The sequence below is a fragment of the Petrotoga sp. SL27 genome, from assembly GCF_002924605.1.
Classification (GTDB): Bacteria; Thermotogota; Thermotogae; order Petrotogales; family Petrotogaceae; genus Petrotoga; species Petrotoga sibirica.
In genome coordinates this window covers 115,343-173,013 of the sequence record NZ_JAIP01000023.1, presented here as the reverse complement: position 1 = coordinate 173,013, position 57,671 = coordinate 115,343, and the positions used below count along the sequence as shown (strand labels likewise).

The 57,671-nt window shown below is 33.7% G+C and carries 55 protein-coding genes and 1 pseudogene (2 of these 56 running past the window's edge); 16 read left to right on the top strand and 40 right to left on the bottom strand.

What is annotated here, in order from left to right; genetic code table 11:
- The 13 genes and pseudogenes from AD60_RS08775 to AD60_RS10755 form a co-directional block, all read left to right on the top strand.
- Positions 1-378 carry the 3' portion of a hypothetical protein gene (locus AD60_RS08775; RefSeq protein WP_103877370.1) on the top strand. The gene continues 303 nt to the left of window position 1, outside the view, so the window shows 378 of its 681 coding nt (coding positions 304-681); the start codon falls outside the window, past its left edge; its stop codon occupies positions 376-378.
- A 260-nt stretch (positions 379-638) separates the two neighbouring features.
- Positions 639-872: an NAD(P)-binding protein gene (locus AD60_RS08770; RefSeq protein ID WP_103877369.1), complete on the top strand. Its 234-nt coding sequence runs from the start codon at positions 639-641 to the stop codon at positions 870-872.
- A 320-nt stretch (positions 873-1,192) separates the two neighbouring features.
- Entirely contained in the window at positions 1,193-1,753 is a 561-nt protein-coding gene (locus tag AD60_RS08765) for an NAD(P)/FAD-dependent oxidoreductase (protein WP_134080000.1), read from the top strand.
- A 176-nt stretch (positions 1,754-1,929) separates the two neighbouring features.
- The gene (locus tag AD60_RS08760) at positions 1,930-2,532 is read left to right on the top strand and encodes a phytoene/squalene synthase family protein (RefSeq protein WP_103877367.1); all 603 of its coding nucleotides are present in this window, start codon (positions 1,930-1,932) and stop codon (positions 2,530-2,532) included.
- Positions 2,533-2,613: 81 nt separating this feature from the next.
- On the top strand, positions 2,614-3,642 hold the full coding sequence (locus tag AD60_RS08755) for a radical SAM protein (RefSeq protein ID WP_103877366.1): 1,029 nt from the start codon (positions 2,614-2,616) through the stop codon (positions 3,640-3,642).
- A 21-nt stretch (positions 3,643-3,663) separates the two neighbouring features.
- On the top strand, positions 3,664-4,059 hold the full coding sequence (locus tag AD60_RS08750) for a cobalamin-dependent protein (protein WP_103877365.1): 396 nt from the start codon (positions 3,664-3,666) through the stop codon (positions 4,057-4,059).
- Between the two features lie 50 nt (positions 4,060-4,109).
- Positions 4,110-4,676, top strand: a complete 567-nt coding sequence (locus AD60_RS08745) for a radical SAM protein (RefSeq protein ID WP_103877364.1) — start codon at positions 4,110-4,112, stop codon at positions 4,674-4,676.
- Positions 4,673-5,251, top strand: coding sequence for a hypothetical protein (locus tag AD60_RS08740; RefSeq protein WP_134079999.1), 579 nt, complete (start codon positions 4,673-4,675; stop codon positions 5,249-5,251). The genes AD60_RS08745 and AD60_RS08740 overlap by 4 nt, the downstream gene beginning before the upstream one ends.
- Positions 5,232-6,284, top strand: coding sequence for a glycosyltransferase family 4 protein (locus tag AD60_RS08735; RefSeq protein ID WP_103877362.1), 1,053 nt, complete (start codon positions 5,232-5,234; stop codon positions 6,282-6,284). The genes AD60_RS08740 and AD60_RS08735 overlap by 20 nt, the downstream gene beginning before the upstream one ends.
- Before the next feature lie 319 nt (positions 6,285-6,603).
- Positions 6,604-7,854, top strand: coding sequence for an MFS transporter (locus tag AD60_RS08730; RefSeq protein ID WP_103067432.1), 1,251 nt, complete (start codon positions 6,604-6,606; stop codon positions 7,852-7,854).
- 23 nt (positions 7,855-7,877) lie between these two features.
- Complete coding sequence (gene rsgA / locus AD60_RS08725) at positions 7,878-8,933, top strand: ribosome small subunit-dependent GTPase A (protein WP_103877361.1); 1,056 nt, start codon at positions 7,878-7,880, stop codon at positions 8,931-8,933.
- Positions 8,934-8,970: 37 nt separating this feature from the next.
- On the top strand, positions 8,971-9,669 hold the full coding sequence (locus tag AD60_RS08720) for a PIG-L deacetylase family protein (RefSeq protein ID WP_158248415.1): 699 nt from the start codon (positions 8,971-8,973) through the stop codon (positions 9,667-9,669).
- 135 nt (positions 9,670-9,804) lie between these two features.
- Positions 9,805-9,954: pseudogene (locus AD60_RS10755) on the top strand (transposase); the annotation flags it as partial.
- A 720-nt stretch (positions 9,955-10,674) separates the two neighbouring features.
- Here AD60_RS10755 and AD60_RS08715 read toward each other — a convergent pair.
- From AD60_RS08715 to AD60_RS08570, 30 genes are all read right to left on the bottom strand, one after another.
- Entirely contained in the window at positions 10,675-11,595 is a 921-nt protein-coding gene (locus AD60_RS08715) for a tyrosine-type recombinase/integrase (RefSeq protein ID WP_103877359.1), read from the bottom strand.
- A gap of 29 nt (positions 11,596-11,624) precedes the next feature.
- A complete protein-coding gene (locus AD60_RS08710) occupies positions 11,625-13,406 on the bottom strand; it encodes a phospho-sugar mutase (RefSeq protein ID WP_166667752.1) in 1,782 nt (593 codons plus the stop codon).
- Positions 13,407-13,462: 56 nt separating this feature from the next.
- Positions 13,463-14,635 carry a MalY/PatB family protein gene (locus AD60_RS08705; protein WP_103877357.1) on the bottom strand — a complete coding sequence of 391 codons (1,173 nt, stop codon included), beginning with the start codon at positions 14,633-14,635 and terminating at the stop codon, positions 13,463-13,465.
- A gap of 2 nt (positions 14,636-14,637) precedes the next feature.
- Entirely contained in the window at positions 14,638-15,453 is an 816-nt protein-coding gene (locus AD60_RS08700; RefSeq protein ID WP_103877356.1) for a bifunctional 5,10-methylenetetrahydrofolate dehydrogenase/5,10-methenyltetrahydrofolate cyclohydrolase, read from the bottom strand.
- Positions 15,454-15,531: 78 nt separating this feature from the next.
- On the bottom strand, positions 15,532-17,196 hold the full coding sequence (locus AD60_RS08695) for a formate--tetrahydrofolate ligase (RefSeq protein WP_103877355.1): 1,665 nt from the start codon (positions 17,194-17,196) through the stop codon (positions 15,532-15,534).
- A 19-nt stretch (positions 17,197-17,215) separates the two neighbouring features.
- Positions 17,216-19,372: a glycogen debranching protein GlgX gene (glgX, locus tag AD60_RS08690; RefSeq protein ID WP_103877354.1), complete on the bottom strand. Its 2,157-nt coding sequence runs from the start codon at positions 19,370-19,372 to the stop codon at positions 17,216-17,218.
- 39 nt (positions 19,373-19,411) lie between these two features.
- Positions 19,412-20,173, bottom strand: coding sequence for an ABC transporter ATP-binding protein (locus tag AD60_RS08685; RefSeq protein WP_103877353.1), 762 nt, complete (start codon positions 20,171-20,173; stop codon positions 19,412-19,414).
- Positions 20,170-21,213 carry an iron ABC transporter permease gene (locus tag AD60_RS08680; RefSeq protein WP_103877352.1) on the bottom strand — a complete coding sequence of 348 codons (1,044 nt, stop codon included), beginning with the start codon at positions 21,211-21,213 and terminating at the stop codon, positions 20,170-20,172. The genes AD60_RS08685 and AD60_RS08680 overlap by 4 nt, the downstream gene beginning before the upstream one ends.
- Before the next feature lie 32 nt (positions 21,214-21,245).
- The gene (locus AD60_RS08675; RefSeq protein WP_103877351.1) at positions 21,246-22,250 is read right to left on the bottom strand and encodes an ABC transporter substrate-binding protein; all 1,005 of its coding nucleotides are present in this window, start codon (positions 22,248-22,250) and stop codon (positions 21,246-21,248) included.
- Complete coding sequence (locus tag AD60_RS08670) at positions 22,247-22,864, bottom strand: NTP transferase domain-containing protein (RefSeq protein WP_103877350.1); 618 nt, start codon at positions 22,862-22,864, stop codon at positions 22,247-22,249. The genes AD60_RS08675 and AD60_RS08670 overlap by 4 nt, the downstream gene beginning before the upstream one ends.
- 28 nt (positions 22,865-22,892) lie before the next feature.
- Positions 22,893-24,215, bottom strand: coding sequence for an NCS2 family permease (locus AD60_RS08665; RefSeq protein ID WP_103877349.1), 1,323 nt, complete (start codon positions 24,213-24,215; stop codon positions 22,893-22,895).
- A 23-nt stretch (positions 24,216-24,238) separates the two neighbouring features.
- Positions 24,239-25,951 carry an adenine deaminase gene (gene ade, locus AD60_RS08660; RefSeq protein ID WP_103877348.1) on the bottom strand — a complete coding sequence of 571 codons (1,713 nt, stop codon included), beginning with the start codon at positions 25,949-25,951 and terminating at the stop codon, positions 24,239-24,241.
- A gap of 14 nt (positions 25,952-25,965) precedes the next feature.
- Entirely contained in the window at positions 25,966-27,057 is a 1,092-nt protein-coding gene (locus AD60_RS08655; RefSeq protein ID WP_103877347.1) for a 4Fe-4S binding protein, read from the bottom strand.
- A gap of 4 nt (positions 27,058-27,061) precedes the next feature.
- The gene (locus AD60_RS08650) at positions 27,062-27,613 is read right to left on the bottom strand and encodes a nucleoside-triphosphatase (protein WP_103877346.1); all 552 of its coding nucleotides are present in this window, start codon (positions 27,611-27,613) and stop codon (positions 27,062-27,064) included.
- Complete coding sequence (locus AD60_RS10750; RefSeq protein ID WP_103877345.1) at positions 27,606-28,601, bottom strand: xanthine dehydrogenase family protein molybdopterin-binding subunit; 996 nt, start codon at positions 28,599-28,601, stop codon at positions 27,606-27,608. The genes AD60_RS08650 and AD60_RS10750 overlap by 8 nt, the downstream gene beginning before the upstream one ends.
- On the bottom strand, positions 28,598-29,884 hold the full coding sequence (locus AD60_RS10745) for a xanthine dehydrogenase family protein molybdopterin-binding subunit (protein ID WP_341805474.1): 1,287 nt from the start codon (positions 29,882-29,884) through the stop codon (positions 28,598-28,600). The genes AD60_RS10750 and AD60_RS10745 overlap by 4 nt, the downstream gene beginning before the upstream one ends.
- Positions 29,862-30,356, bottom strand: coding sequence for a (2Fe-2S)-binding protein (locus AD60_RS08635; protein WP_103877343.1), 495 nt, complete (start codon positions 30,354-30,356; stop codon positions 29,862-29,864). Before AD60_RS08635 ends, AD60_RS10745 begins: the two co-directional genes overlap by 23 nt.
- Positions 30,353-31,270, bottom strand: coding sequence for a xanthine dehydrogenase family protein subunit M (locus AD60_RS08630; protein WP_103877342.1), 918 nt, complete (start codon positions 31,268-31,270; stop codon positions 30,353-30,355). The genes AD60_RS08635 and AD60_RS08630 overlap by 4 nt, the downstream gene beginning before the upstream one ends.
- The gene (gene ssnA / locus AD60_RS08625; protein ID WP_103877341.1) at positions 31,212-32,543 is read right to left on the bottom strand and encodes a putative aminohydrolase SsnA; all 1,332 of its coding nucleotides are present in this window, start codon (positions 32,541-32,543) and stop codon (positions 31,212-31,214) included. The genes AD60_RS08630 and ssnA overlap by 59 nt, the downstream gene beginning before the upstream one ends.
- A gap of 20 nt (positions 32,544-32,563) precedes the next feature.
- The gene (locus tag AD60_RS08620; RefSeq protein WP_103877340.1) at positions 32,564-33,931 is read right to left on the bottom strand and encodes an 8-oxoguanine deaminase; all 1,368 of its coding nucleotides are present in this window, start codon (positions 33,929-33,931) and stop codon (positions 32,564-32,566) included.
- Between the two features lie 5 nt (positions 33,932-33,936).
- Complete coding sequence (locus AD60_RS08615; protein ID WP_103877397.1) at positions 33,937-34,410, bottom strand: (2Fe-2S)-binding protein; 474 nt, start codon at positions 34,408-34,410, stop codon at positions 33,937-33,939.
- A 32-nt stretch (positions 34,411-34,442) separates the two neighbouring features.
- Positions 34,443-35,291 carry an XdhC family protein gene (locus AD60_RS08610; protein WP_103877339.1) on the bottom strand — a complete coding sequence of 283 codons (849 nt, stop codon included), beginning with the start codon at positions 35,289-35,291 and terminating at the stop codon, positions 34,443-34,445.
- A gap of 26 nt (positions 35,292-35,317) precedes the next feature.
- On the bottom strand, positions 35,318-36,196 hold the full coding sequence (locus tag AD60_RS08605; RefSeq protein WP_103877338.1) for a xanthine dehydrogenase family protein subunit M: 879 nt from the start codon (positions 36,194-36,196) through the stop codon (positions 35,318-35,320).
- Positions 36,193-38,448 (bottom strand): xanthine dehydrogenase family protein molybdopterin-binding subunit, encoded by a 2,256-nt coding sequence (locus AD60_RS08600; RefSeq protein WP_255396827.1) that lies wholly within the window; start codon positions 38,446-38,448, stop codon positions 36,193-36,195. The genes AD60_RS08605 and AD60_RS08600 overlap by 4 nt, the downstream gene beginning before the upstream one ends.
- Before the next feature lie 56 nt (positions 38,449-38,504).
- Positions 38,505-39,515 carry an ornithine carbamoyltransferase gene (locus AD60_RS08595; RefSeq protein ID WP_103877336.1) on the bottom strand — a complete coding sequence of 337 codons (1,011 nt, stop codon included), beginning with the start codon at positions 39,513-39,515 and terminating at the stop codon, positions 38,505-38,507.
- A 21-nt stretch (positions 39,516-39,536) separates the two neighbouring features.
- The gene (gene hydA, locus AD60_RS08590) at positions 39,537-40,892 is read right to left on the bottom strand and encodes a dihydropyrimidinase (RefSeq protein ID WP_103877335.1); all 1,356 of its coding nucleotides are present in this window, start codon (positions 40,890-40,892) and stop codon (positions 39,537-39,539) included.
- A 14-nt stretch (positions 40,893-40,906) separates the two neighbouring features.
- Positions 40,907-42,109 (bottom strand): YgeY family selenium metabolism-linked hydrolase, encoded by a 1,203-nt coding sequence (locus tag AD60_RS08585; RefSeq protein ID WP_103877334.1) that lies wholly within the window; start codon positions 42,107-42,109, stop codon positions 40,907-40,909.
- Positions 42,110-42,344: 235 nt separating this feature from the next.
- On the bottom strand, positions 42,345-43,592 hold the full coding sequence (thrC, locus tag AD60_RS08580; RefSeq protein ID WP_166667751.1) for a threonine synthase: 1,248 nt from the start codon (positions 43,590-43,592) through the stop codon (positions 42,345-42,347).
- 16 nt (positions 43,593-43,608) lie between these two features.
- Positions 43,609-45,075: a pyridoxal-phosphate dependent enzyme gene (locus tag AD60_RS08575; protein WP_103877332.1), complete on the bottom strand. Its 1,467-nt coding sequence runs from the start codon at positions 45,073-45,075 to the stop codon at positions 43,609-43,611.
- Positions 45,076-45,292: 217 nt separating this feature from the next.
- A complete protein-coding gene (locus AD60_RS08570) occupies positions 45,293-46,660 on the bottom strand; it encodes a uracil-xanthine permease family protein (protein ID WP_103877331.1) in 1,368 nt (455 codons plus the stop codon).
- Between the two features lie 263 nt (positions 46,661-46,923).
- On the opposite strand from AD60_RS08570, the gene AD60_RS08565 reads away from it, so the two are divergent.
- Genes AD60_RS08565 through AD60_RS08555 form a run of 3 tightly spaced genes read left to right on the top strand, consistent with a single transcriptional unit; the run spans position 46,924 to position 48,845 of the window.
- Positions 46,924-47,247 (top strand): hypothetical protein, encoded by a 324-nt coding sequence (locus tag AD60_RS08565; RefSeq protein ID WP_103877330.1) that lies wholly within the window; start codon positions 46,924-46,926, stop codon positions 47,245-47,247.
- Entirely contained in the window at positions 47,247-47,756 is a 510-nt protein-coding gene (locus AD60_RS08560; protein WP_103877329.1) for a hypothetical protein, read from the top strand. Before AD60_RS08565 ends, AD60_RS08560 begins: the two co-directional genes overlap by 1 nt.
- Before the next feature lie 9 nt (positions 47,757-47,765).
- Positions 47,766-48,845 (top strand): hypothetical protein, encoded by a 1,080-nt coding sequence (locus AD60_RS08555; protein WP_103877328.1) that lies wholly within the window; start codon positions 47,766-47,768, stop codon positions 48,843-48,845.
- A gap of 101 nt (positions 48,846-48,946) precedes the next feature.
- On the opposite strand, the gene eno is transcribed toward AD60_RS08555, so the two are convergent.
- From eno to AD60_RS08505, 10 genes are all read right to left on the bottom strand, one after another.
- Positions 48,947-50,245 carry a phosphopyruvate hydratase gene (gene eno, locus AD60_RS08550; protein WP_103877327.1) on the bottom strand — a complete coding sequence of 433 codons (1,299 nt, stop codon included), beginning with the start codon at positions 50,243-50,245 and terminating at the stop codon, positions 48,947-48,949.
- Positions 50,246-50,324: 79 nt separating this feature from the next.
- On the bottom strand, positions 50,325-51,023 hold the full coding sequence (pyrH, locus tag AD60_RS08545; protein ID WP_103877326.1) for a UMP kinase: 699 nt from the start codon (positions 51,021-51,023) through the stop codon (positions 50,325-50,327).
- A 233-nt stretch (positions 51,024-51,256) separates the two neighbouring features.
- Positions 51,257-51,850 carry a translation elongation factor Ts gene (gene tsf, locus AD60_RS08540; RefSeq protein WP_103877325.1) on the bottom strand — a complete coding sequence of 198 codons (594 nt, stop codon included), beginning with the start codon at positions 51,848-51,850 and terminating at the stop codon, positions 51,257-51,259.
- 168 nt (positions 51,851-52,018) lie between these two features.
- Complete coding sequence (gene coaD, locus AD60_RS08535) at positions 52,019-52,507, bottom strand: pantetheine-phosphate adenylyltransferase (protein ID WP_103877324.1); 489 nt, start codon at positions 52,505-52,507, stop codon at positions 52,019-52,021.
- Between the two features lie 32 nt (positions 52,508-52,539).
- Entirely contained in the window at positions 52,540-53,622 is a 1,083-nt protein-coding gene (gene mnmA, locus AD60_RS08530; RefSeq protein ID WP_103877323.1) for a tRNA 2-thiouridine(34) synthase MnmA, read from the bottom strand.
- A complete protein-coding gene (locus AD60_RS08525) occupies positions 53,612-54,085 on the bottom strand; it encodes an Rrf2 family transcriptional regulator (RefSeq protein WP_103877322.1) in 474 nt (157 codons plus the stop codon). Before AD60_RS08525 ends, mnmA begins: the two co-directional genes overlap by 11 nt.
- Before the next feature lie 88 nt (positions 54,086-54,173).
- A complete protein-coding gene (locus tag AD60_RS08520) occupies positions 54,174-55,967 on the bottom strand; it encodes a LysM peptidoglycan-binding domain-containing protein (RefSeq protein WP_103877321.1) in 1,794 nt (597 codons plus the stop codon).
- On the bottom strand, positions 55,964-56,626 hold the full coding sequence (locus AD60_RS08515; RefSeq protein ID WP_103877320.1) for a DUF2225 domain-containing protein: 663 nt from the start codon (positions 56,624-56,626) through the stop codon (positions 55,964-55,966). The genes AD60_RS08520 and AD60_RS08515 overlap by 4 nt, the downstream gene beginning before the upstream one ends.
- Positions 56,623-57,537, bottom strand: coding sequence for a signal recognition particle-docking protein FtsY (gene ftsY, locus AD60_RS08510; RefSeq protein WP_103877319.1), 915 nt, complete (start codon positions 57,535-57,537; stop codon positions 56,623-56,625). Before ftsY ends, AD60_RS08515 begins: the two co-directional genes overlap by 4 nt.
- Before the next feature lie 50 nt (positions 57,538-57,587).
- Positions 57,588-57,671, bottom strand: the end of a protein-coding gene (locus AD60_RS08505) for an alpha-amylase family glycosyl hydrolase (protein ID WP_103877318.1). Its footprint extends 1,197 nt past the window's final position; the window shows 84 of its 1,281 coding nt (coding positions 1,198-1,281); the start codon falls outside the window, past its right edge; its stop codon occupies positions 57,588-57,590.

Genomic DNA, 57,671 nt, shown 5'->3' with positions numbered 1-57,671 from the left:
TACGATGCCGACTTTATCTATTTTGATTTTGGAGCTATTTATTATGAGGAAACAGCATGGGGCGTGAACTCAAATGATCATATGATCTCTAGAAACTTTGGAGCTTTTGCAAAAACAAGTGTTAATATCATAAAAGAAGATTCATCAGACAGTTATTTAAATATAGAAGGCGCTATCGGTTTTAATGATGATTTTTCTATTGAAAATTACATGGTTTCTTTTTATGGAGTACAGGATTTTAAGAATAAAATATGGATTTTTGATGGGTTAAATTTATACGCTGGTTTATCTTTTCAAAATGAGATCAGCAGTCCAATAGCTTTAATTGAAGATATTAATATTGTTTTAGGACTTGCAACGAGAATAAAAGTTTTTTGATAACTAAACGGAACAATATACTAAATTTTTTGTTGGATTTCAATAAAACATAAAAACTTATTACTTTTTAACAATTAATTTAAAAAAACGATTTTTATAATTATACTCAATAGAGCTAAATAACTCCCTGATCCTTATTTAAAATACCTTTGATTGATTTTTTTAGAATTTCTTGAAGGTACTCAAAAAAATGTTGAGGAGGGAAATTTTATGTCAAAGAAAGTTATCATTGTAGGAGCTGGCACAGCAGGGCAAGTGCTATAAGGCTTCAAAATAATGGATATGATGTAGAAATATATGAAGAAAATCCCAAAGTTGGCTGTAGAATGTACCAGATTGAAGAAAATGGCTTTAAATTTGATATGGGGCCAACTATTGTAATGATGCCAGACGTATATAAAGAAGTTTTCAAGCGGGTTGGAAAAAATCCAGATGATTATATTCCTATGAAGAAATTAAATCCCATTTATTCTAGACAGTATACAAGAGACTAATCAATTGATGTTTCGACTGATCTATCTGATTTATCAAATTTTCTTGAAGGAATAAGTTACAAAGATACTTTGGGTTATTATAAATACTTAACTCAAACCTATAAAAGATATCTAGTAGCAAAAGAACATTTCATAGAAAAATCTTTTAGGGATGTTAAAGATTTTTATAATCTAAAAACTTTGTTAAATTCATTTAGATTAAAAACGTTCAACAACGCATATAATTAAATTTCTAAATTTGTTGAAGATGATAGATTAATGAAAATGTTGAGTTTCCAAACACTTTACATCGGTATTTCTCCACATGATGGGCCTTATATATATACTATAATTCCTATGATAGAAACAGTTTACGGAGTGTGGTATATATTCAAGGTGGGATGTACACTATGGCTACATCAATGGCAAGACTTTTTAAAGAATTAGGTGGGAAAATACATTTGAATTCTGAAGTCCAAGAACTTTTTGTAAATAGCAAAAAAGTTGAAGGAATCAAAGTAAATGGAGAGACTATAAAGGCTGATTATGTTTTGGTTGATGCAGATTTTCCATATGCTATGAAAAATCTTATAAAAAGAGAAAAGGATAAAGGCAAATACACCGATAAAAAAATTGATGAAATGGTTTATTCAAGTTCAGCATTTCTGATGTATCTTGGGTTGAATAAAAAAGTTAGTGATGACACCAGGTTGCACAATATTGTGTTTGCAGATGATTTTGAAAAGAACTTATCAGATATCTTTCAAGGGACAGATCCCAAGGATCCTTCAATTTATATTTATATTCCTACAAAAGAAGACCCGTCATTAGCTCCAGAAGGTAAAGAGGTACTCTATATACTTACTCCAATTCCAGAACTAAAAACAAGAAAAAGAAAGTGAACAAAAGAAGAAATAATTGAATACAAAAAAATTGTTTACAATAAAATAAAGATGAAAAAGGGGTTAGAAAATGATGATAAAAAATATAAAATGAAACAAATTAGTATAAAAGAAGATTATAAATATTGTGAGAGCATAGTAAAAAAAATTCAGAAACCTTTTATAAAGCCTTTTCTCTGTTAAACGAAGAAAATGCCAATGCAATATATGCCGTTTATGCATACTGTAGGGTAGCTGACGATGCGGTTGATGTCTATGATTCTCCTGAAAAATTGAAAGAATTAGAAAATAAATTAATTGATTTTGACAATGGTAAAACTCCCAATGAACCTTTATGGAGGGCTCTAAAAAATGTCTTTGAAAAATATAATATGGATATTACCCCGTTTTATGAAATGATTGTTGGGCAGAAAATGGATATTAATTTTACTCAACCAGAAACTCAGGATGAACTTTTAGAATATTGTTATTATGTTGCTGGAACTGTCGGAAAAATGTTGCTTCCTATATTGGCTTCTAAAAATATTGATTTTATAGATACTAATAAAATAAGGCTCGGGGAAGCGATGCGGATAACAAATATTTTGAGGGATATAGGAGAAGACTTTGATAATGGGAGAATATATATTCCTGTTGAAGTAATGAAGAAGTTTAACTACTCGCCAAAAGATTTAAAATACAAAAGCATAAATGAAAATTTTATAAAAATGTGGGAATTTGAAGCTAAAGAAGCCCAGAAAATGTATGATGATTTTTGCACTCTTATTGACAATATTTGATGATGACTCAAAGAAACCAGTACTAGTTTCTGCGAAATTATATAATGCTAACTTAGATGCTGTGAGAGAAAATGAATATAATTGTCTCACATTGTTTCTTTTATAGTTGCTTTCATAGTAGCTAATTTTGCCGGAAACACATCTATAGTGACTCTATCTATCTCGCTTGCTTTTATCGCTACGATAGTAGAAAAATTTTCGCCTTGGGGATTAGATAATTGCTCTTATTGTGTAAATTGTAAAAGCAATTATTGGTTAGCACGCTCTGTAGAAAACGTTTTGGCTGAATGTAAGTTAGAGTTTGGAAAATTAAAATATAGATGTGTGAGTTTTATTGATGATAATTTTTTTGTAAATCCATTAAGAGCTAAAAGAATAATTGAAGAACTAAGGAAACTATATCCGAACATAGAAATTAGTTTTCAAACGAGAAGTGATCAAATAGTTAATAATAAAACAACTATAATAGAGCTGGCAAATAGTGGGAAGCTTCATATTAGTTTAGGTATAGAATCAAATAGCAACGAGGTCTTGAATCGTTATAATAAACAAACTGATAACAAAATAAACCAAAAAGCTATTGATATTCTAAGAAGTTGTAATATTGACATAAGCGTTTTTATAATCATGTTTGAGGCATTGGAATCTCTTAGAGATATTCGAATTTCGTTTGATTTTTTGAAAAATAACAATCTTTGCAATTATGATACAAGAGAAAATTTATATCAAACATTAATACCTTTTTATGGTACTACTTATTATAATAAATATCATCAATTTTATGAAGGTAGCATACATGGTAAAAGTGTGCCTAAATTCGTAAATAGTGACGTATCGAGTTTATATCATGCTATGTGTCAGTTTCAAAATGAATATGATGTATCTCTTAGTTCACTCGTACTTTCAATAAGCGAAAAAGAACCTGATTCTGGAGAAAATAGATTAGATCTATTTTTCTTTATGCATATAGAGTATGCGGTATTTGAATACTTTTTAACAATGAGCGAAAAATTTGGGGTGTGTTCATATGATGAATTTAAAAAAAGTAAGTTATGTAAATTATTAGATAATAAGATCAAAAAATATTACCGACATATTAATTATAATTGATTTTAAGGAAGGGAACATAAATTGAGAAAAATTAAAATGGTTTTTGTTAGACCACCATTTGAAGGAATGGAAACTTATAAGCCTCCACACTTAGGGATAGCGATGTTATTTTCTTATATTAATAAAGTTTTTGGCAATTCAGTAAAGTGCTTTTTGCTTGATGCGTTGCCTGACGAATTATCTACTGATGAAATTTCAAAAAGAATTTGTGAAATAAGACCAGATGCATTAGCTATAACAGTAAAAACAATGCAAGTAGTTCAATCTTTAGATATTATTCAAAAAATCAAAAAGAATATTTCTCCAATAATTATTTGTGGTGGGAATCATGTAAGTGTCGATCCTGAACTGTTTATAAAATGTGGCGCCGATTTTTCCGTCATCGGTGAAGGCGAGGAAGCATTAGAAAAATACTGAAAAAAGTCTTTTTTGAATGCAAAAATCTGGAGTACCCTCCTAATATCGTTATGAACTCCAAATATGATCAAGCTGAAAGAGAAAATATAAAAAAATGTATATATCTTTCAGATGATGTTGACAAATATGGAATTCCTAATTGGGAAATTTTTGATTTAACACGATACAATGAGAATATCCACATTAATAAAGCTTCACATGCTTTACCAATCATGGCTTCCAGAGGTTGCCTGTATAAATGTGATTTTTGTTCCACCCATCTAACTTGGGGTACGACGGTTAGGTATAGATCACCACATTTAGTGTTTAACGAAATTAAGAAAGAAATTGAAAAATATAACATTTCTGATTATCACTTTTATGATGATAACTTATTATTTAGCGATACATGGATGGATGAATTCCTTTGGCTAATTGAGAAAGAAAGGCTAAAGTTCAATTGGATATGTTTATCAAGGCCTGAAATCATTTGCAAAAATAGGCATCTTTTAGAAAGAATGAAAAAATGTGGTTGTAAAGGATTTGAATTAGGCTTTGAAACTCAAAATGAGGATTTATATAATAATATGAATAAAAAAATAAAAAAACAGCTTTTATTGAAGCTTATAATTTGTTGAGTGAAAAAGAATTTGAAATGATTGAGTTTCTAATTATGTGTTTTTATGATGGAGAAACAATGAAAACTCTTTTTGAGACTTACGAATCCTTAAAAAAATATAAAAAGAAAAAATCTTTGTTTATTTATTCTCGTTACTTTGCAACACCTTTCTTAGGTACAAAATTCAATGAGAACTTATGTGAGAAAGGAGTGATTTTAAGTAATAATCTCGAATACAAACATGCTATTTTTTTGAATTTTATTCCTTATAGCTTTTTGAATAGTTCCTTAGAAAATTTTAGGGTGAATGGTAAGACGCTATCAATACAACTTTTATTTTCTCAAATTGATTATGTGATTCATAAAAATGAAGTTGCCACTTTATTGGACAAGATAAATACAGAAAAATTTGCTAAGATTTTTAACGAGGTGGCGGAAAATAGAGGCATTATACAAGATCTTTGCGATAGAATTTTATGTATCAATAATTATACTTGTTGTTTAGAAAGCATTTATGAATATGTAGGAAGAATGATTGAATTTGCTGTTGCTAAAGGAGCTATTAAATACAAAAATGAAAATCCTATTTTGTAATTCAAACAGTTTCCCTCCTTATCAATTATCGGGCGCAGAAGAAACAATGAATGATTTTTTGGAGTTTTTGGCGATGTTGGGCTACAATGTGTTAACTATTAATTGTAATGAAAGGTATTATTTGTATACTAAGCAATATGAAAAAATTATAAAAGGAAAATACGAAGAAGTGAATAATGTCTTTGGAAGATGCTTTTCCCCTAATAGAGAAAATTTTTATTATTATGCTTTGCCACTTATTAATAAATATAAACCAGATATTATATTTTCTCAATTAAACGGATTATATGAATTAAGTAGATATGCGGTAGAAAAAGGATGTAAAATTATTTATTTTTTTCACAGTCACATTTCTTCAGAAAATATGATAATTTCAAATAATGAGTTCGATGTACTTCGGTCAAATACTGTTTCAAGAATTATATGCATTTCAAATGACATTCGTAACCGTTTACCTAGTGAGCTTCAATCAAAAACAACAGTTGTTTATCCTTTATTTCCTCAACAAAAATATAAATCTTTATCTGTAAAATATAAAAAAAAGCGAATACTTTTTTTTAATCCTATCAAAGTTAAGGGCATAGAAATAATATTATCTCTTGCCAAGATTTTCAAAAATGAAGAGTTTGTTATTTATGAAACTTGGGGACCTGCACCTTTGAAATATCAACAAGAAATTGATAGCATTCCTAATATTACATTAAAACAAAGACAACAAGATATAAAAAAGATATATGAAACTGGCAAAATTTATCTCCTCCCTTCTTTGTGTAAGGAAGGTTTTGGAAGAGGAATAGTAGAAGCTAATATAAATTCAATACCGATTTTAGCTAGTCATATTGGAGGTATACCAGAAGCAGCTGGCAATGAACAAATGACTGTAGAAAATCCCGAAGATATTCAAGAATGGTTAGAAAAAGTAAAATTGCTATTATATGATCCAAGTAAATACTCATATTATAAAGAAAAGGCTTTACAAAATTCCAAACGATTTGAAACTACCAATTTGGTTGAAGTACTTGAGCAGAGTTAATTGCAAAGAGTACAATATGTAAGGTTTTCTTGTACCGAAAAGAGTTGCTACAGAAAAAATAAGGAAACAACATCTGAAATAAGTTCATAGGGAAAAACGTTGTATAATATATCTAAGTTTGAATAAAAACCGAAAAAGGGGTGGTTCTATGCTGAATATGAATATATTATGTGTACTAATAGCAAATATTCGAAAGTCGGCTATCCCTTCGGTTTTTAAAAATAGACCTTTCTAAAAAGATGAGTCTCTTTTTAAGATCCGATGGGATATAAAAAGTTACTCAATTGCTTATACACGTACTTTTTAGGAGGTCTAAAAGTTGAAAGAATTATTTCACAACAGAAATTATATGTTCTATTGGTTTAGCAGTGCTTTTACTATGGCAGCAAGCAACATTGTTCAATTTATGCTTTCATTGTATGTTTTGGATACAACAGGTTCTGCTACTCTTTTTGCAACTATGCTATCCATAACTATCTTTCCAAGATTGTTATTTTCCCCCATTGCAGGAGTTTTTGGGGATCGTTTCGACAGAAGAAACTGGATGTTTTTTTTAGGGCTTTGTTCAGGAGTCACAATAGCTTTATTTGGAATACTTCATGAATCAGGAATTATTTTAACTATTTGGATAATCTATGTATTAGTCATATTATTGGAAACATTTGAAACATTTTATAGCAGCTCATCCGTTGGAATAATACCCCTTATAGTAAAAAAAGAAGAAATAGGTGTGGCAACCTCTTTTGCAGATATTGATGAAGGGATAGTGGGGATTATTGGTCCTCTTTTAGCAGCAACGTTCTATGCCACCATTGGAGTAGGTGTAGGACTAATAATGGCAGGCGTTATATCATTCCTCGGATCTGTGCTTCTTCTTTTTATGCATACTCAGGATATTAAAGATGGTGAAGAAAACGTTAAAAATACAATTTGGAAAGATTTTTTAGATGGGGTTAACCTTGTAAAAAAAGAACCATTCTTAAGAAAATTAGTAATCCTCGCTCCACTGACAAACTTTTTCCTCACCTCCGCTTTCAACATAAGCTTAGTGTTTTTTTTAAGAAATAAATTGAATGTCTCTGATATAGTATTTGGTGGTTACGAGGCTATTTTATCGGTGATGGTTTTAATAGCTCCATTTATAGCCATGAAATTACTAAAAAAAGAAGACGCCGCTAATTTATTACCTCCCTTAATCTTCGGAATTACTATTGGTTTTACAGTCTTAGCCACCATTGTCATTTTCAATTACTTTCAAATTCTCGGTCAACTTTCAACAATAATTATCTTATGCATAGCTAGCGGTATAATTGTTGCCATAATAGAAATTATGAATATCGCATCATCAGTTATGTTTAAAACATTAGTCTCAATTAAATTTTTAGGAAGGGTTATCTCCATAGTCAATCTTCTTGCTACTATCTCTATTCCTCTTGGACAGATGATATATGGAATTATGAATGATTTTTATCCTATTTACTGGACATTAATATTATCAGCAGGAGGATTTTTCTTAATGTACTTTTTATCAGCCTCTATTTTAAAAGACATAGCAAAACCAAAAGAATGAATTTGTAATAAGGAGGATTTTTAATGGTTGAAGAAATAATGAAGAAATATGGTTATTTTAATTTTTTTAGAGATAGTCCAATTAATGATAATATTGGTAGAATCACCTTTGTCAGTAAAGAAAATTATCTTGTTATGACACCAAAGGGTGAATTGATTGGGAAACTTAAAGGGAGATACAGCTATGAAATTGAAGATGCAAAAGAATTCCCATATGTGGGAGATTGGGTTTCTATTCAATATACAGGTAATGAAAAAGAAGTTTTAATTGATCACCTTTTTCGAAGAAAAAATAGGATCTCCAGGAAAATGAGGGGTAAACAATTTTCAGAACAAATTATTGCCTGTAACGTGGATTATATAATTTTTTGTATGTCAACTGATGAGAATTTTAGCTTACGATTATTGGAAAAATATCTATATGCTTTCTCTTGGCCAAATTCTAAGAGCCTTCTTGTGCTTACGAAGAAAGACCTTGCAGAAAATGTTGAAAAGAATATTAAAAAAATAAAGGAACTTTATCCTAATCTTGAAGTGATAGCAACAAGTATCTACGAAGATTCTAGCATAAAATTACTTCTTCCTTACTTACTTGAAGGAACTACTTCCGTAATTATAGGTTCATCCGGTGTTGGTAAATCAACCTTAATCAATCACATTGCTGGTAAAGAGATATTCAAAACAAGAGAAATTAGTAAAAAAACTCAAAGAGGCAAACATACTACAACCTTCAGAAAACTTATTTATCTCGGAGAAGGATTAGGATGTATAATAGATACCCCTGGCTTAAGTTCGGTTTCTTTATGGAGTAGTTACAATTCAAACAGCGCTTTTTCAGACATCGAAGAATTGAGTTTACATTGCAAATTTAGGAATTGCACCCACACAGTTGAAAAAGGATGTGCTGTATTAAAAGGGGTAAAAGACGGAATAATAAGTGAGGATAGATATAAAAATTTCATTAAGTTAAAACGAGAAGAGAATTTTATGAAAAGTAAGATAGACTTCAACATCAATAAGAAAAGAAATAAAGAAATAGAAGAGCGAGAAAAAATGAAAAAGAGCAAAAGGAGAAAATAAAAATTTATTCAAGCAGAGGAAAGGAGGTGACATATTTTTGATAAACATTCTTATCTTTTCTCCCCATCCAGACGATGCAGAAATTTCCATCGGTGGTTTTATTTTACTTCATGCTAATGAATATAAAATTAAAATCATCAATTTGAGTGCTGGGGAGCATTCAAGTAACGGCGATAAAATTGAAAGACTTAAAGAATCTAAATTTGTGGAAAATAGGTATAAAAATATTAGTACAAAATGTCTATTTTTTGAAGATGCTAATATTCAACATACCGTTATTGATCAACAAAAGAGAATTATTCGGATTATACGAGAGTATACTCCGGGCGTTATTTTAACTTCTCATTATACTGATGAACATCCTGACCATTTGGAGTCTTATTTGTTAGTAAAAAATGCGATATATAAGGCTGGATTAAACATATATCCTGAGCTGGGCGAACAGCATACGTGTAAACATGTCTTTTTTTATTCTCAAAACTTGTATAATGGAAAGGGATCAATGTTTATAGATATATCTTCAGTAATTGAAGAGAAATTGAATATTTTGTCTAAATATAGAAGTCAACTTATTCAAGATAATTCTCGCGTTAAGACATATTCCAACACTCGAATTTTTCAAAAAGTTCTTGCTAAAGATAAATATTGTGGATCATTAATAAATACTGATTACGCAGAAGAAATAATTTCCTATAAAAAAATTACCATAAAAAATATATTTGATATTGTTTTCTAATCTAAACAAGCTTTTGTTTGCACTTACTAAACGAAAAGTGGTTCTTTTCATCAACGATTGACTTGATTAGCCTCTGGTAATATAATTGATGAAAATCACTTAAAAGAGGATGAAGGGAATGGAAGAAATAGTTAAGCGGTTAGAAATGCTATCATATATGAATACAACAATTGACTAGCAGAAGGTTCTGTGAATGAAGTAAAAGTTATCAAAAGGATAATGTATGGAAGAAACAAATTTGAGATGTTGAGACAGAAAGTTCTTTTTCTTGAGGATAATGGGTAGGGTTCAACAATCAGTGGAAAGAACCAGTATGTTAGTTAGTGTAGCTTTGTGAATATATACAAAATGATACAAATATACAATGTATATAAGATGACTTCCTGATTAAGAAGGAAAAATTAAATTTTCTTCTTTAATGAAGGCAAAATTTTTTATCTAATACTTTCCAAAGAAAAGTGTCTTCGTAAAACGCTTAATTTTGAGAGTTAAATTTTATAAATTAGTTTTTATATTTATTTCAAAATTCAAAGGCTCTCAGGGCTTCTTACAAAGAGGTGTACTGTAATTATTATAAATAAAGAATTCCATAGGTTAAAATTTGTATTATTTGATTGTTTAATTCATTCTTGTCGGAAAACTTAGGTTTTCCGACAAGAATGTCTTTGTTAACTTTCAATAAATTATCTACTTTTTTTATTTGTCACTGGAAAAATCTAAATCATTAGTTTACTATTGATATGTTTAGTTATATTTCTTTTCTCCAAGTTCGATATGTATTATAAATATTACTTTACGTTATATAACATTTTTATATTAAACATATCTCTTTTATTCTATAAAATAGTTATTTAATAACAAATACCTTATACTCTTGCAAAGCTACTATACAATGTAAAGCTCAATATATAATAAACAAAAAAATATTTTTTTATAAAATTTTATCAAAAAGTTCCCCAACTTAACGGGGAACTTTTTTTGGAAAATAACTTTGAATTTTCAATATTATATTTGATCCAGAACTGAACTATGGCTATCAGATCTAACGTATATTCCGGTAGTTGAAATGGTTGTATGTCCAAGTATATATCGCACTTCCTCCAAATTTTTTCCAGAATTCAAAAGCCTTTTTGCGCATGTGTGCCTTAGAGCATGAGGTGTTGCATTAATATAATTTATATTGTTATAACCGTTTATCCTCAATTGATCGATCTTTTTGTTGGCTTTTATAACGTAATCTTGAAATCTTCTTTCCATAGTTCTAGAAGATATGGGGATATCGTTGCCATTTGAAAAGATATACTTCTTACCTTGACCCCCCTTCGAGGTGTTTTTTTCTGCAAAGGTTATTAACTGTTCTGCGTATTGTTTGGATATTTTAAGATATCTTACTCTGTTCCCTTTTCCATTTATAACAAGTTCAGCATGATCGTTATAAAAAATAATCTGCTCCTTTTCTAACGATAAGGCTTCTGAAATTCTTAAACCCGTTTTTAACAACAATGAGTAGAAAGTTTTGTCGAATTTATCTTCAATAACGGAGAAAAAAACTTTTATTTGATTTTCTGTCAAACCTTTGGGAACGTCACTTGGAATCTTTGCGTTTGCATCTTTCCAATATTTTTTTCCAGATATTTCTCCATTTTCGTATAGATAGTTCAAAAAGGATTTTAAAACAACTATCCTAAGTTTTATCGTTCTTTGAGATAAATTTGAGATCTCTTCAAGATATTTAAGAAAGCATCCTCGATTCAGTCCGTATATTTGAACGAACTTTTTATATCCATTCAATATTTTCTTGTATTCATATATGGTTGAGTCTGCCCTTCGCTTGACGAATTTCAGATATGATAAAAATTCTGAGATATACCCTTCAATTTTCCCTTTATCTTTTGTGGAATCAAATGTACTATTGATATCCATCATAGTTTTTTCCCCCAATAAGGTGTGAAACTTTAAACTACATTTTCTATGATACTATCAACGGTATTTTTAATCTGATCGAGTTTTGCTTGGGCCTTTTCTTTTTCTTTATCATTTGAATATATGTATATTTTAAGTTTTGGTTCCGTTCCAGAAGGCCTAATTGCATACCATGAACCATCGTTAAACCAGAATCTTAAAACGTCAGAAGAAGGTATATCTGTTATATTGTTAATTTCTCCTGTTGTTAAATTGTATAGCTTTCTTTTCAAATAATCAGCGTATTGTTCAAGTTTGAGATCCCCCATTTCTTTGGGGAAGTTGTTTCTAAACTTTTCCATTATTCGCTTGATTCTTTCCTGGCCCTCAACTCCTTCAAGCACAAGAGAATAATTGTTTTCCAACTCGTAACCAAATTCCTGATAAATATCTTCTAGTACGTCAATTAAATTCTTATTTTTTTTAGAGTAGTATCCAGCCATCTCTGATATAAGCATTGAGGCAATAATACCATCTTTATCCCTCACAAAGGTACCTGTTATATAGCCAATACTTTCTTCAAAGCCAAAGAGGAAGTTTTTCTTTCCTTCTTTTTCTAATTCGTTTTCTTTCCCACAAATATTTTTAAATCCCGTGAGTGTTTCAATAACATCAACGTTATATTTTTTTGCAATTCTTTTTGTAAGATCTCCTGTAACTATTGATTTTATGATAACAGAGTTATCTTCTAAACATCCTTTTTCACTTTTACTTTCCAGTATATAATTAACCAAAAGAGCTCCAACTTGGTTACCGTTTAACATTTTGTAATTGTTGTCATCTAAAATTTCTAAAGCGGTTCTATCTCCATCGGGATCATTTGCCAAAAGTAAATGGGCATTTTTTTCATAACCTAATTTTTTTGCCTCTTCAAAAGCTACTTCGTATTCTGGATTTGGGTTGGCAACGCTTTTGAAATCTGGATCAGGTAGTTCTTGTTCTTTAACTATGAATACATTTTTAAAACCTCTATCTTTAAGTACCCTTCTGACAAAAATGTTTGATGTCCCATTCAAAGGTGTGTAAACTATTGTTATATTTTTATCTACATCTTCATCTCTTAAAGCCAAACTTTCAACTCTTTGAATGTATTCCTCATCGACTTCTTTTGAAATATATTGAAGTAAATTTTGACTTATTGCCTCTTTTTCACTTATTTTTTTTATTTTACTGAAATCGTATCCTATCTTTTCAATCTTTTCTACTATTCCATTGGCAACATCATCTAATATTTGAGACCCTTGATCCCAATAAACTTTGTAACCATTATAATCTTTAGGATTGTGACTAGCGGTAACGACTATTCCAGCAGTAGTTTTCAAATATCTTACAGCAAAGGATAAAACGGGTGTGGGCCGAATATCATCAAATAAATAAGCTTTAACGCCGTTAGCTGCAAGGATTAATGCTGATTCTTTTGCAAACTCTTTAGAAAAGTGCCGTACATCGTAGGCTATTACAACGCCCATCTTCATCCTTTCTTCACCGAAATCAGTAATATAATCAGCAAGGGCTTGAGATGCTCTGCCTACAGTGTATATATTCATCATATTAGTACCTATACCTAACTTTCCTCTCAATCCAGCTGTTCCAAATTCGAGATCTTTGTAGAACCTTTCTTCTATCTCTTCTAGATTGTTTTCGATACTTTTTAATTCTTCTTTTGCTCTTTCATCAATATATGGACTATTTAACCACTCGTAGTAGATTTTTTTGTAATCTCTCAAAGTTAATTGCCTCCTTAGTTTTGTGTTTTTTACTGATTTTGGAAACATTAAAACTTTATACAAAACGCCCCTTCGCCGGGCTCCCCACCATACTATTTGTACTTTTATAAATCTTTAAAAGCATTATAAATATTGTTGCATGCCTCTTTTAAAATAGACATAGGGCATCCAATATTCATTCTAAAAAAGCCTTTACCTTCTTCTCCAAAGATGCTACCTTCTTCTAAACCAACTTTTGCTTTGTTTACGAGTATATCTTTGACTTTTTGTTCATCTCCATATTCCCTAAAATCTAACCACATCAAATATGTTCCCTCGGGTTTTTGTAATTTTATTTTAGGTAGTTTTTCATTGAAAAAATCGTATAGGTGATCGATATTGTCTCTCAAGTAATTTAGTAAATCATCAAGCCAGTCTTTACCTCTTTCGTAAGCAACCTTGGCTGCAACCATTCCAAAGATATTTAATTTATCGCTTGTAAGACTCTCGATCATGTTTTTGTATTCTGTTCGTAATTGTTCATTTGGAATAACAACAAATGACGCTTTTAAACCAGCCAAATTAAAGGTTTTACTTGGAGCATAAAAAGTTAAAGAACTCTCTTTTATATCTTGTGAGATCGAAGATATTGGAATGTGCTTGTTAGGAGAAAATACCAGATCTGAATGTATTTCGTCCGATAACAAGAGGACGTTATGTTTATTACATAATCGGACTAACTTTTCTAATTCTTCCCTTTTCCAAATCCTTCCAACAGGGTTGTGTGGGTTACATAAGATGAATAACTTAGTTCTTTTGAGGGATAATTTTTTTTCTAAATCATCAAAGTCCATGCTATAATTAGCGTTTTCAAATTTTAGAGAATTTTTTAATATCATCCGTCCGTTGGAATTGACGATGTTATAAAAAGGATAATAAACAGGTGATTGAATTACAACGTTGTCTCCTGGCTTTGAGTAAGCAAGAATGGCCATTTTTAAAGCGTCAACCACACCGTAAGTTGTTACTATCCATTCTTTTTTTATCTCAATGCCATGCCTGTCCCTAATCCAATTTATAAAAGGATCAAAGTAATCATCGTCTAACATTGGATATCCAAATATCCCATGCTCTACTCGCTTTTTTAATGCTTCAATTACTTCAGGTGGAGATTTAAAATCCATGTCGGCAACCCACATTGGAATAACATCGTCTCTACCATAAAGTTTTTTAACGGCTTTCCATTTTGCGGATTCTGTATTCCTTCTATCAACTATTTCATCAAAATCATACTTCAAGATTATAGATCTCCTTTTTTATTGATAGCTGCTCTAAAAACATTTCTCATTAGGATAGCTGTTGTGACACTTCCCACTCCACCGGGCACAGGCGTTAATTGGCAAATTTCTGAGACGTCTTTATCAACATCACCAACTATCTTACCATCTACTACGTTAATCCCTACATCGATAACGATCATTCCTTCTTTTACAAAACTTCTATCAACGAAATTAGCCTTTCCTATTGCAACAACCAAAATATCTGCTTTTGTGGTTATCTCTTTTAAGTTCTTAGTTTTTGTATGTGTGATGGTGACTGTGGCATCCCTTCCGTGCCTTTGAAGCATTAATGCAACTGGTTTTCCTACCGTAGTACTTCTTCCAAGAATGACGATATTCTTTCCTCTAACGTCGGTTGTATCTTCTATTATTTTCACAACCGCTTCTGCTGTGCAAGGTACAAATAATTCTTTTTCGTAAAACATAGAACCAATGTTATGTAAACTTACCCCTTCGACATCTTTTTCAGGATCGATGTGTTTTGCTATATCTAATTCAGTGTATCCTTTCTTTAAAGGTCTTGCCACAAAAATGGCATCTGTAGCGTCGTCTTCGTTATATATCCTTAGATCATTAATCAAATCATTACTTTCAACAATTTCTAAGTTGATTCCATATTTTTTTGCATTTCTTTTTTGCGAATTGAGATAGGATTTAGTAGATTCATCAGGTTCAACAACCAAACTTACTAGTTTGGGTTCATAGGAAAGTTTTTCTTTAAATGACGATATTTCTGTTTTTATTTTATCAATAATATTTTTTACTTCAATTAACATAATGTGATACCTCCTAAAAGCGATTGCTAGATCTCTTTGTTTTCAATAAAGCAAATACGTCTCTTTCTGTTTGAATGTTCACGATAACCCGGAGATGTTTCCTTCTTTGTCAATGTCCATGTTGACTGCATTGGGAACCTTTGAAAGACCAGGCATTCTCAATATATCTCCTGCCAATGCAACAATGAAACCAGCACCTGCTGAAAGTTCAAAATCTCTTATTGTAAAAGTATAATCTTTTGGGAATCCAAGCTTTTTGGGGTCATCTGATATGGAATACTGTGTTTTTGCAACAATTACAGGGAGATTCTCGTATCCGTATTTTTTTAAAAAATTCATAGATGATAATGCCTGGGAAGAGTATTTAACCTCGGCGGCACGATAAATATTTTTTGCTAACTTATCTATTTTAACTTCTAAAGGATCTTCAAAGTCGTAAATACTTTTTAATTTGGATCTAGGTTCACTAACTTTTACCACTTTTTCAGCTAAATCTATGGCACCTTCCGAACCTTTTTCAAATCCTTCGTTGACACTAACTTCTACACCTAATTTATTGCAGTAGTCTTTTACCATATTGATCTCGTCATCCGTATCTGAGTAAAATTTATTTAAAGAAACAACCACAGGGATATTATATTTTTTAAGATTTTCAACATGAACCTGCAAGTTAGGCAATCCTTTTTCTAAACTTTCAAGGTTTGGAGTATTCAAATCTTTTAGATTTTGCCCACCGTGGTATTTTAGAGCCCTTATTGTAGCTACCAAAACTGTTGCCGATGGTTTTAGTCCAAAAGTCGGTGAAACAAAATCATAGAATTTTTCTCCTCCTAAATCAGAACCAAAACCTGTTTCGGTTACAACGTAATCAGAAAGTTTCAAAGCAAGTTTGGTTGCTAAAATAGAATTGGTTCCATGAGCGATATTTGCAAAGGGTCCACCATGAACGAAGGCAGGTGTGTTTTCTATTGTTTGAACTAAATTAGGATTAATTGCGTCTTTTAACAGTACAGAAAGGGTCCCAGTGATTTCTAAATCTTTTACAGTTACTGGTTCTCCCTTTGAGTTTTTTGCGACTACAATATTTGATAATTTTTTCTTTAAGTCTTCTAGATTTTCTATCAAACACAATATTGCCATTATTTCTGAAGCAGCGGTGATAATAAAACCGTCTTGTCTTGGATAACCATTCTTCTTTCCACCCAAGGCAACTATTATTTCTCTCAATGCCCTATCGTTCATGTCCATAGTTCGAGGCCAAGAGACTTCGGTTGAATCTATGTCACATTTGTTATACTTTATGTAATCATCTAAAATTGCGGACACCAGGTTATGGGCTGAGGAAACGGCGTGAATGTCCCCTGTGAAATGTAAGTTTATGTCTTCCATGGGGAGGACTTGAGAGTACCCACCTCCTGCCGCGCCTCCTTTTATACCCATTACTGGGCCCAAAGAAGGTTCTCTTAGCGTTACTATCGATCTTTTGTGAATTTTGTTTAAAGCCATGGATAGAGAGATGCTTGTTGTAGTTTTTCCTTCACCGGCAGGAGTTGGAGTAATAGCGGTAACCATTACTAAATTACCATCATTTTTGAAATTAAGTTCATTCAAATATTTGTGGGAAACTTTGGCGATATATTTTCCGTATAAATTGTAGTACTCCTCTGGAATATCCAGTTCGTTGGCGATTAAATCGATTTTTTTTAGCTTTGCAGATCTAGCAATTTCAATATCAGTAAGCATTATGAAACTCCTCCTTTTGCTATTTTGAAATTAAAACTATAGAGCTTCTTGAATGTACAATGTAGTGATTGGCTTTGACTATAGAAGGTTCTAAGAGGAAATCGTTGGGAGATTCTTCAGATGTATCTACTACCCTATACCATTTTTTCCCGTTTGGTAATTTTGGAATTTCAAATTGTAAATCCTTTATGAAAGCATTTAAAGCTACGTATATATCGCTGTCTTTTTCTTTGCAGCCTTGAATATAGTCATCGCCACTTATCATGAACGCAAGACTATGAGAATAATATCCAAAATCAGGTTTGAATGGTTTGACTCCATGCCAAGTTATGTCTGCTATTCCATCACCACTTAAATCCCTTCCAGTGAAAAATCTGTCTCTTCTAAGTGCGCAATGGGTTTTTCTAAAGTTAATCATATTTTTTGTGAAATTAAATATGTCATTAAATTTTATTTTTCTGTTCCAGTCAACCCATGAAGTGGGGTTATCTTGACAGTAAGCGTTGTTGTTACCAAATTGAGTTCTACAAAACTCATCACCCATTAAAATCATTGGTAACCCTTGTGATACCATCAATATTGTGATAAAATTTTTAATTTGTTGTTTTCTGAGTTTTATTATATTTTCGTCGGTAGTCTCTCCTTCAACTCCATAATTGAAACTGTAATTAGCGTTGGTTCCGTCAAGGTTATTTTCCCCATTAGCTTCATTGTGCTTGTTGTTGTAGGAGACTAAATCCCACATGGTAAATCCATCGTGTGAAGTAATAAAATTGACACTATGGTAGGGTTTTCTACCTCTTTTTTCAAATAGATCTGGGCTTCCAGCTATCCTTGTTGCTAAATCTGAAACTAAACCATTATCACCTCTCACAAATCTTCTTACTGTGTCTCTGAATTTTCCATTCCATTCAGCCCATCCAGTGGGAAAATCACCAACGTAGTATCCTCCAGCAGCATCCCAACCTTCTGCTATGAGTTTAGTACCTGCCAAGATGGGATCATCAGCAATGTCTTTTAACAAAGACAGATCGCCAATCCAATTTCCTTTTGAATCTCTTCCTAAAATAGAAGCTAGATCAAATCTAAAACCATCTACATGCATCTCGGAAACCCAATACCTCAAACTATCCAAAATCATTTGTTTTACCACATAATGACTAGAATTAATAGTGTTTCCAGTCCCTGAAAAATTTTCATAATATCTTGGGTTATCTTTCTTCAATAGATAATAAACCGAATTTTCTAATCCTCTAAAGTTGAGAGTCGGCCCTAATTCATTTCCTTCTGCTGTGTGATTAAAAACTACGTCCAAGATCACTTCTATTCCATTTTTGTGTAATTCAAAAACTAAATCTTGAAATTGAATTATTTCTTCACCAATTTTTACACCATATCTGTAATTACTCGTTACAGCAAAAAAGTTTACCGGATTATAACCCCATACATTTTTTAATTTTTCACCAGTTATTGGATTAACGTTAAGATTATCGTTCAAAGGAAAAGCAAAGATGGGCATCAGTTCAAGGGCGTTTACACCTAAATCTTTTAAATGATTTATTTTTTCTACGATTCCCTTATAAGTTCCTCGATGTTCAACATTAGAATTTGGATTTATCGTGAAAAGTCTGACATGCAGTTCATAAATAATCATATCGTTTAGTGTATAACGTGGATGCTTATCATTCTTCCAATTATATTCACGACTGTCCCAAATGATAGATTTGACTTGAGATCTTGCAGAATCCAAAGTAGAAAAACTTAGGTCTTTTTTAGGATCATTTTTGTTATAACCAAAAATGGATTCTTCCGAAAAATCTAAACTTCCTCCAATTACTTTAGCATACGGATCTAAGAGTAATTTGTTTTTGTTGAATCTAAACCCTTCCTCTGGATTGTAAGGTCCATCAATACGCCAACCATAGGACATACCTGCTCTTGCTTGTTCAACAAAAACGTGCCAAATATTGCCTGTTCTATTTTCTTTTTTATCGAGAACATATTTAAAAGTTGGTTCTTCATCATAGTAATTTTCATATATCTCTAAAGTAACTGATGTTCCGTTTCTCGTGAAAACACCAAAATTAACTCCTCCTCTATCTATAGACGTACCTAAGACTGGAAATCCCTTGCTTACTTTAAATTGTGCTTTTTCCTTTATTTTCGTTTCTTCCATAATTTCACCTTCTAAGGATATAAACTTTTAAAAATTTTATTAGTTTATGTATATTATGCTTACGTCTTCCACTTTGTTCATCGAAACCGGTACGTCGTAGAGGATTTGTAAATTTTGTGAGTTCATTACTTCGGTTTTTTCACCGATAAAAATTACTTCACCTTGTTTTACCATTATTATTCTATCACAGAATCTTAAAGCCAAATTAGGATCGTGAAGAGCTGTAATAACTCCTTTTCCGTTTTCACTCAATTTTTTTAATTCTTTCATTAATAGATGTTGATTCTTAAAATCCAAATGAGACGTAGGTTCATCCATGATCAGGTAATCTGTATTTTGCATCAAAGCTCTTGCAATTAGCACCAACTGTTTCTCTCCACCGCTCAATTGGTTATAATTCTTTTCAGCAAGGTGTTGAATATTAAAAAATTCTAACTTTGTATATGCCTCTTTATAATCTTTTTTTGTAGGCATCCTTCCAAAGGGAAGATAGGGAGTTATTCCCATTGCTACAATGTCTATCACTAGGTATGAAAAAACGGCAGAGCGTTCCTGAGGAACTACACTTATAAGTTTTGCAATTTCTTTATAACTTAGATCTTTAATATTATAATTTTCTACGAATATTTCACCTGTTTTTGGTTTTAAAATACCGTTTAGGCATTTTAGTATAGTTGTTTTACCTGAACCATTGGGCCCTAACAAGGCAACCAATTCCCCTTTGTTCAAGGCAAAACTTATATCTTTAATGGTATCCCCCACCGTGTCATATGAAAAAGATATATTTTTAATAGATATCATTGATTCCACCCACTTTCTCTTCTCCTCAATAAAAGATAAACGAAAAACGGTGCACCTATAAACGCGGTAACAATACTGATGGGAATCTCTGCTGGTGTGATTGTCCTTGCGATGTCGTCCATTATAAGCAAAAGAACAGACCCTAAGAGGCATGTTGCAGGAAGCATGTACCTGTGGTTTGCACCTATTATATACCTCGCAATATGCGGAGTAATCAATCCAATCCAGCTTACTTGACCAGCAACAGCCACTGTAGGAGCAACCATAACGGTACTCACAATGATCAATAAAATCCTCATTCTTCGTACATTTATTCCCATGGATAATGCTTCTTCTTCTCCCATAGACATAACGTTCAAATACCATCGTAAAATAAGAAGAATTATTATCCCTGGAAGCATTGTAAATAATGAAATATATACTTCTCTCCAACCTGCCCTGTTGAAACTCCCCATTAGCCAAAAAACAATATTAGGTAATTTTTCGTAAGGGTCTGCTAAGTATTGTACTAAAGAGACACAGGCGTTGAAGAAAGAGGTTACCGCCATTCCTGCCAAAACAAGGACGGTAACCCCCTTCACTTTACTCCAAACAGAAATGAAAAAAGTAAAAAGAACGGCAACTAGCCCTAAAACAAAAGATAATAAGTATGTACCAATTAAAGACTCTTCACTGATCAAAATAGCTAAAGCTACTCCAAATGCTGAACCCGCTGATACACCAAGAATTGATGGAGAAGCCAACGGATTCCTAAAAACACTTTGATATGTTGCACCAGTTATAGATAAAACGGAACCCACAAATATTACCAGTATCATTCTAGGTAACCGAATGTGGTAGAAAACTAACCAGTCGTTGTTTCTTTGTTCCTCAGTGCCTAAGAGTAAATTTTTTATCGTGTTGGTGATTTCAACGAAAGAAATTTTGTATCTTCCAACGAAAAGTGAGATTGTAAATACCAATAGCAAAATTAATAAAAGATAGAGAAGGGTTCTTTTTTGATGTTGACCTAGGGTTTGATTTTTATTTTGAATGGGCATATTAATATCTCCGTATAAATAAGTTTAGTTATTTAATTTCCAGTTTTAGATAACAATTCACTGTATGAAACTCCGTACAAAGTGTAATAAAATTCATCAGCTACTTTATCGAAATCGATATCCGAAAAAAGTTCAGGATGTATTTTTGTTGCTAACCATAACATACCCAAATAAGATGATGGGTTAGGATAATCCCATGGTTCAAGGATGGAGGGGAAGCGATATATTTGTTTGTTTTTAAAAGCCTTAACGTTTTGATATTTTACTTCTTTATACAATTCCTCGATGTCACCTTGAAATGTTTGTGATGTAACTATAACATCAGGATTCCAAGCTATTAACTGCTCTGGAGATATCTTTATGAACCCTACATCGCTTTTTGCTGCTGGATTTATTCCGCCAGCCCACTTTATTATATCCGTTTGCATCATATTTTTTCCCACAGTATCTAGTAGTTGAGAATTAGCAAAATAGACAACTTTTTTCTGATCTTCTGGCAAATTTTTAGCCTTTTCTAGTAGTTTTAAGATATCATCAAACTGGTTATCTACATTTTTTGCTCTATCTTCTAATCCTAATATTTCACCTAATAGTCTATTTGTTTCTCTTATTTCTTCTAAACTTTCTGGATTGATAATAATGGTGGAGATTCCCAGCGTTTCTAATTTGAAAGCGGTGAATTCAGCCTGGTTATGTGGAAATAATATTACTAAATCAGGATTTAAGGAAGCAATAGTTTCAATATTTACTCCTTCTCTTTTTGAACCTACTTCTATTAAAGATTCGACATCTGTATAGATTAAAGTAAATAATTTTTCTTTTGTTGATTTATTATCCACACCTACAAGCATTTCTTGGGCGTTTAATGCAAATACAAATTGAGTAGCCGGCTTGTAGGTTGTTACGATACGTTCTATATTAGAAGGGATTGTTACCTCCCTTCCAGCCATATCAGTAACCGTTAGGGTATTGGCAAATATTACGTGTGCAAAAGTTAAAAGAAATAAGAACATAAAAAAGGATGCACTTTTCTTCACTCACGATCATCTCCCTTTTGTTTTTTTAGATACATATTGTAGTCTTCAATTGTATCAATATCGATGATAATGCCTTCATCGTCAACCTTGTGAAGAGTTATCCTTTCAGGATGTTCACTTAAGAGTGTTCTCAATCCCCCAGGTCCTGATAATTGATAAATATCTGGTATCTGACTTTTGTTTACAATCAATGGATGACCTCTTTTTCCTTGATAAGTAGGTGCCAATATAATTGTTTTGCTATTTATCGCATAGCTAGTAAGTTCGTTGAAAGTTTGAATTTTGATTAAAGGCATGTCTCCAAGTGTGAAGAGTATGAATTCAGAATCTTTGGATAATGATTTTAAACCTCTCCACACGCTTGTTAACATACCTTTTTTGTAATCGTTATTCTTTACAATTTTCAAACGGTGGTCTTCATACTTTGCAAAAACGGGACTTATCTTCTCAAAGTTGCCTCCTAAAACGACTATTATTTCATCATCTATATATTGACATTTCAAAAGTCTAGTAACAACGGTTTCTAAAACAGATTTGTCTCCCCAAGGCAAAATCTGTTTTGGAGTCCTCATTCTTACGGATTCACCAGCCGCTAAAACCACCGCCGAAATCATTGTTAAACTCACTTCCTACATAAATGATTTAAAGCCAAATAAAGTAGATGATAAATAAAGCACACAAAACGTATACTAACGAGTGAACTTCTTTACCTTTGCCAGTGAACAATTTGACTAAAGGATAGGTTATAAAGCCTAAAGCTATTCCGTTAGATATGGAATAAGTTAAAGGCATTACTATCATTGCCACGAAAGCTGGAAAAACTTCAGTAAAATCTTCCCATTTTATGCTTCTTATATTCGATAACATCATTACGCCGACGATTATCAAAGCTGGCGCTGTTGCAGCACCTGGGACTATAGCTATTATTGGTTGAAAAAACAAAGAAAGAAAGAATAAAATAGACACAACTATACCTGTTAGCCCTGTTCTGCCACCTTCTGAGACGCCTGAAGCAGATTCAACGTAGGTTGTAACTGTACTGGTTCCAAATAGGGCACCACCTGTAGTAGCAATAGCGTCGGCTAAAAGAGCTCTATCTGCTTTTGGTAAAGAACCGTCCTCTTTCAAATAGCCTGCTTGTTGGCTAACTCCTACTAACGTACCTGCGGTATCAAAAAGATCTACAAATAAGAAAGAAATTAAAACACCTATCATGCCGATATTAAATGCAGATTTAATATCGAGTTGGAACAAAACTTGAGACCAATCAGCCATTCTAGGGAACGCTACAACACCTTCGGGTGTTGGTGTGACCCCGTTGAAAAATCCTAAAATCGTAGCAATTATAATTCCTAACAATAGGGCTCCTTTTACCCTTAAAGCGTGTAAAATACCGGTTATGATTAGACCCAATAACGCTATTAAAGCTGGTCCAGCGAATAAGTCTCCCATTCTTACCAATGTTGCAGGATCTGCTACTACTATACCAGCGTTTTGCAAACCTATAAAAGCAATAAACAAACCAATTCCAGAACTTATCCCTGTTTTCAGACTCATTGGAATCGAATTAACGATCATCTGTCTTACGGGTGTGATGCTGAGCACAATAAAAATGATTCCCTCTATAAATACTATCCCTAACGCGGTTTGCCAAGAGACCCCCATACCTATAACGATTGAATAGGTGAAAAAGGCGTTCAAGCCCATTCCTGAAGCCAACGCAAATGGATAATTGGTAAGTAAGGCCATCATTACGGTACCTAAAATTGCCCCTGCTATAGTGGCTATGAAGACACCGTTGAAAGGCATCCCTGCATCGCTGAGTATTGAAGGGTTTACGAAGATGATATAAGCCATCGTCATAAACGTTGTGATACCAGCTAAGACCTCAGTTTTAACGTTGGTACCGTTCTCTTTTAACTTGAAAGTCCTTTCAAAAAAACCTTCTTGCTGAGTGTTTGCCATAAGTTTAACCCCCTTTTAAAAAATCAATTTACGACCAATGGTACAAAAGTATTATTTTCAACATCGTATAAGCCATCACAAGTTATCTTTAATTTGGGAACCACTGGTAAACCCATAAACGCTAATGTCATGAAAGGGCTGTTTATTTTGACCCCTAAGTCATGAGCAATTTTTCTTAGTACTTTAAGCTTTTCAGAAACTTTTCCAATTGGGTCGGTGGAAACAAGTCCGCCGATGGGTAAGTTGATAAAATCAACGATATTTTGGTTATTAGCAATTACAATTCCACCCTGAATTTCAGCTATCTTGTCTATTGCCATCTTCATATCTCTTGAATTCGTACCTATTACAATAATGTTGTGAGAATCATGAGTTATGGAGCTCGCAATGGCACCAAACTCTAATCCAAAACCCCTTATCAAACCCAAACCAATCTTTCCAGTACTTTTGTGTCTTTCCACAACGGCAATTTTATTTATATTATACCTTATAAATCGTTCTTCTTCAAAACTATCTGGAAATGAGAAAAACTCCTCTTCAGTGATGATCTGGTCCTGAATCAAGTTAATAACACGGTAAGTTTTCGCTTTAGGAATTTTGAAATCCTCTTCTCTAATAGGGGCAATATTTACAGAATGAAAAATTGAAGGTGGCTTTTCAAAGTTATTAGGATCAACCTGGAATAATGCTTTTCCGTTTTCTGCTACTTTTTTTCCGTCTTTGTAAACTTGTAAAACGTTCAAATCATCTAAATTGTCGATTATCAGAAGATCAGCCTTATAACTTGGAGCAATACCCCCCAAACGATGTAATCCCAGAGATCGAGCAGCATTTAAAGTGGCAAGTTTTATTGCTCTAAGTGGTTCCATCCCGAGTTTTATAGCCTTTTTAATCATAAAATTTATATGGCCTTCTGAGAGAAGGTCTTCAGGATGTTTGTCATCGGTGGCAAATAAAAAGTTACAGTTGTTTTTGTCGTTAATTGCTGGTAACAAGCTTTGAAGATCCCTTGTAACGGAACCTTCTCTAACCATTATATACATCCCCTTTGAAACTTTTTCCAATGCCTCATCGGGGGATGTAGTTTCGTGATCAGCCATGATTCCAGCTAAAAGATACGCGTTTAAAAATTTGCCTTCTAGTTTTGGTGCATGACCATCGATAAAATAATTCTTCATCAGCTCAATCTTATCCCATATATAATCTTGTCCTGTTATAATCCCTTCATAATCCATAACTTCACCAAGACCAAAAAAGCTTGCTTCTGCTATTAAATCTTTTATTTTTTCGGCGTTTAGTACGGAACCAGAATAATCGAAAGTAGTTACAGGCACACACGATGGAACCATCAAATTAAAATTCCAAGGTAGGTTATTGCCAATTTTTAAGAAATATTTTAGACCGATCTCCCCGGCTACATTTGCTATCTCATGTGGATCGGCAACGAGAGTCAACGTTCCTAAAGGGATAACCGTTTTAGCGAATTCTTCTATTGTAACCATTGCACTTTCTAAATGTAGGTGTGCGTCTATAAACCCCGGAGATATGAATTTGCCTTCTATGTCAACTTCTTCCTTGCCTTCATACTTTCCATAGCCGATTATTACACCATTGGAAATGGCCAAATCCTCTTCTATAACTTTTTCGTTAAAAACGTCAATTATTTTTCCGTTTTTGAATACTAAATCTGCTTTTTCCTTTCCTAAAGCTATTGGTAAAAGATCTTTGTTTGACAATATATTTTCCCCCTTTATAAATATGAGGACAGAGCATTGAAATTACATCTTGTTACACATAATCCACAACCAGTACATTTATTAGTATCTATTCTCACACTGTGAAGTTCTTTTATGAGATGGATCGCATCATAAACACAACTTTTGACACATAACCCACATTCTGTACATTTTTCATCGTTTACGGTTGGAAATATCAAATTATAATTTGCCTCAGTAACAGTATTTTTTTGAGCAATTCCCCTGATTTCTTCTAAAGACTTAAATCCATGGTCGTTCAGATACTTTTCAATTTCATTAGCAATCTTTTTATATATTTGAGGTCCATTCAAAATAGCTGCGGTACAGACTTGAACAGCTTGGGCCCCTGCCATTATCATTTTTATTGCTTCTTTACCTGTACTGATTCCACCTACTCCAACCACGGGAATATTGACCGACTTGACAGCTTCGAAAACTGCCCTCAAAGCTAACGGGAAGATCGCCTGACCTGATAACCATCCGAAACCATTCTTACTTCCCAACAAAGGTTTACCACTTTCTAAATCGATATCTAACGTCGGACCGAAAGAGTTTATCAAGACTAAACCATCTGCACCAGCCTTTTCAGCCTCTTTAGCGAACGTTGGAATATCTATTTGAGGACTAAGTTTTACCATAACGGGAAGATCTGTACTTTCTTTCGCTGCTTTTATACTATTAATCATGGGGGTAGGGTCATTACCAAGGTAGTGGGTAGAGAGTTCGAAGGCATCAGCAAACCGTTCTACTTTTGGTATTACTTCTTTTATATCTTCAGAGGTATACCCAACGCCTATTATCACCGGCAACCCTGTTTCAACTACCTGAGGATATTCATTTTCAATCCATTGTTCTAAGGATAACTCGGACCAAAGTTCGGTATTTATAAACCCTCCTTTTACCTGTGCCATATTTGGTTTTGGAACCTTTGCAGCCCTCACTGAGACCGTTTTGGTAACGATCGCTCCAGCTCCACCTTCTTTGGCTTTGTGGGCACTCTCTCCATCTTTAATAGGTGGCCCGGCAGCGGGCATTACAGGGGTTTTCAACAACATTCCTAATAAGTCTACAGATATATCAGCCATAAATTCACTCCTTCATTGAACGTAATTGTTTTATCAAACTCAATACCTCTTTGTAAACTTCTTCACGGTTTTCCAAGGTTACTCTAAATATTCGAACGTCTTTTCTATTTCTTATCCTGTCCAAAAATGTATTAGATTCATCTTTTATTACACCTAAAACAGGTTTGTCACTATTCAGAACCTCTTCAACTTTCTTTTGAAATTTGAACGCAGTTAACTCGAATCTTCCCAATTCATCCATGATTACTAAGTCAGCATCATCAATGTTTGTAAGAAGTTGTACACCAATTTTGTCAAATACTTGAATATTTATCTCCCAATTTTTAGATTCATCTTTTCTGAAGGCAAATCTGTTATATTTAGATTTTTTAGATCGATCACCGTTATTAAATGAAGATACTTCTACTAAATAAAAGGCGTTCCAACTATTTTTTTTACCTTCTCTATCAACTGAAAAACCGCAAACATGTAATGATAATTGATTAATCACTTTACGTATAATCGTCGATTTACCTACACCTATAGAACCTGTAAGAAAGATGTTATTTTTAATCATTTTCTTTTTCTTTTAGAGCTTTAAGAATTTTTTCTGGGGTGATAGGTAACTCATAAAATCTAATACCTATAGCATCGTATATAGCGTTAGCAATGGCAGGGGAAGCTGCAATGGTTGTTGGTTCTCCTATACCTTTTGCACCAAATGGCCCGATAGAATCTTCATTTTCTATTAATACAGAATGAAAATTCGGAACATCCATAGAAGTTGGAACCAAGTAACCTGTCATATTTGGATTTAATGTGATTCCATTTTTTATTACTTGTTCTTCCATAAGAGCCATACCTATTCCTTGCGTTGTACCACCCTCTATCTGTCCTTCCACATTTATAGGGTTTATAGCTTTTCCACAATCAAGTGCGGTATAAACATCTTTTACTTCAACTTTTCCAGTGACTGTGTCGACTTCCACATCGACGACCTGAGTCATAAAGGTGTAAGCAACGTAGACTTCATGGGCCTGTCCGGATATTAAATCGGGAGAATATGTTGGTGGAAAGTAGGTCGCTTCACCTTTCAAAGTTTCACCTTTTTCTTCTACCTTTCTTTTTAAATCCCAGTAAGTAATTGTTTTTTGGGGGTTAGGATTGTAGATGATTTTTCCATCTTTCAAAGTTAGTTCAGGATAATTACTATTGAACTCTAAACTCGCATAATGGAAAATTTTTCCCTTTAAGTTTTCACAGGCTTGTTTTACTGCATTTCCTGTAAAGGTGGTTTGACGAGTTGCAGATGTTGATCCTGAATTCATAGTTTTATGAGTATCGCCCTGAATGACTTTTACTTTTTCAACACCAACTGAAAGAACTTCTGCTGCAATTTGACTGATAACCGTTAAAACTCCTTGTCCTACATCGGCAGCCGCAGTTACAACCAAAACCTTTTCATCATCTGTAAATTCAACCGTCGCATGAGAAAAATCGGGAAATCCTTCACCGTAACCATATCCGAACATTATTGTAGCCATACCTCTTCCTTTTTTCTTCAATGTCGAACACCTTCTTTCTCTTTTGAAAGCTTTAAAGCTTCCTGTATTGTTTCAACGACGTTGACACTTTGAGTAAGCTTTTGACCATTTGGAGTAATTGAGCCAATTCTGTAAGCGTTCTTTAGTCTAATCTCTGCTGGATCCATACCCAACTTTTCAGCTAATATGTTCATTTGAGATTCATAAGCAAAAGCCATCTGCGTTGTTCCAAATCCTCTCATGGCGCCACCATACGTATTATTAGTGTAAACGGTATAAGCTATACCCTTAACGTTAGGTACATTGTATGGACCTGTACAATGATACATACCTTTATGTACAACAGCAGGACCACTGGATGCATATGCTCCTGTATCTCCTACAACTTCAACCTCCCAAGCTTTTAGAATTCCATCTTTGGTTGCACCGGTTTTTGCCTTTATATACAGTGGATGCCTTTTAGACTGAGCGATCATAGATTCTTCTCTGGTGTAAGTTAATTTAACAGGGTGTTTTGTGCTCATTGCGGCTAATGCTAAATGTATATGTACGGAAATATCTTCTTTTCTACCAAATGCCCCACCAATAACGGGTTGTATTATCCTAATTTTTTCTTTTGGTAAATTTAAAGATTGGGCTATATCAGCTTGTGTATCGTGAAGCCATTGTGTGGTTGCCCAAATAGTTATTACGCCAGTTTTTTCATCGTAAACAGATACACCAGACTCTACTTGTAAAGGTAGTTGGTCAACATGCTGCGTTTTATACTCTTTTTCTATTATTACGTCAGATTCATCAAATCCCTTCTTAATATCCCCTTTGTTTAATTGATGAGTAACAACTATGTTTCCAGTTTCATGAATTTTTGGAGCGTCTTCTTCCATTGCCCTGAAAGGATCGGTAATGACCTCTAATTCTTTAACTTCGACATTTATTAAATTAATAGCTTTAGTGGCGATTTCTTTACTCTTTGCAACAACTATAGCCAATGCGTCTCCCATAAAACGGGTCTTTTCTCCTATTCCTACTAAAACAGGTTGATCTTTAATTATCAATCCAAACTTGTTCAAATGAGGATAATCCTTTGCAGTGATAACTTTAATTACTCCAGGTAATGATTCCGCTTTAGAAACATCTATCTTTTGAATGTAGGCATGTGGATGCGTAGCACGTTTAACTTTCACATAGAGCATATCTTCAAAGTATATATCATCCGGATAGATGGCTTTACCCAATACTTTGTCTTTGGCATCAACTTTGAAAACATTCTCTCCAACGTATTTATTTGGTTTCAACTTTCTCACCCCGCTTATACTCAGCGATTTTAGTGGCCGAGAGTTTAACCGCGTCTATTATTTTTTGGTATCCTGTACATCTACAGATATTACCGGATAGTCCCCTTTTTATTTCTTCTTCCGTTGGGTTAGGAATTTCATCCAGAAGTTTCTTAGTTGCCAATATGAATCCAGGTGTGCAAAATCCACATTGTACCGCTCCGGCTTCAATGTATGCCTCTTGTATAGGATGTAAAATATTTTTATCACTCAAACCTTCAATAGTAACTATTTCTGCACCATCTGCTTCGTATGCAAGCACTAAGCAAGAAGCTACGATTTTATCGTTCATTATAACCGTACATGCACCGCATTCTCCTTTTCCACAACCTTCTTTTGTACCTGTAAGATTCAGATCGTCCCTGATTAAATCCAACAATCGGGTAGTTGAATTTACATTGCATTCTCTTTTAATACCATTTATGGTAAAGCTTATTTTCAATCTACCCTCACCATCCTTTCTATTTCGTTTAATGCGCGAATTGTTAGATTTTTAGCAACTTCCCTTCGATATTCTTTGGTACCTCTTATGTCATCTATTGGTGAAATGTTATCTGAGACTACTTTTCCAATCTGAGAATAGTCTAATTCGTTTAACCTTTTTCCAACCATAAGAGGTTGAATTTGAGATATCTCAATTGGAACTGGAGCTACAGAACCAAGAGAACATTTCACTGTTTTTATGCGTTCATCATCATTGAAGGTCACAACAATAGCCAACGTTATACTTGAAATTATCAAGGCGTTTCTTTTCCCAACTTTTAACCATTTTCCATAAGTGTGTTTTTGAGGTATCGGAATGATAATTTTTTCTAAAATTTCATCCTTTCTAAGTACGTTTTTTTTAGGTCCTAGAAAAAACTCTTTTGCAGGTACCTCAAGGGTTTCATTTTGGGAAGTTATTTTGAATACAGCATCGTAAGCTATTAAGGGAGGTAATAAATCTCCTGCTGGGGAAGAATTCGCAATATTTCCGCCAATAGTGCCCCTATTTCTGATTTGGGGTGATCCAACATCCAAGGCAGCTTGACTGATAAGTGGAAAATATGTTTGTATAATCTCAGATTTTTCTAATTCATCGTGGGTGAGTAAAGCACCAATTTCAACTCGAGAATTATTGATTTCGATTTTTTTCAGTTCATCGAGGTTTTTTAAACTCATCCACCTTTCTATTTCATAAAGACGGTCAAAGTAATCTACCAAAACATCTGTACCACCTGCGATGATTTTGATGTTAGGGCTGTATCTTGAGAGTATCTCTGTAGCTTCTTTCAATGTTTTAGGAGCAAAGTATTGTTCAGAATCTCTCCCAAAATCTTCTTGCTTGCTCCCGAGTTCTCCTGTGTATTCTTTCATAATCTAAAACCGTCACCTCCCGATTATCCATAATAATTTTGCCGTCAACAATTACAGTTTCAACCATCCCACCGTTCATTCCGAAAAGGATATGGGAATAAACGTTGTCTTTCTCAATGGGTGTTGGGGAGATATAATCCACTATTATTAAATCCGCTGGAAAATTTTCTTTTATTTTTCCAATTTCGACACCTAATAGGTTGGATACAATTTGTATATTGTTATTAAAGGCCATGTTGTAAACTTCGTTCCACCCCGCCTGTGGGTCACCTAATTGATGTTTTTGGAGCAAGTTTGCAACCTTTATACTTTCGAACATATCGTGTGTATAAGCATCTGTTCCCAGACCGGTTAGGATTTCGTTATCAAAAAAATCTTTTATTGGAGCCGCTCCTACAGCATTGCCCATGTTTGATTCTGGATTGTGAACTACGTATGCACCACTTTCCTTCAAGAATGGGATCTCTTCCTTCTTGATATGAACGCCATGCACAGCTAAGGTATGGGGCCTTAATATTTTAAATTTCGATAATCTATCAACTACACCTAGGTAGCCTCTTTTTGTACTGTCTTGCAAATCTTCTATCCCTTCTGCCACGTGGATATGAAACGGAACGTGTAACTCGTCTGCTAATTCTGAAGCTTTGTTTAACGTTCTATCTTCAAGTGTAAAAGAAGCATGCAACCCAATCATTCCACCTAACTTATCATTTTGAGAAACCTGAATTTTTCTAATAAACCTTTCATTTTCTTTCAGAGATGCATCGCTTTTAGTCTGACCATGTCTATCTGATACTTCATAACAAAGATTAGCCCTTATACCAGCTTCCATTGCTGCTTGTGCAATGATGTCCAAACTGCCATCTATATAATTAAAGCTTGCATGATGGTCAAAAATGGTGGTAACTCCGTTTTTTATACACTCTAAAATTGCAAATAACGCACTATAATAAATATCATTCTCGTTTAAAGTGTTGTCCAGTCGCCACCATAATTTTTCTAATATTTCTAGAAAGTTTTGTGGGGGAGAGTCAGTTTTTAAGTTCATTCCTCTGGCAAAAGTACTGTACAGGTGAGTGTGAGTGTTTATTAAACCAGGCATTAAAATTTTATCTTGGACATTTTTGAAAACAGCATTAGGATATTTTTGAAGTAAAACTTCAGTCTCTCCTATTTCTTTTATTTTTTTACCTTCAATTAATATCGCCCCATTATTAATTATAGGGGTTTCTTCGTCAAAGGTGAGAACAGTGGCGTTGCCTATTAACAACATGTTCATTTCCCTCCAAATTTTTAGGCCTCGAGCATCCCTTTAGATAATTCATTAGCCTTTTCGATGATTTTTCTTTCATCAACTTTAACAAGTTCACCATCTTTTACAACTATTTCTCCATTTACGATGGTTATATCTACAATTTGAGAATCACCTGTATTAATAATCATTGAAATAGGGTCGTAAATGCCTCCCGTATAACCTAATCGATCCCAACGAACCAAGAACATATCTGCCGCTTTACCTTCTTCTAAACTTCCAATTTCTGGTTGGTTTATAACTTCACTTCCACCTTTTGTGGCTATATGCAACACATCTTCAGAGGTAATAGCGTTGATACCGTAAATTAATCTGCTCATCAAAAATGCAGTTTTCATTTCTAAAATCATATTAGAAGAATCGTTGCTAGCACTTCCGTCAACACCTAAGCTTACTTTAACACCTTTTTTTAACATAGAAGGGATCTTTGCAGCCCCAGAGGCGAGTTTTGAATTCGAAACAGGGCAATGAGCAACCCCTGTTTTAGTTAATGCCAGCTTATCTATCTCTTCTTCGTTGAAATGAACCCCATGGGCAAACCATACATCAGAACCTAACCAATCTAAACTCTCCATGTATTCTAAAGGTCTCTTACCAAAGGCATCTATACAAAATCTCTCTTCGTCTTTTGTTTCAGCTAGATGTGTATGACTACAAACACTATATTCTCTTGCCAATTGAATAGATTCGTTGAGGAGTGTAGAAGTCACAGAGAATGGAGAGCATGGAGCTAGAACGACTCTATGCATGGCAAATGGAGAAGGATCATGAAATTTTTCAATAACTCTTTGGGAATCTTTCAATATTTCTTTTTCTGTTTGAACTACTGAATCAGGAGGAAGTCCTCCATCTTTTTCACTCAATGACATACTTCCTCTACTTCCATGTAATCTGATTCCAATTTCTTTCGCAGCATAAAATTCGTTATCAAGAAGATCAGGGGGTTGATTCTTCGGAAAAACATAGAAGTGATCAACTGATGTCGTACAACCAGTTTTAAGTAATTCGGCTGTTGCAACTAAAGTACTGTAGTAAACAACCTCTGGTGTCAACCTTGACCAAATGGGATACAAAAACTTTAACCAATCAAATAATTCTACATTTTGTACTTGGGGAATGTTTCTTGTAAAGGTTTGATAGAAATGATGATGTGTGTTAATTAATCCTGGATATACATAATATTTGGAACCATCTATAACTTCATCAATTTGTTCGTCTGACACATCTATATTTCGGGAAATTTTATGTATTATCTTATCTATAATTAAAATATCGTGATCCTTCAATTGATCTTTGTTTGCGTTCATAGTGGTTATGATTTTAGCGTTTTTTATCAATATGTTCGACATATATATCAGCCTTCCTTTATTTGTGTGACTGCTTCTATTGCTTCGACTATTTGATGATATCCAGTACATCTACAGAGATTTCCTTCTATTGCTGTTTTTATTTCTTCTTTCGAGGGATTAGGATTTTTATTCAACAAAGCTTTGGCAGACATGAGCATACCAGGAGTACAAAAGCCGCATTGAACGGCTTGATGATCAATAAAAGATTGTTGAATTGGATCTAATTTTCCATTAACTTCCAACCCCTCCGTCGTGAGAACTTCATAACCATCAATTTGAGCTGTTAATATCAAACATGAATGAACAGCTTCACCATTTAAAATAACAGTACAAGCACCACATTCGCCTACTGCACATCCTTCTTTTACACTTGTCAATTTCAACTGGTTGCGTAGAGTATCAAGAAGTCGCTCTGTTGGTTCCACTTGTAATACTTCTTTTTTATTATTCACGTAGAGAGTTACTTCAATTTTTCTCATTTTTTGAATACCTCCATCAACATAAGTTTCAATCAATTTTGTACACTGCTTGTTTCTTTGCTTCCAATTGTGTTGTAGAATGGAAGACGGAGTGTATCTAAATCAGCACCTTTTTCCACAGCTATTAATTCAGCAAGTATCGATATGGCTAATTCTTCTGGCGTTTCTGCCTTAATTGGTAGACCTATGGGGGCATAGATCTTGTCCAAAAAGTGTTGGGACACACCAACTTTGAGCAGATTTTTCTTCGTTTCAGCAATCTTGTGCTTTGAGCCTATGACGCCAAGATAGGCAAAAGGTTTATTTTCAAGGGATTGTACTACCTCTTTGTCAACAGCATGTCCCCTCGTTACCACCACAACATAACTTTTGTTGTGTAAGCGTATTTCATTATCCAAGGCCTCTTTTAACGGAGAGCAAACCACATGTCCCCAGGGTATATTATCCTCATTTGCAAAATCTCTTCGATCGTCCCATACGGTTACCTTGTAGCCAGTTAAGGTCGCCACACGAGCCAAAGCCTTACCCACGTGTCCTGCACCGAAAATAACAACTTCTCGATTCTGCCCTATTACTTCGAGGAACACTCCCAAACTACCCCCACATATGGCACCTTCATCTCCAGCTTCTTTTGCGTTGAGCGATTCCCTATATAAACGAACTTGAGCATCGCTTTTAAGTAAATTGAGGGCTTCCTCGATTACGTGATGTTCGACTATACCTCCTCCTATGGTTCCAATTGTACTGCCGTCTCCAGCAACCCACATTTTGGCTCCCATACTGCGAGGAGTAGATCCCTTTTCTTCAACGACTGTGCACAAAACCCCTACAGGTCCTTCTTTAAGAGCCTGATCTATTGCTTTTAGAATCTCTTCGTTCATATGCGTTTCACCTCACTTTACCAATTTCAAAATTTTCGGTTTGAGTTTGTAACCTCTATAATCGCCTTTTTGAAAATTGCACCTAAGGCTGGTTTTTTGTAGGGAGTAGACCATCTTTCGCCAGTTATTTTCACCATTTCGTCGCCGATTTTTTTTGCTAATTCTTCCAAATTTAATTGATTAACTTTTTGATTTAGTATTTCCCCTTCTATATTCTTAAATCTTACCGGAAAAGGTGTTGCAGAACCTGGTACGATTCTTATATCTTCAATTTCTGAGTTTTGTTCATTTATTTTTGCAACAATAGCTAAGTTTAGTCTTGCTATATTCAAAGCTCTTCTTCTTCCAATTTTTTGAAAACTGAATCGATAATTTCCATCTACTTTTGGTATTATTATTTTGGTTACGAGTTCATCATTATTTTTGACAGTCTTGTAAGGACCTACAATATAATTTTCTAATTTTACGAGTCTCCTCCCTCTTACAGAGCTCAGCTCTATTTCAGAATTTAAAGCCATCAAAGGAGGAATTAAATCTGCTGCAGGAGAGGCGTTGGATATATTCCCTCCAACGGTACCTCTGTTTCTAATCTGGGTAGATCCTATACTTTTTGCTGCGGTTACAAGAAATGGAAAATGTTTGTTAATAATGTTTGAGTTGATCAACATTGTATGTGTACACAAAGGTCCTAACTCTACAGAGTCTTCCGTTTCATCTATAAATTGAAGTGCTTTGATATTGGAAATATCTAAAATATAATCAAATTTTTCTAATCTAGAACTTTCTTTATGTATATCAACCAGTAAATCAGTTCCACCAGCTAATACCTTTATACTTTCATATTTGTGCAAATATTCCAAAGCAGAATCAACATCTTTAGCAATTAAAAAATCATATTCAATCATTTTTTCTTCCTTCCTTTTTTCAAAGAATGACCTACAACAATTTTCTCTAAGTTTATGGGCAAAGATCTTATTCTTTTCCCAGTTGCTTGAGCAACCGCATTTGCTATTGCAGCTGCCCCTAACTCCAAAGTAGGCTCTCCTATAGATTTTGCACCGTAAGGTCCGTTAGGATCAGGATTTTCAACGATAATAGGAGTTATATCGGGCATATCTTTAACTGTGGGTACCAAATATTCGTCAAAATTGGTGTTGTTGATGTATCCCTCGTTTATATCCAGCTCTTCCATGATCCCATATCCGAGGCCCATTGATATTCCACCATAAAATTGACCTAAAACATTCGCAGGATTGATAGACCTTCCAACATCGTGAGCAGCTACCATTTTAAGCACTTTTATCTCACCTGTACCTATATCAACTTCAACTTCTGCTATCTGACATCCATAAACATATGTAAAATAGGGTCTGCCTTGCCCTGTTTCTTCATCCCAACTTATCTTCGGAGCTTTGTACCAACCATATGAAGATAAAAAGACGCCAGAGTTGTATGCACTGGAAGCAGCTTCATCAAAAGACATTAATTTTTCTTGATCGGGAGTATAAATCGAATTGTCTTTAAATATTAATTCTTTGTGGGATGAATTATACTTTTCTATAAGAAAATCAGTTAATTTCTTCTTAAGCTTTTTTGCCGCATCGAGCGTTGCATTCCCTCCAACCAATGTTGCACGAGAAGCTACCGTAGAACCGCTATCTGGAGAAATTAATGTATCAACGACCATGAAGTTGATCTTTTCAATATCGATCCCTAATTCTTCAGCTACAATTTGAGAGAAGGCTGTTTTAAGACCTTGTCCGTTTTCAGCCAAACCACTATAGAAATATAATGTTCCATCTTTTTGTATGGATAATATGACACCAGCAGCATCTACAGCTTCTGCTCCTAAACTACAGCCTCTGTAACTTATAGCCATACCTATCCCTTTTCTTTTGTCAGCTTTTTGTTCTTTACTGTACTCTTTGTACTTTTCCAAAAAATTGATCGAATCAGCAGCCTTTTTTATTACCTCTTCGAGGCTAACTTTGTGATTATCAAGCTTTTGACCACTTGCTGTTTCGGAATTGTCATGAAAAATATTTTTTAATCGAAGTTCTAAAGGGTTCATTCCGAGTTCTTGAGCCAGTTCATCCATTAAAGATTCATTGGCAAATATGACTTGAGGGGATCCATATCCTCGCATGGCTCCAGTGTAGACGTTGTTAGTATAATATCCATAAGTATCGGTCTTAACATTTGGAATTTCGTAAGGACCAGTTGCTTGAACAACAGACCTCCAAGTAACAAAAGGAGTTTGGCACGCGTAAGCTCCACTGTCAGCGATTGCCTCTATTTCCATAGCCAGTAGCTTGCCTTCTTTTGTAGCCCCTACTTTGTACCTCATATTGTAAGGATGCCTCTTATAACTTTCGATAACTGATTCTTCCCTTGTGTTTTTTAACTTTACAGGTCTATTCGTTTTCAAAGCCAAAACAGCAGCTCGAGCAGACATAGAAGAAATTACTTCATCCTTGCCACCAAATGAACCACCTATGTGATTTTGAACTATTCTAACTTGGTTGAACCCTATTTTAAGAACAGAGGCAACTGCGTTACGGCAAGCAAAAGGATTTTGTATGGAACCATATATTGTAACTACACTATTGTTCTCATAAGGAACGGCAATTACAACCTCGGGCTCCATGTAGGCATGCTCAACAAATTGGGTTTTATACTCTCTTTCTAAAATTACATCAGATCTTTTAAATCCTTCTTCTACGTTGCCCTTTCTGAGTTTGTGATGAATGACCTGATTATTATCTTTATCTTCATGGATAGGTAATGCATTTTTTGACTCTAATGGATCAAAAATCCCAGGGATCTCCTCGTATTCTACTTTTATACTTTCAACCGCCTTTTTTGCTAACTCTGGAGTTTCTGCGGCAACAACCGCTATTCCATCCCCTATGAAGTAAGTTCTTTCTTTAGCTAACACCTGCTGATCGGGGATAATAACACCAAATTCGTTATTTGGTATATCTTTTGCAGTTATAATGGCTTTTACTCCAACAATTTTTTCGGCTTCATCTAAGTTTATGTTCAATATTCTTGCAGAAGGATACTTAGATCTTAGTACTTTTGCATACAACATATTTGGAAATTCTAAATCATCAGCAAATTTAGCTTTTCCTGTTACCTTTTCGTATGCGTCGATTCGTTTTTTTGGTTGATTGACACTTTTAAAAATGATCGTTCACCTCCAAATAATGTTTAGGGCCTTCCTCCCATAGTCAAAGCCATGATTGCTTTTGCTGTATGTAAACGGTTTTCTGCCTCGTCATATATTATTGAATGAGGACCGTCAATAACAGGATCAGTTACTTCTTTGCCTCTGTCTGCTGGCATCGCGTGCATATAGAGAACATCTTTATCGGCTAAGGACATTCTTCTTTCATCACAGATCCAATCTTTGTGTTTTTCAAGGTTTTCCTTCATCTGTTTTTTCCCTTCATCCGTATCAGGATTTTCCACCCCTAAAAATCCACCCCAGTTCTTTGGAATAACAATTTGAGCTCCATCGAATGCCTCATCCATATTGTTTGTGAACTTTAAACTTCCACCATGTTTTTCTGCGTTTTGCTTTGCTTGTTCGATGATCTCTGACATAAGTGGAAATTCTTTTGGATGGGCTATAGTCACGTCCATTCCGTACCTTGTAAATAATAATGCCTGTGTTTGAGGTACAGACAATGGTTTTGCATGGGATGTGGCGTAAGCCCAAGATATAGTAACTTTAATATTTCTAAGATCATTACCACATTTTTCTTTTATTGTCATCAAATCCGCCAAACCTTGTAAAGGATGGTAGAAATCATCTTGAAGGTTAATAACAGGTACATCCGCATATTTTGCAACCTCTCTCATGTAATTGTTACCAATTCCGAAAAAACAGTTTCTTATTGCTATTGCGTGTCCAAAGCGACTCAAAACAATTGCAGTATCCTTTGCTGATTCACCGTGAGAAAGTTGCATCTTATCCGGTGTCAGATCATGAGCATGTCCACCAAGTTGTGTGATACCTGCTTCTATAGAGTTTCGAGTTCTAGTAGATTGTTCAAAAAACATCATAAAGATAGTTTTTGATCTTAATAAATGATCCGTAGGTTCTCCCAGTGCAAATCTTAGTTTAAGTTCTTTGGATACTTCAAAGACAGTTTCTAATTCTTCTTCAGTCCACTCTTGTGTAGTTATAAAATCCTTTCCCCTAAAAAGTGTATTCATTTTATCTCCTCCAATATAATATTATATGGCTTTTACGAACCTTCCAAATCCTTTTTCTCCTATGAATTTTCTATCTTTTACAATTACCTTTCCCCTTAAAATGGTCGTAATAGGGATTCCTTCTACTTCAAATCCTTCAAAAGGAGTGTATCCAGCTTTTGAATGAGTGTTAAAACTATTTAATACCTGCTTTAAATTTGGATCGAAAATAACTAAATCAGCGTCTGAATTCAAAGATATTGTTCCTTTTTTTGGATATAATTTAAAAATTTTTGCAGGATTGGTTGAAAGCAGCTCAACCAATCGGTTGATAGAAATTAATCCTTTATTTACCCCATATGTATAAATCAAAGGGAGAAGTGTTTCTACTCCTGGAATACCAGGAAATATATCCAATGAATTTTCACCCTTTGATTTTTGTTCTGCGTTGTAGGCGCAATGATCTGTGGCAATTACGTCTATAAAGGTTTTTTTAACACCTTCCCACAAAGCTTCGTTATCTTTTTTTCCCCTCAAAGGAGGAGTCATAAGATAAAGTCTAGCTTTAGGGCCATTTAATAATTCCATAGTTAACAAAAGATAATGGGGGGTGGTTTCAACATACAATTTAAAATCTTCTAATTTCTTGTAATCTTTTACAACCTGATAGCCTTTTTCAGAAGAAAGATGTACGATATATAGTGAAGCATTAGTTTTATAAGCAATTTCACAAATTTCTTTAACAGCCTTTTGTTCAGCTTCGCTTGGACGAATATCTGGATGATATCGAACATCTAGTTTATTTTCTTTCTGGAATTTCATTATATTTTTTTCTATAATTTCATCATCTTCAGCATGAACAGCTACTATTAAGTCATTTTCTGAAGCTGCTTTAAATAAAGGTTCCCATTTGTCAGAAGACAACATATATATATTTCTGTAGGTGGTGAATGCTTTTAAACTAGATATGCCAAAATCTCGGATCTCTTTAAGTTGATGATTTTGCTCAAGTGGATTGAAGCTGTTGTTAATAACCATGTGAAAATGAAAATCGATCACGGAATCTCTAGTTTCTTCAAATCTTTTTTCTAACCCCTTCATTAAAGAAGAATCTTCCATATCGGCAAAATCTATGTGTGTGGTCACTCCACCCAAAGCAGCCGATCGACCTCCCCAGTAGAAATCATCTATACTGGTTATACCTCTAGCGTGTAAACTGAAATGTGTATGGCTATCTATGATGCCAGGAAAAATATACTTTCCACTTGCATCTATTAATTCTTCGTCCATATATGGGTCTAACTTAGCTTCTATTTCTTTTATTTTCTCTCCTACTATTCTAATGTCCTTTTTTTCGGTTTTTGTGGCAGTAACAACAAGACCGTTTTTGATTAACACCTCAATCCTTCCTTTTACAAGTATTTTTGAGCGTACAATTTAGGAACGCATGCATACATTGCAGCAGCCTTCACTAACTCGCTTTTCCAAGTTTTTTCGTTAGGGGCATGAGCTTGATCTTCATGTCCTGGACCGAATCCAACACACGGTATACCATACCTTCCCATTATAGAAACACCATTGGTGGAAAAAGTCCATTTATCTACCAATGGTTTTTCTTCAAATAAGCTTTGATATGCTTCTATGAGAGTTTTACATGCAGGATGATCTTCGGATAGTGCCCAGGCAGGAAAATACGCTTGTGTGGGATATACTAATCCAGTGTAGGACGGTTTTTCATAGGTGTAAAGTTCCACATCAGCGTCATGTTTCTCAGATGAAGGTAAGGTTTTAATCTCTTTTAAAGCATCGTTCCAACTTTCTCCCCAAGTCAACCTTCTATCTATAGATATCGAACAACCATCTGCAACCGCACATCTGGAAGGAGAAGAAAAGAAAATTTCTGAAACTGTCAAACTGCCTTTTCCTAAGAAGTCATCATTTTTTAAACAAGTGTGTAATACTTGGAGCTCTTTTATGATGTCAGCCATTTTATATATAGCGTTATCTCCTCTTTCAGGAGCTGAACCATGACAACTAATACCATGAGTCGATACTTTTATTTCCATACGCCCTCGTTGGCCTCTATATATATTGCAAGAGGTTGGTTCAGTAATAACAACAAATTCAGGCTTAATTTTATCTTCTTCGATGATATATTGCCAACAAAGTCCATCACAATCTTCTTCTTGAACCGTTCCAGTAATTAATAGTGTATAATCATCAAATAAATCTAAATCTTTGATAATTTTGGCTCCGTATACCATAGAAGCCATACCACCTTCTTGATCACTTGCTCCTCTTCCAACAATAATTTCTTCGTCTTCGTAACCTTGATACGGATCGTAGTTCCATAAATTTATATCTCCAATACCTACTGTGTCGATATGTGCATCCATAGCAATTAAGTGTTTCCCACTGCCAATGTAACCTAGGATGTTCCCCATAGGATCAATGTCTATTCGGTCAAAACCAACTTTTTCCATCTCCTCTTTAATTCGTAAAATAACTTCTTTTTCTTTTCCGCTTTCACTTGGAATAGCAATCATGTCCCTAAGAAATTTAGTCATATCTTTTTTATACTCTTCTGCTTTTGATAGTATTTGTTTGTAATTCATATATTTTGATGAACCCCCTTTTATTTGATAGTTCGCTGTTTTTAAGAACTAAAAAAAGCTCTTTAAAATGTAAGTTATATCTAATTTAGCGTCCCTTCGCCCCGCAGCCTCCCAATATAAGGATAAAAGAGTATGGCTTCACCATCTAATTTTTGGAAATGATTTTATTTTTATATTGATTATTGTGTTTTGATTTATGATACTAAAATATATCGTTCATGTATTAAATAAATTATTAAAAATTATAATCCTTTAATAATTGGGATAATTTTTTTAAATTAGGTTGCACAGTTAAAGGGGCTCCTACAGCTTTTTCAGCATTTTTTATATCCTTTAATCCATTGCCAGTAACAACAACTGCAACACTTTCAGAAGGTTTTATTATACCTTTTTCAACAGCCTTTTTTATACCAGCCACTCCTGCAACTCCCGCTGGCTCACCAAAAATGCCAGTATTCTTACCTAAAACTTTCATCATATCTAATATTTCCTCATCTGTTACGTTGATCATATCACCATTAGAATCTTTAACAGCCTTGATGGCTTTTATATAATTTCGAGGTTTTCCAACAGCAATACTATCCGCGATTGTGTTTTCTGGAACAGGAATCAGTTCTGTACCTTTGTTAAAAGCTTCAGTTATTGGTGCACAACCTTCAGATTGTACTCCTAATAACCTCGGTAACTTATCAATGAAACCTATTTGTTTTAAATCATACATTCCTTTCCAAGCACCTGCTAGTGTACAACCATCTCCCACAGAGTAAACTAACCAATCAACCATTTGCCAGTTTAATTGTTCGGCTATTTCTATCGAAGCGGTTTTTTTGCCCTCAACTAAATAAGGGTTAATAGCAGCGTTTCTGTTATACCATCCCCACTTATCAATAGCTTCTTGGGAGAGATAAAAAGTTTCTTCATAAGACCCCTTTACTGATAAAACCAAAGCTCCAAAAACTAACAACTGAGTGACCTTTCCGATGGGGGCTCGCGAGGGAACAAAAATAACAGCCTTCATTTCATTTCCCATAGACGCTATGTTCCCCGCCAACGAAGAGGCAGCGTTCCCAGTGGAAGCACAGGCAACGATGTTCATGCCCGCCTCTTGTGCTTTTACAACACCTATAGCCGAGGCTCTATCTTTCAATGAACCTGTTGGGTTTAAACCATCATCCTTTATGTAAATAGTTTCTATACCTAGTAGCTTTGCCATAATATTACTTTTGTATAGAGGCGTTCCTCCCACCCTCAAAGGTGGTTTAGGGGTGTTAGGATCTATTGGTAAGAGCGGTGAATATCTCCATATAGATGGATCGGGATTCGCTTTTAAATCTTGCTTGTTCCAATCTTTTTTTATTTTTTCATAATCATATTCAACATCTAAAATACCTTTTTCTCCACATTTTGGGCAAAGATATTGTGTAGGCAAAGCTTCGTATTTTTCCCTACAAGAAATACACACCAAATCTTTTACATATTTCAGTTTTCTCCCCTCCAATCTAGTCTAACAATCCTGTTTTTTTGTTAAATTCTATTATTAGTTGATCTATTTTGTCTGCAATTTCAAATGCGTTACCCCAGTATTCTTCATCGTTGTACCATTGCTCGTTTAATTCATCTAGTTCTTTACCCTGCTGTTCTATCCAAGTATAGTATTTCAAATTATGTATTCTTTTTTTATCATAATAACTCAATTCTTGAATAAAGTCTGTTTTTACCCCCATCAAATGCCTGTTAAAATCTATAGCAGCCTGTTGTTCACTGTATCTACCCTTTTGTTCTTGTAACTCTTTAAGTCTTGAGCGATATAATTCCATTGAATCAGTGAATACTGTCATCACAACATCTTTATCCGTTAATTCATAGTATTTGGCAAATTTTATAGCGGACAGAACATTTGCAATAGAAGAGATTCCAAGTAAAGATAAATTATCTACAACAGATGAAGGAACTCCTTGTTTTCTTAAGTACTCTTTTCCTTCAGGTTCATTGAAAAGCCTTATTAAATTCATAGCATCATTATCATCTATCGCCATAACCATATCGGTATTTTTAACGTTATGGATCCAAGGCACATGTTTATCTCCTATTCCCTCAATTCGATGGGCACCAAATCCGTTGTACAATAAGGTAGGACACTGCAGCGCCTCCGAGACAGCTAATTTACTATTCGGGTATATAGATTTTAAATATTCTCCTGAACCTAACGTTCCAGATGATCCTGAAGTGAGGACGGTTCCTGCCAATCTGTCTTTTTCCCCCATAATTTTTTGTAAGACTTCTTCCATAGCGGGACCTGTAACTACATAATGCCACAAACGATTGCCCATTTCATCGAACTGGTTGAAAATAACCACATTGTTGTGAGTAGACTTTAATTCATTACATTTATCAAATATCTCTTTTACATTGCTCTCGCTTCCGGGTGTTCCAATTACTTCCCCTGCAACTTTTGATAACCATTCGAATCTTTCTCTACTCATACCTTCAGGCAATATAGCTATGGATTCACATCCCAAAAGCTGAGCGTCATAGGCACCTCCACGACAGTAATTACCTGTTGAAGGCCAAACGGCTTTTTGAGTAGTAGGATCAAATTGACCCGTTACAAGCCTTGGTACAAGGCAACCAAATGTGGAACCAACCTTGTGTGAACCAGTTGGGAACCATTTACCGACTAATGCCACTATTCGAGCTTTAACGCCTGTTAACTCAGATGGTAACTCAAAGTAATTTACATTGCCATATAAACCACCTTTTGCAATCGGTTCGTTTTTCCAAGTTATTCTAAATAAGTTGTATGAGTTAACATCCCATAGTCCTATATTCTTAAGCTTTTGTTTGATTTTATCAGGGATCAAGGTTGGATCTCGCATTTGTTCAAAGGTTGGTATAATAATATTATTCTCTTTAGCTCTTTCTACCGCTTTTTTGAGTACCTCTTTGTCAATACTAAAATCTATCATCTTATTCCTCCTTGGTTTTTAAATATTTTTTGAATTATCTTCCAAAAGAAACCACACGGGTTAACCTTGATACCTCTTTAAAATCAAAATCTTTTTTCTTGGTTAAATTATTATTATAACTCTTTTTGATTGAATAATTAAAATCTTATTCTGAACGATATATAAACGATCATATGTATTAACAATTAAATTTATCTGGATAAAGTACTCCGCAGACTCAGGCCTTATTCTGATTCATTTTTTTGGGTTCTGGTATAATGAGATTTAAAATAAAAGCGGTTAAAAATCCAACAGTAATGTTAGAAGAAAAGATAACTGACATCCATTCAGGTAATTGATTCACTATATCGGGCCTAAATGTAACTCCTAATCCCAAAGCTAAAGAAAATGCTAATATAAACATTTTTTTATCGTTTAGTCCATCTTTTACCGCTATTCTCATCCCTGCCATTGCAACCATTCCAAAGAGTGCTATAGTCGCCCCCCCTAAAACAGGTTTAGGCATAACACTCACTAAAGCACCAATCTTAGGAAAGATACCTAATAGTATCAAAACAAGTGCCACACCATATCCAACGACTCGACTCGCAATCTTACTAAATTGTATAACTCCAGTATTTTGACTAAAAGTTGTGTTAGGAAGGGTGTTGAAAATAGCTGCTAAAGCGCTACCCACACCATCTAATAAAACTCCTCTTTTTAATCTTTTATCGTGTACTTCACCTTCAATTGGTTCACAACTAACTTCTGCAATTGCTGTCAAGTCACCTACTGTTTCAATTGTAGTAATAATATAAGCTAAAATCCAAGGAATGATAAGTGCCCAATTAAATGATAACCCATATTTTAATGGGATAGGGACTGTTACCCATCCAGCTTCTACAATTGGAGCAAAATTCACCATACCCAGCGGTATTGCAACGAGGTATCCTACTACTAAACCAATTGCTATAGCTCCTACTTTTATAATACCTTTCCCATATACATTTGCAATTACAATGACTAATAATACAAACAAAGCCATGGATAAATTTTGAGCACTCCCAAAATTGGTTGCTCCAGCCCCTCCACCAATATCTGTTATAGCTACTCGTATCAGCCCTAAACCTATTAACATGACAACTGTGCCGGACACTACAGGAGGGAAAATTTTTCTAGTTTGTGTTAAAAACCTACTCAAAATCATTTCAACTGGAGAAGTAATAAGAGCCATACCAAGTACTAAAGGTAATCCTCCTACATTGGCTGCAACAATTGCCATGGGAACAAAGGTAAAACTTGTTCCTTGTACTGCCAATAGACCGCTACCAAAAGGTCCTAATTGTTTTACTTGAAAAAAAGTAGTTACCCCAGAAATAATCAAAGCCATGCTTACAAAATATCCGGTTTCCAAAGGATTTAGATCTGCCACACCCGCAATAATCAAGGGTGGAGTGATGATACCTACAAACATCGCTAACACATGCTGAATACTCAGAACAACGGTCTCATAAAAAGGAGGTTTGTCTTCAAGCTTGTATAAAAATTCTGTTCCTGTTTCTCTCTCTTCTTCTACTTCTACGATCTTTGTTGTGCTATCTTCCATTAATAATCACCCCTTTAGAATTGAATGTGATTTTTAATTAAACTTTAACTTTTATTATACTTTAATTTTGTTTTATTTTCAAGTAATGTTTTCTTTAGTTTTTCGCGTTTAATTGATTTCATTTACCGTTAGTTTTTTCTAATTGTCCATAATCTGATATATTTAACTTAACGTATAAATTATGATATAATCTGAATATCGATTAAGAATTAATTGTACATTTTAAAAAATAATTGAGTTTTTCAAAAAGGAGGACATTCGCAATGTTTAACTTTTTTAAAAGAAACAGGTCAAACAATTTCAAAACTTCTAATAACACTGCTTTTTACGATGAAAAAAATGCAATAGTTATATATTTCAAATGTTCAAAATGTGGAGAAAAATTCAGAAGTCATCTTAGAAAAGGATACGATTTTATTACGGATTACGATACAGGTGAGTACAAAATAAATAAAGAATATATAGGTTCAAACTGTTTTAACAAAATACACCTTTCTGCCACTTTTGATAGAAATTATAAATTAAAAGAATACATCCTTGAAAATGGGGAAGTTATCAGTAAAGAAGAATGGGAGGAAAAAAGCTAATGCCTAGAACAAGTGGGGAAAAAGATACTAAAGTAAATTTATTTGAATATAGACCCGTTAGACCTTTTATACAGATTCCAGAAAAGGTACTTATGTACATATTGCAACTAACTCCATCTTCCTTTGCAAAGGTATATCTATACTTGTACAACATGAGCTACGGGCTTGGATACGATCATACAGTTACCCATACTAGCGTGCGAGAAATAGCTTCGAATTTGAATATTAGCATTGGAAGAACACAAAATGCTATCACTTATTTAAAAAAAATTAAAGCTATTGAAAAAATAGAATCACGGGCAGTAATTGGAACAAAATACAAGGTAAACGTACCAGAATATTCATCTTCTAAAAATAATTGGTACTTCACTGAACCCAATAAAGTTAGGTACATAATGATGAAAGAAAAATTATTGACTTCGGAAAAGTTAGTTACTTCCAAAATTAAACGTTATAAATCTGTAAAAAAATCATTGGAATTAGGACTATTTGATGAATCTGAAGAGTAGGTAATAAATATGTATGGCAAATTGTTGAACCTGATTTTTTCTCAAAATAATTCCTTTTTATTTGAATACGCAAAGAAAAATAATATTAATAGATTAGTAGGTACAGTTCTTTATTCAAAGGATAACATAGTTATAATAGGTGTTAAAGATTCTTTTTTCTTTTTAGAAAATCAAAGTAATCAAAATATCAAATCAGGTATTAGAGTGAATTTGAATTTTCTAAAATCGCAAGATAAAGCAAATAGTGTAGATACTTCAATTAAGATGAAATATTTAGGTGAGTCATCAACAGATGGTTTTAAATTAAGTTTAAAATTTCCAAACTTTAAAAATATCGATACTATTAACCTTAAAACTCCTAAGTTCACAGATACACAAAATATGAAAGCATCCATATGGCTTTCAGAGTTTTTTCGAACCCTAAACACACAATTGAAAAACTTAAAATTTGATAATTTGGAAACCCGCGAAATAACTTCCTTTAAAAAACTAACAGAAAAGATTGTAACTGCACTTGTAAAATCCTTTAAAGATAACTTGAACTTCGTCTTATCTCCCTCTCATTCTGCCAATAAAATCGTAGATATGATAAGAGCATATATCTCTAAAAGGGATAATCCGGATTTTTTCTCTAAGAACGAGATAAGGCTAATGAAAGAATTATTAACCTTGCAAGAGAAAGATAAGAATATCTTGCTTAATAAAAATGAATCCCAAATTATCAAAAAAAATAATATAGTGGATAAAACATTAATTTCTTACTTAACTATTAAAAATCTAAGCTTAGAAACAAAAACGCCACTGATGTTTTTTTCGATCTTTGGGATGCCTATATTTTTTACGATTGATAGAGAATATCAAAACAATTCAAAAAATTACCAGAAAGAGGCGATGAATCAAAAATTGAATTTAATCCTTCTTACTCACAACTTCGGAGTTATAGATGCCCTTATACAAAATCTGGAAAAAGAAGTTTATATAAGTTTTGAGTTGGAGAATAACACCGATTATTTTAAATTAAAAACGCAGTATCTCACAAATAAATTGAAAGAGATGAATTATCAGGTAAAAAGAATTGATTTTGTATGAAAAAAAAACTCGTTCAAGTATTATAAGAAATATATATATATATATATAAAAACCGGTGAAAAAAGAAATCACCGGTTTTTTTAATAATCTTAAAATATTCACTATTTCTTAATAGAATAAAAAGCGTTCAATCCTCTATATTGAGCGGTTGTACCGAGTTCTTCTTCGATTCTTAACAACTGATTATATTTTGCTATCCTGTCTGTTCTTGAAAGGGATCCTGTTTTAATAAAGCCTGCATTTACGGCAACAACTAAATCAGCGATAAAGGTATCTTCTGTTTCACCAGAGCGATGGGATACAACGGCAGTCATATTATTTTTGTAGGCTAATTCAATTGCATCGAGAGTCTCTGTTACACTCCCTATTTGATTCAATTTGATCAAAATAGAGTTTGTAGCTTTTAAATCTATACCTTTTTGCAATCTTTTAACATTAGTAACGTATAAGTCATCACCAACTATTTGTACCCTGTCTCCCACCTTTGCAGTGAATTCAGAGTAACCTTCCCAGTCCTCTTGATCGAAAGGATCTTCTAATGATTTGATAGGATATTTATCAATTAATGATATATAATAATCTGCTAATTCATTCGAACTCATATCTTTCCCATCAACAGAGTATTTCTTTGTCTCTTCATTGTAAAACTCAGAAGCAGCCGCATCCATAGCGATGAAGATTTGTTTACCAGGTTCGTAACCAGCAGCTTGTATGGCTCTAATAATATATTTTATAGCTTCTTCATTCGAACTTAAATTTGGAGCAAAACCACCTTCATCTCCAACAGAAGTTATGTGCCCTTCTTTTTTCAAAATATTTTTTAAATTATGAAAAACCTCTGCTCCTGCCCTCAAAGCATCCTTAAATGAATCAAATCCGGCAGGCATGATCATAAACTCTTGAATATCTAAATTATTATCAGCGTGTTGTCCACCGTTTACTATATTCATCATTGGTATGGGTAAAACTTTGGCGTTCACTCCACCTAAATACTTATAAAGAGGAAGACCTAAGGAGTTTGCTGCAGCTCTTGCCACAGCCATAGAAACAGCTAATATTGCATTAGCGCCAAGATTTTCTTTGTTTTCTGTTCCATCTAAGTTCAACATCACTCTATCAACGTTAACTTGATCAAAGGCGTTCAATCCAACGACTTCTTGCTCAATAATGTTGTTTACGTTGTTCACCGCTTTAGTAACACCTTTTCCCAGGTAATAATCTTTGTTACCATCTCTCAATTCCAAGGCTTCGAATTTACCTGTTGAAGCACCTGAAGGAACAATAGCTGAGCCCGTTACACCTGTAGATAATGTGACCTCGGCTTCAACGGTTGGATTTCCCCTTGAATCTAATACCTCTCTGGCTTTTACTGATACTATTTCATCATAAAACTTTTCCATTAATGAACACCTCCTGAAATTTATCTTTTTATATTTTTGTTAAAATCTCGAATAGAACTGGCACTTAAATGAGAATTTGTTAGTAGTTGACTTTAGTGCCTATATTCTCTCCTTCTACAGCTTTAAGCAAGTTCCCTTCTTTGAAAAAATTAATAATCAGTATGGAAAGATTATTTTTTTTACATATTGAAAAAGCCTCTGTATCCATTACTTTTATTTGCTCTTTAATTGCTTGTTCAAAAGTTATGTTGTCATATTTTTTGGCATCTTCGAATAATTTTGGATCTTTATCGTATATACCATCGACCTTCGTAGCTTTAATAAGTATATCTGCATTCATTTCTATCGCTCTCAAGGCGGCAGCAGTATCCGTAGTGAACAAAGGGTTGGAAGTTCCCCCACCAAATAAGACAATATAACCAGCTTCAAAACACTGTTCAATAAAATCATATTTGAGCGGCATTACAGAAGGCAAATTTACAATGGGCGAAACTACGATACTTTTCAAACCATTGCTTTCAAAAACGTTTTTAAGATACAGTGAATTTATGACGGTGCCCAGCATTCCTAATTGATCAGCCATTTGAATTCGGAAATCTTTCAGCTCTTTCCCTCTAAATATGTTTCCAGCTCCGACAACGATCCCCAATTTAATATTTAACTGATGAATTTTCTTGACCTCATTCACCAAATATGTTAACGTTTTCTCAGAAAACCCTTTTCCCCCTTCGCCACTCAAAGATTCCCCGCTCAATTTTAGTAATACTCTTTTGTACATAGGCCCTCCTTTTTGAAATGTGATTAATGTCTTTTAAAAAATTCTAAAAAATTATTGTTAGAGCCCATTCAGATCGCAGCTAACCACCAAAATGATGAAATTGTCCAAAAACATGCTTCGCTAAGACAAAAGAGTTTCACAGATTTTCCCTTTAAAAATAAAATCTTAATTACACTAGAAAGTAAATCTAATTCATAAACAGAGCAAAAAAGGTGGAAACCTCCACCTTTTTGTTATTCACCTATTGCGAATCTAGCAAATTTATCTACTGTAATATTTTCTCCTACTTTAGCTATCATAGAACTAATAATATCTTTTATACTTTCCCCTTCACCAAAAACATATTCTTGATCAAGAAGACAATTTTCAGTGTAGAACTTTTCTAATTTGTTTTCTACAATTTTTTCCTTGATATTTTCCGGTTTGTTGGACTCTTTTAACTCTTCCATGTAAATTTCTTTTTCTTTATCGATAATTTCTCGAGGAACTTCTTCCCTTGAAATCCATTTTGGTTTCATCGAAGCAATTTGCAGAGAAATCTTCTTAGCTAAGTCATGGAAATCATCTGTTCTAGCTACAAAATCAGTTTCACATCCCAACAATAGCAAGACACCAATTTTTTCATTATGATGAATATAAGAGTATACAATTCCTTCATTAGTGACTCTTCCAGCTTTTTTTGCAGCTTTTATAGCACCTTTCTTTCTCAAGATTTCAACGGCTTTATCTATATCCCCGTTAGCTTCTTCTAAAGCATTTTTACAATCCAACATTCCTGCTCCTGTTGAAGCCCTAAGATTCTTTATTTTTTCAATTGATACGTCCATTTAAAATACCTCCTAATGCTTTTTAATTCTGACTTTAAAAACTCTAAAACCTAGTGTTAGCGCCCCTTCGCCCCGCTCCGTTCCTCTGCCAACCATGATGGTCGATAAAACCATTGTATTTTAACACAACTAATTGAATATTAAAACAAGAAAATTATTATTTTATTACTATTTTTTTAATAGTTTTTCTTGTAACTTTGCTTCAACAAACTTAGATACCCACTTGCTAACGCTTCCATTGTAAGAGGCGATTTCTTTGATCATAGATGAAGAAATGTAAGAAAATTCTGTATCAGCCATGAGAAAGAAAATCTCTAACTCTGGAAAAAGCATATGATTTGCGTTTGCCATTTGTAGTTCATATTCGTAATCACTGACCGCCCTTAAACCTCTTATTAGATTATATATCTTATTTTTCTTTAAATAATCGACCAACAAACCGTCATAAGAATCAACAACAACATTTTTTATGCCATCTAAATCCTTTTTTACCATTTCCATCCTTTCTTGGAGAGAAAAAAGATACTTTTTGTTTGGATTATTAACCACAACAACATAAAGATTGTCAAACCTTTCACTTGCTCTTTTGACAACATTCACATGTCCAAAGGTTATTGGATCGAAACTACCTGGATAGGCTGCGTCCCTAATTCCCATTATCAAAATTCCCCCATTCCTTTAAATATTAATTAATTGATTACGCCAGAAGCTAAAACAACTCCACTTTCGTCATAAATTGTTGCAAATTGACCAGGTGTAACAGCAAATATAGGTTCTTTAAAACTCACTTTTAAAGTATTATCAGAAATCTTATTAACAACTGCCGGCTTTTCTTCACTTTTCTTTCGAACTCTACAAAAGCCTTCTACTTGATCGAAATCCACAAAAAAGTTAACGTCTTGTACAATAAGCTCATTAGAATACATTTTTTCAGTAGGAGCAACGATGAGAATATTATTTTGGGGGATTATTTTATAAACATGTAATTTCACATCTGCATTTTTATAGTAGCTTATCCCGGAACGTTGCCCAATAGTGTAATTCATGTATCCTGTGTGTGTGCCTATTTCGTTTCCTTCTAGATCGTAAACTTTTCCTTCTTTTGGGTTAACCCCATGTTGTTTTAGAAATCTTCTATAATCGTTATCAGGAATAAAACACAACTCTTGACTGTCAGGCTTATTTGCCACACTTAATCCTATTTTTTTTGCTATATCTCTTATTTGAACTTTATACATATTCCCTAAGGGAAAGTACAAATAAGGAAGAGTATTTTTGTCTATATAAGATAGAAAATATGACTGATCTTTGTATTGATCAACACCTTTTTTAATAATATAAGTAGAATATTTTTTAGAATACTCTTTTATTAAATAGTGACCACTGGAAACCAAATCTGCGCCGTAGGTATTAGCAATCTCTAAAGCCTTTCCAAACTTAAAAAATCTGTTGCATAACATGCAAGGATTGGGTGTTTCACCTTCTTTGTAGGTATTGATAAAATAATTGATTATTTTGTCTTTAAATTCCTTTTTTATATCAACAATCTGAAAATCGTCAAGATCTAACTTATTTGCAATTTTTAACGCATCTTGTGTATCTGAAGGACTACAACAAACCTTCTTTTTTTCAGGGATCAATGAAAAAATAACATCGCTTACCGTTTTGAAATGAAGTCCTATAACTTGATAATTTTGTTCTTTTAAAAGATAGGCAGCGACAGAGCTATCTACCCCACCACTCATAAGCATTAATACCTTTTTATTGGACATTTATTTTTTTTAATCTACCTCCTTCATTTTCTGACCTCTTGATCTTTGCTATTTTTCTTCCGTAATCAATTATATCTTGCAAGGTCATTTTACTTAATTCCAACAAGATAAAATTATTAACCCTTTTCCAAACAAATTCAACAGCACACTCTATTTCCATGGAACATTCTCCAACAATACAATCAAAGGATTGAAGTGGTTTATCTAAAACTTGAATAATTTCACTCAAACGTAAATCTTCTGGATTTTTAGCTAAAGCATATCCACCAAATTTACCTCTAATAGATTTAACTATTCCTGCATCACGTAATTCAATAAATATTTTTTCAAGAAAATCTTTTGGTATGTTTTGCCTTTCAGATAATTCTCTGATAGACACTTTTTCTCTTCTTTCATCTTTGGCTAATACAGCTAATTCAAACAAAGCCTTTAAAGCATAACTACTTTTGACTGTAAGTGACATGTATTATTCCTCCTTTTAAAATAAACGTTTCATTTACTAATAAACGCTAAATAAAAAAGTATCAAGTATACTTTTTATAGGTTCAATCTTATACGTTGGATTTTCTACCGACCACGTAAACGGTTAGATTCTGTAAACTATTATTAGCTAATCTAACATCGTTTACGTAAATATCAATCTTATTCCCCAAAACTTTGGCACCCGTATCTTGAACCTCAAAATACCCTTTATTTGGAAGATCCGACAATTCAGGTATATAAACTATCGTTCCTAAAGGCAAAACATTCGGATCTGCTGCTATTGTTTTGTATGGAGTTGGTTTTTCTCCAGACCTTGTTAACCTAAAAGTTGGAGAATAGACAAGTTTGTCATCCCATTCTGTGTAGTAGGTTGCCTGAAAATCTCCAATCATATTATAAAAAAGTTTCAAAGGATCTCTTGGTTCTCCGTTCTTCCACAATTCAACCATTACAATACTACTTGCTTGAGTTATTCCTAATGATGTATTCGAATCCACCCATCTGCCTTCATCAACATATGGAGTTTTTAAATTCCCTATTACACTAACAATAGAATTTCCGTGGTCTATTTTTATATACCAATTGGCATTTGGTAATTTTCCAGTCTCTATCACTCTGCCAGGCAAAACCGGATAAACTTGCTCTGTTTGAACCAAAACTCCTATCCCGCTAGAAACTCCACCTGCGCTTCTTTCTCCAAACCTCACAACAATATTTTCATAATTTGAAAGTGATGTTTTAGGGAAGGGCCACCTGATATACTTTTCAATATTATTCACGGGTATGATTAATTCTTGCCCTACTTTAATATTCGTGGATTGCAAATTGTTGGCTTGCAGAATAATCTGAACGCCTTTATTTCCTAAGTTAAACGCATTTGAAATGCTTATAAGGGTATCCCCAGGCTTAACTAGATACCTTACTTCGTTTGAATTTTCAAACAAATAACTAGCTTCTGCCTCTCCTACCGATCTATAAAGTTGACCGATCTTAATTTCAATATTTTGTATTTGACCAAGATATTTCTCAGTTAATGAATTTGGTGGTTGAGTAATAACCTTTTGAAGGTCATATTTTACAATTTCTACTTCTTTGCTTAAAGAAGAAATCTGGTTTTCTAAAGTTTTAACGTTCAAAATATCTGCGGTCTGATTTTTATAATAAAATTTAGAAACGGTCTCTTCAGTTTTGTAATCCACTATGTTTTCCACATATTTTTCTAAATTCAGTTTGTCTACCTCTTGTTGTACAAGCTCTTTTATATTTCCGTTTTCCAAAAAGTAAAATTCGGAATTTTTAAAACTTTTTTCCAAATTATTAACCTTTTCCATTAGTGAGTTCACAGTATCCAGGAGAATTTTTTGATCATTCTTGGGAATATTGTTCACAACATTTTGTAATTCTGCAATCTGAACTTCCAATTGCAACAATTTTTTATCTAAATCAGTATTTGTAAAATTATCAACCTTTTTTTGAGAAACATTGTTAATTTGGCTCTCTAAACTTTGAACCCTTTGATCTAAATCTAGCAGTTTATCAATAGATTCAGTACTCCGCCCTTCATACAAATAATTTTCCAATGTTACAACCCTACTATCAATATAGGTGTATTGATCCTTTAGACTTTTTGCCATATCATAAGCATAACTGTTGTTCTTTGAAATTTGATAAATTTCGTCAGATAAACTATTAAGTTTTTCTTCCATTTGAGTTAAACGCTCATCCAACGCATCCAAATGATTTTGAATTAACTCCAAATCTTTGTTTGGCAAAGTCGGTTCTTGAGAAGTCGGTTGAAATACTGTACACCCAGATAGAAAAAATACTAGACCAACCAAAAAAAACCAAATAAATTTTCTCATTTTAATTCACCCCTTAGAAATTTTGCAGCCTTTAAGTATGGATTTGTAGGATTATTATAATTTTTCAACAAATAATCAAACAAATTCGCAGCTTCCTTCTTATTATTCAGTCTATAGTTTATATACCCCAGATAAAACAAAGAAAATATATAATCCTCTTCTGAAAATGTTTGATAGTTCTTTTCAATAATTTTTCCACAATAGTAAAGTATTCCTAACTCTTTTTCTTCTTCATTTTGTTCACGGTAGTACCAAGCAAATTTTATCAAAATTTTTATTACTTCACTGAGTAGTCCCAAAATTGCGTAAATATTAGCAGCAAGCATAAGTTGAACTTGATAAAATTCATGAGTTTTTGAAGAAAAATTATCTACTTCTGGAAGGGATAGTTTATTTATCTTATTCAAAAAAAGCTTAACTTTTTCTGTGTTTTGAGAAGTTAAGTATTCGTATATATAATCTTTATCTTTTTCCAGAAAAGTAAAATAGCAATTGGGACAAGTAATCAAAGAATAGAGAGATACATTAATATCTCTATATTCAGGTTTCAAATCCAAATCATAAGAACTTATTTTTATAGACGTTGAAGCTACTTTATCAAAAGAAAACTCTTTTTGACATACTGGGCACACTGCAAAATCTCTAATAAAATCTTTCATTCTACTTCATCAACACCTAGTAATGCATCACAGTAGGACAATGGATCAAAAATTTGTAAATCGTCTTCTTTCTCTCCAAATCCTACCAACTTTATTGGAATATTGAGTTCATGGTTTATAGCAAAAGCTATTCCCCCTTTGGCTGTTCCATCCAATTTAGTTACAACTATCCCCGTTATATCTATAGCCTCTTTGAAAGCCTTTGCTTGAGAAATCCCATTTTGACCAGTAGTTCCGTCAAGAACTAACAGTGTTTCATGAGGAGCACCGGGGACTTCCCTTTCAACTACACGCCTTATTTTTTTTAATTCATCCATTAAATTGCTTTTTGTATGTAAACGTCCTGCGGTGTCTATTAACACTACATCTTTGCCTTTTGATTTTGCGTGCGTTATTGCATCGTACACAACTGCGGCGGCATCTGAACCTTTTTGATGAGCTATCACTGTGGTATTTAACCTATTACCCCATTCTTTGAGTTGCTCAATTGCAGCTGCCCTAAATGTATCTGCAGCAGCTAAAACAACTTCTTTCCCTTGGTTAGAATACATCTTAGATAACTTCGCAGTAGTTGTAGTTTTACCACTACCGTTGACTCCGACAACGAGTATTACATAGGGTTTTTGTTGAAAATCATTAACCACTTCGTCTTTATGTAAATTTTCCACTAAAATATCTCTCAATAATAAAAGCGGATCATTGTAGGAATTATCAGTTTTATATTTACTTTTTAACTCTTCCAATACTTTATTGGAAACTTCAACACCCATATCAGACATTATTAAAATTTCTTCCAATTCTTCTAATACATCATTGTCAAGAACCTTACCTGAAAAAATAGTTTTGATATTTTTAAATACGGTATTTCTCGCTTTACTCAAACCATTTTTGAACTTTTCAAAAATTCCCATTCAAATACCTCCGTTACATCAAACTAGGTTAATTTGCATCATTCAATGTTTCACCTTGTTTTAATAATAATTGGTAATTTGCTGATTACAAAGTAGGACTGTATAGAAACAATTTCGTTAGTTATTAAATCCGT

What these genes read in the sequence shown, in the direction of transcription:
- AD60_RS08745 (WP_103877364.1), top strand. Translation starts at nt 4,110, where the DNA reads ATGAACTCCAAATATGATCAAGCTGAAAGAGAAAATATAAAAAAATGT.
- AD60_RS08735 (WP_103877362.1), top strand. Translation starts at nt 5,232, where the DNA reads ATGAAAATCCTATTTTGTAATTCAAACAGTTTCCCTCCTTATCAATTA.
- rsgA (WP_103877361.1), top strand. Translation starts at nt 7,878, where the DNA reads ATGGTTGAAGAAATAATGAAGAAATATGGTTATTTTAATTTTTTTAGA.
- AD60_RS08715 (WP_103877359.1), bottom strand. Translation starts at nt 11,595, where the DNA reads ATGATGGATATCAATAGTACATTTGATTCCACAAAAGATAAAGGGAAA.
- AD60_RS08710 (WP_166667752.1), bottom strand. Translation starts at nt 13,406, where the DNA reads ATGTTTCCAAAATCAGTAAAAAACACAAAACTAAGGAGGCAATTAACT.
- AD60_RS08700 (WP_103877356.1), bottom strand. Translation starts at nt 15,453, where the DNA reads ATGTTAATTGAAGTAAAAAATATTATTGATAAAATAAAAACAGAAATA.
- AD60_RS08695 (WP_103877355.1), bottom strand. Translation starts at nt 17,196, where the DNA reads ATGCTTACTGATATTGAAATTGCTAGATCTGCAAAGCTAAAAAAAATC.
- glgX (WP_103877354.1), bottom strand. Translation starts at nt 19,372, where the DNA reads ATGGAAGAAACGAAAATAAAGGAAAAAGCACAATTTAAAGTAAGCAAG.
- AD60_RS08685 (WP_103877353.1), bottom strand. Translation starts at nt 20,173, where the DNA reads ATGATATCTATTAAAAATATATCTTTTTCATATGACACGGTGGGGGAT.
- AD60_RS08680 (WP_103877352.1), bottom strand. Translation starts at nt 21,213, where the DNA reads ATGCCCATTCAAAATAAAAATCAAACCCTAGGTCAACATCAAAAAAGA.
- AD60_RS08670 (WP_103877350.1), bottom strand. Translation starts at nt 22,864, where the DNA reads ATGATTTCGGCGGTGGTTTTAGCGGCTGGTGAATCCGTAAGAATGAGG.
- AD60_RS08665 (WP_103877349.1), bottom strand. Translation starts at nt 24,215, where the DNA reads ATGGCAAACACTCAGCAAGAAGGTTTTTTTGAAAGGACTTTCAAGTTA.
- AD60_RS08655 (WP_103877347.1), bottom strand. Translation starts at nt 27,057, where the DNA reads ATGGCTGATATATCTGTAGACTTATTAGGAATGTTGTTGAAAACCCCT.
- AD60_RS08650 (WP_103877346.1), bottom strand. Translation starts at nt 27,613, where the DNA reads ATGATTAAAAATAACATCTTTCTTACAGGTTCTATAGGTGTAGGTAAA.
- AD60_RS08630 (WP_103877342.1), bottom strand. Translation starts at nt 31,270, where the DNA reads ATGAAAGAATACACAGGAGAACTCGGGAGCAAGCAAGAAGATTTTGGG.
- ssnA (WP_103877341.1), bottom strand. Translation starts at nt 32,543, where the DNA reads ATGTTGTTAATAGGCAACGCCACTGTTCTCACCTTTGACGAAGAAACC.
- AD60_RS08620 (WP_103877340.1), bottom strand. Translation starts at nt 33,931, where the DNA reads ATGTCGAACATATTGATAAAAAACGCTAAAATCATAACCACTATGAAC.
- AD60_RS08615 (WP_103877397.1), bottom strand. Translation starts at nt 34,410, where the DNA reads ATGAGAAAAATTGAAGTAACTCTCTACGTGAATAATAAAAAAGAAGTA.
- AD60_RS08610 (WP_103877339.1), bottom strand. Translation starts at nt 35,291, where the DNA reads ATGAACGAAGAGATTCTAAAAGCAATAGATCAGGCTCTTAAAGAAGGA.
- AD60_RS08605 (WP_103877338.1), bottom strand. Translation starts at nt 36,196, where the DNA reads ATGATTGAATATGATTTTTTAATTGCTAAAGATGTTGATTCTGCTTTG.
- AD60_RS08595 (WP_103877336.1), bottom strand. Translation starts at nt 39,515, where the DNA reads ATGAATACACTTTTTAGGGGAAAGGATTTTATAACTACACAAGAGTGG.
- AD60_RS08585 (WP_103877334.1), bottom strand. Translation starts at nt 42,109, where the DNA reads ATGAATTACAAACAAATACTATCAAAAGCAGAAGAGTATAAAAAAGAT.
- AD60_RS08575 (WP_103877332.1), bottom strand. Translation starts at nt 45,075, where the DNA reads ATGATAGATTTTAGTATTGACAAAGAGGTACTCAAAAAAGCGGTAGAA.
- AD60_RS08570 (WP_103877331.1), bottom strand. Translation starts at nt 46,660, where the DNA reads ATGGAAGATAGCACAACAAAGATCGTAGAAGTAGAAGAAGAGAGAGAA.
- AD60_RS08565 (WP_103877330.1), top strand. Translation starts at nt 46,924, where the DNA reads ATGTTTAACTTTTTTAAAAGAAACAGGTCAAACAATTTCAAAACTTCT.
- AD60_RS08560 (WP_103877329.1), top strand. Translation starts at nt 47,247, where the DNA reads ATGCCTAGAACAAGTGGGGAAAAAGATACTAAAGTAAATTTATTTGAA.
- AD60_RS08555 (WP_103877328.1), top strand. Translation starts at nt 47,766, where the DNA reads ATGTATGGCAAATTGTTGAACCTGATTTTTTCTCAAAATAATTCCTTT.
- eno (WP_103877327.1), bottom strand. Translation starts at nt 50,245, where the DNA reads ATGGAAAAGTTTTATGATGAAATAGTATCAGTAAAAGCCAGAGAGGTA.
- pyrH (WP_103877326.1), bottom strand. Translation starts at nt 51,023, where the DNA reads ATGTACAAAAGAGTATTACTAAAATTGAGCGGGGAATCTTTGAGTGGC.
- tsf (WP_103877325.1), bottom strand. Translation starts at nt 51,850, where the DNA reads ATGGACGTATCAATTGAAAAAATAAAGAATCTTAGGGCTTCAACAGGA.
- coaD (WP_103877324.1), bottom strand. Translation starts at nt 52,507, where the DNA reads ATGGGAATTAGGGACGCAGCCTATCCAGGTAGTTTCGATCCAATAACC.
- mnmA (WP_103877323.1), bottom strand. Translation starts at nt 53,622, where the DNA reads ATGTCCAATAAAAAGGTATTAATGCTTATGAGTGGTGGGGTAGATAGC.
- AD60_RS08525 (WP_103877322.1), bottom strand. Translation starts at nt 54,085, where the DNA reads ATGTCACTTACAGTCAAAAGTAGTTATGCTTTAAAGGCTTTGTTTGAA.
- AD60_RS08520 (WP_103877321.1), bottom strand. Translation starts at nt 55,967, where the DNA reads ATGAGAAAATTTATTTGGTTTTTTTTGGTTGGTCTAGTATTTTTTCTA.
- AD60_RS08515 (WP_103877320.1), bottom strand. Translation starts at nt 56,626, where the DNA reads ATGAAAGATTTTATTAGAGATTTTGCAGTGTGCCCAGTATGTCAAAAA.
- ftsY (WP_103877319.1), bottom strand. Translation starts at nt 57,537, where the DNA reads ATGGGAATTTTTGAAAAGTTCAAAAATGGTTTGAGTAAAGCGAGAAAT.